The 57671-nt window shown below is 36.9% G+C and carries 50 protein-coding genes (1 of these 50 running past the window's edge); 31 read left to right on the forward strand and 19 right to left on the reverse strand.

Going from position 1 to position 57671, the window contains the following annotated elements:
* The 6 genes from GFU89_RS19560 to GFU89_RS19585 all read left to right on the forward strand — a co-directional run.
* Positions 1–477 (forward strand): hypothetical protein (locus GFU89_RS19560; protein ID WP_318848720.1); only part of this gene is annotated, 477 nt, incomplete at its 5' end.
* Between the two features lie 2 nt (positions 478–479).
* Positions 480–1829, forward strand: coding sequence for a Qat anti-phage system QueC-like protein QatC (gene qatC, locus GFU89_RS19565; protein WP_318848721.1), 1350 nt, complete (start codon positions 480–482; stop codon positions 1827–1829).
* Positions 1826–2557: a Qat anti-phage system TatD family nuclease QatD gene (gene qatD / locus GFU89_RS19570; RefSeq protein WP_318848722.1), complete on the forward strand. Its 732-nt coding sequence runs from the start codon at positions 1826–1828 to the stop codon at positions 2555–2557. Before qatC ends, qatD begins: the two co-directional genes overlap by 4 nt.
* A 233-nt stretch (positions 2558–2790) precedes the next feature.
* Complete coding sequence (locus GFU89_RS19575; RefSeq protein ID WP_318848723.1) at positions 2791–3471, forward strand: hypothetical protein; 681 nt, start codon at positions 2791–2793, stop codon at positions 3469–3471.
* 668 nt (positions 3472–4139) lie between these two features.
* On the forward strand, positions 4140–4610 hold the full coding sequence (locus tag GFU89_RS19580) for a hypothetical protein (RefSeq protein WP_318848724.1): 471 nt from the start codon (positions 4140–4142) through the stop codon (positions 4608–4610).
* Between the two features lie 821 nt (positions 4611–5431).
* Positions 5432–5920, forward strand: coding sequence for a GNAT family N-acetyltransferase (locus tag GFU89_RS19585; RefSeq protein WP_318848725.1), 489 nt, complete (start codon positions 5432–5434; stop codon positions 5918–5920).
* A 22-nt stretch (positions 5921–5942) separates the two neighbouring features.
* Here the strand turns inward: GFU89_RS19585 and GFU89_RS19590 are convergent, their stop codons facing one another.
* The gene (locus GFU89_RS19590) at positions 5943–6863 is read right to left on the reverse strand and encodes a helix-turn-helix transcriptional regulator (RefSeq protein ID WP_318848726.1); all 921 of its coding nucleotides are present in this window, start codon (positions 6861–6863) and stop codon (positions 5943–5945) included.
* A gap of 61 nt (positions 6864–6924) precedes the next feature.
* Positions 6925–7755, reverse strand: a complete 831-nt coding sequence (locus GFU89_RS19595) for an SDR family NAD(P)-dependent oxidoreductase (protein WP_318848727.1) — start codon at positions 7753–7755, stop codon at positions 6925–6927.
* A 499-nt stretch (positions 7756–8254) separates the two neighbouring features.
* Here GFU89_RS19595 and GFU89_RS19600 point away from each other — a divergent pair, with 499 nt between their 5' ends.
* From GFU89_RS19600 to GFU89_RS19620, 5 genes are all read left to right on the forward strand, one after another.
* Positions 8255–9340: an NADH:flavin oxidoreductase gene (locus GFU89_RS19600; protein WP_318848728.1), complete on the forward strand. Its 1086-nt coding sequence runs from the start codon at positions 8255–8257 to the stop codon at positions 9338–9340.
* Positions 9341–9544: 204 nt separating this feature from the next.
* The gene (locus tag GFU89_RS19605; protein WP_318848729.1) at positions 9545–9910 is read left to right on the forward strand and encodes a DsrE family protein; all 366 of its coding nucleotides are present in this window, start codon (positions 9545–9547) and stop codon (positions 9908–9910) included.
* A 138-nt stretch (positions 9911–10048) separates the two neighbouring features.
* Positions 10049–10933, forward strand: coding sequence for an AraC family transcriptional regulator (locus tag GFU89_RS19610; RefSeq protein ID WP_318848730.1), 885 nt, complete (start codon positions 10049–10051; stop codon positions 10931–10933).
* Between the two features lie 12 nt (positions 10934–10945).
* Positions 10946–11413, forward strand: a complete 468-nt coding sequence (locus GFU89_RS19615) for a nucleoside deaminase (RefSeq protein ID WP_318848731.1) — start codon at positions 10946–10948, stop codon at positions 11411–11413.
* Between the two features lie 115 nt (positions 11414–11528).
* Positions 11529–12593, forward strand: coding sequence for a serine hydrolase domain-containing protein (locus GFU89_RS19620; protein WP_318848732.1), 1065 nt, complete (start codon positions 11529–11531; stop codon positions 12591–12593).
* Positions 12594–12597: 4 nt separating this feature from the next.
* Here GFU89_RS19620 and GFU89_RS19625 read toward each other — a convergent pair whose 3' ends face one another.
* A complete protein-coding gene (locus GFU89_RS19625; RefSeq protein WP_318848733.1) occupies positions 12598–13464 on the reverse strand; it encodes a LysR family transcriptional regulator in 867 nt (288 codons plus the stop codon).
* 94 nt (positions 13465–13558) lie between these two features.
* On the opposite strand from GFU89_RS19625, the gene GFU89_RS19630 reads away from it, so the two are divergent.
* Together GFU89_RS19630 and GFU89_RS19635 are read left to right on the forward strand one after the other, a co-directional pair.
* The gene (locus tag GFU89_RS19630; protein WP_318848734.1) at positions 13559–14536 is read left to right on the forward strand and encodes an alpha/beta hydrolase; all 978 of its coding nucleotides are present in this window, start codon (positions 13559–13561) and stop codon (positions 14534–14536) included.
* A gap of 45 nt (positions 14537–14581) precedes the next feature.
* Entirely contained in the window at positions 14582–15544 is a 963-nt protein-coding gene (locus tag GFU89_RS19635; RefSeq protein WP_318848735.1) for a zinc-binding dehydrogenase, read from the forward strand.
* A gap of 92 nt (positions 15545–15636) precedes the next feature.
* On the opposite strand, the gene GFU89_RS19640 is transcribed toward GFU89_RS19635, so the two are convergent.
* From GFU89_RS19640 to GFU89_RS19650, 3 genes are all read right to left on the reverse strand, one after another.
* Positions 15637–16095 (reverse strand): MaoC family dehydratase, encoded by a 459-nt coding sequence (locus tag GFU89_RS19640; RefSeq protein WP_318848736.1) that lies wholly within the window; start codon positions 16093–16095, stop codon positions 15637–15639.
* A gap of 208 nt (positions 16096–16303) precedes the next feature.
* Positions 16304–16498, reverse strand: coding sequence for a cold-shock protein (locus GFU89_RS19645; protein ID WP_318848737.1), 195 nt, complete (start codon positions 16496–16498; stop codon positions 16304–16306).
* Positions 16499–16606: 108 nt separating this feature from the next.
* Positions 16607–17392 (reverse strand): DEAD/DEAH box helicase, encoded by a 786-nt coding sequence (locus GFU89_RS19650; RefSeq protein WP_318848738.1) that lies wholly within the window; start codon positions 17390–17392, stop codon positions 16607–16609.
* A 444-nt stretch (positions 17393–17836) separates the two neighbouring features.
* On the opposite strand from GFU89_RS19650, the gene GFU89_RS19655 reads away from it, so the two are divergent.
* Positions 17837–18784 carry a beta-1,6-N-acetylglucosaminyltransferase gene (locus GFU89_RS19655; protein WP_318848739.1) on the forward strand — a complete coding sequence of 316 codons (948 nt, stop codon included), beginning with the start codon at positions 17837–17839 and terminating at the stop codon, positions 18782–18784.
* A gap of 79 nt (positions 18785–18863) precedes the next feature.
* The gene (locus GFU89_RS19660; protein ID WP_318848740.1) at positions 18864–20075 is read left to right on the forward strand and encodes a winged helix-turn-helix domain-containing protein; all 1212 of its coding nucleotides are present in this window, start codon (positions 18864–18866) and stop codon (positions 20073–20075) included.
* An 88-nt stretch (positions 20076–20163) separates the two neighbouring features.
* On the opposite strand, the gene GFU89_RS19665 is transcribed toward GFU89_RS19660, so the two are convergent.
* On the reverse strand, positions 20164–21672 hold the full coding sequence (locus tag GFU89_RS19665; RefSeq protein WP_318848741.1) for an adenosine kinase: 1509 nt from the start codon (positions 21670–21672) through the stop codon (positions 20164–20166).
* A gap of 332 nt (positions 21673–22004) precedes the next feature.
* On the reverse strand, positions 22005–22922 hold the full coding sequence (locus GFU89_RS19670) for an SRPBCC domain-containing protein (RefSeq protein WP_318848742.1): 918 nt from the start codon (positions 22920–22922) through the stop codon (positions 22005–22007).
* Positions 22923–23138: 216 nt separating this feature from the next.
* On the opposite strand from GFU89_RS19670, the gene GFU89_RS19675 reads away from it, so the two are divergent.
* Entirely contained in the window at positions 23139–24143 is a 1005-nt protein-coding gene (locus GFU89_RS19675) for a GlxA family transcriptional regulator (protein ID WP_318848743.1), read from the forward strand.
* Positions 24144–24178: 35 nt separating this feature from the next.
* Here GFU89_RS19675 and GFU89_RS19680 read toward each other — a convergent pair whose 3' ends face one another.
* Together GFU89_RS19680 and GFU89_RS19685 are read right to left on the reverse strand one after the other, a co-directional pair.
* Positions 24179–25099, reverse strand: a complete 921-nt coding sequence (locus tag GFU89_RS19680; RefSeq protein WP_318848744.1) for a helix-turn-helix transcriptional regulator — start codon at positions 25097–25099, stop codon at positions 24179–24181.
* 495 nt (positions 25100–25594) lie between these two features.
* Positions 25595–26506, reverse strand: a complete 912-nt coding sequence (locus tag GFU89_RS19685; protein ID WP_318848745.1) for an SDR family oxidoreductase — start codon at positions 26504–26506, stop codon at positions 25595–25597.
* Positions 26507–26700: 194 nt separating this feature from the next.
* On the opposite strand from GFU89_RS19685, the gene GFU89_RS19690 reads away from it, so the two are divergent.
* From GFU89_RS19690 to GFU89_RS19715, 6 genes are all read left to right on the forward strand, one after another.
* Positions 26701–27159, forward strand: coding sequence for a hypothetical protein (locus GFU89_RS19690; protein WP_318848746.1), 459 nt, complete (start codon positions 26701–26703; stop codon positions 27157–27159).
* A 105-nt stretch (positions 27160–27264) separates the two neighbouring features.
* Positions 27265–28350: an efflux RND transporter periplasmic adaptor subunit gene (locus GFU89_RS19695; protein ID WP_318848747.1), complete on the forward strand. Its 1086-nt coding sequence runs from the start codon at positions 27265–27267 to the stop codon at positions 28348–28350.
* Positions 28351–28365: 15 nt separating this feature from the next.
* Positions 28366–31527 carry an efflux RND transporter permease subunit gene (locus tag GFU89_RS19700; protein WP_318848748.1) on the forward strand — a complete coding sequence of 1054 codons (3162 nt, stop codon included), beginning with the start codon at positions 28366–28368 and terminating at the stop codon, positions 31525–31527.
* Complete coding sequence (locus GFU89_RS19705; RefSeq protein WP_318848749.1) at positions 31520–32989, forward strand: TolC family protein; 1470 nt, start codon at positions 31520–31522, stop codon at positions 32987–32989. Before GFU89_RS19700 ends, GFU89_RS19705 begins: the two co-directional genes overlap by 8 nt.
* A gap of 868 nt (positions 32990–33857) precedes the next feature.
* Positions 33858–36812 carry a SusC/RagA family TonB-linked outer membrane protein gene (locus tag GFU89_RS19710; RefSeq protein ID WP_318848750.1) on the forward strand — a complete coding sequence of 985 codons (2955 nt, stop codon included), beginning with the start codon at positions 33858–33860 and terminating at the stop codon, positions 36810–36812.
* Between the two features lie 10 nt (positions 36813–36822).
* The gene (locus GFU89_RS19715; protein ID WP_318848751.1) at positions 36823–38286 is read left to right on the forward strand and encodes a RagB/SusD family nutrient uptake outer membrane protein; all 1464 of its coding nucleotides are present in this window, start codon (positions 36823–36825) and stop codon (positions 38284–38286) included.
* 187 nt (positions 38287–38473) lie between these two features.
* Here the strand turns inward: GFU89_RS19715 and GFU89_RS19720 are convergent, their stop codons facing one another.
* The gene (locus tag GFU89_RS19720) at positions 38474–38986 is read right to left on the reverse strand and encodes a hypothetical protein (RefSeq protein WP_318848752.1); all 513 of its coding nucleotides are present in this window, start codon (positions 38984–38986) and stop codon (positions 38474–38476) included.
* Positions 38987–39075: 89 nt separating this feature from the next.
* Here GFU89_RS19720 and bla point away from each other — a divergent pair, with 89 nt between their 5' ends.
* On the forward strand, positions 39076–39966 hold the full coding sequence (gene bla / locus GFU89_RS19725) for a class A beta-lactamase (RefSeq protein WP_318848753.1): 891 nt from the start codon (positions 39076–39078) through the stop codon (positions 39964–39966).
* Complete coding sequence (locus GFU89_RS19730; protein ID WP_318848754.1) at positions 39966–41003, forward strand: serine hydrolase domain-containing protein; 1038 nt, start codon at positions 39966–39968, stop codon at positions 41001–41003. Before bla ends, GFU89_RS19730 begins: the two co-directional genes overlap by 1 nt.
* 305 nt (positions 41004–41308) lie before the next feature.
* Here GFU89_RS19730 and GFU89_RS19735 read toward each other — a convergent pair whose 3' ends face one another.
* A complete protein-coding gene (locus GFU89_RS19735; RefSeq protein ID WP_318848755.1) occupies positions 41309–42424 on the reverse strand; it encodes an acyltransferase in 1116 nt (371 codons plus the stop codon).
* 183 nt (positions 42425–42607) lie between these two features.
* On the opposite strand from GFU89_RS19735, the gene GFU89_RS19740 reads away from it, so the two are divergent.
* The 4 genes from GFU89_RS19740 (at position 42608) to GFU89_RS19755 (ending at position 46078) form a co-directional block, all read left to right on the forward strand.
* On the forward strand, positions 42608–43672 hold the full coding sequence (locus GFU89_RS19740) for a sensor histidine kinase (RefSeq protein WP_318848756.1): 1065 nt from the start codon (positions 42608–42610) through the stop codon (positions 43670–43672).
* The gene (locus tag GFU89_RS19745; RefSeq protein ID WP_318848757.1) at positions 43662–44360 is read left to right on the forward strand and encodes a LytTR family DNA-binding domain-containing protein; all 699 of its coding nucleotides are present in this window, start codon (positions 43662–43664) and stop codon (positions 44358–44360) included. Before GFU89_RS19740 ends, GFU89_RS19745 begins: the two co-directional genes overlap by 11 nt.
* Before the next feature lie 381 nt (positions 44361–44741).
* Positions 44742–45302, forward strand: a complete 561-nt coding sequence (locus GFU89_RS19750) for a hypothetical protein (protein ID WP_318848758.1) — start codon at positions 44742–44744, stop codon at positions 45300–45302.
* 80 nt (positions 45303–45382) lie between these two features.
* Complete coding sequence (locus GFU89_RS19755) at positions 45383–46078, forward strand: ABC transporter ATP-binding protein (protein ID WP_047378181.1); 696 nt, start codon at positions 45383–45385, stop codon at positions 46076–46078.
* Between the two features lie 41 nt (positions 46079–46119).
* Here the strand turns inward: GFU89_RS19755 and GFU89_RS19760 are convergent, their stop codons facing one another.
* On the reverse strand, positions 46120–46554 hold the full coding sequence (locus tag GFU89_RS19760) for a hypothetical protein (RefSeq protein ID WP_318848759.1): 435 nt from the start codon (positions 46552–46554) through the stop codon (positions 46120–46122).
* A 46-nt stretch (positions 46555–46600) separates the two neighbouring features.
* Entirely contained in the window at positions 46601–48538 is a 1938-nt protein-coding gene (locus GFU89_RS19765; RefSeq protein WP_318848760.1) for an SPFH domain-containing protein, read from the reverse strand.
* Positions 48539–48981: 443 nt separating this feature from the next.
* Here GFU89_RS19765 and GFU89_RS19770 point away from each other — a divergent pair, with 443 nt between their 5' ends.
* The gene (locus GFU89_RS19770) at positions 48982–49419 is read left to right on the forward strand and encodes a hypothetical protein (protein ID WP_318848761.1); all 438 of its coding nucleotides are present in this window, start codon (positions 48982–48984) and stop codon (positions 49417–49419) included.
* A gap of 68 nt (positions 49420–49487) precedes the next feature.
* Here GFU89_RS19770 and GFU89_RS19775 read toward each other — a convergent pair whose 3' ends face one another.
* The 3 genes from GFU89_RS19775 to GFU89_RS19785 form a co-directional block, all read right to left on the reverse strand.
* Positions 49488–50288: a patatin-like phospholipase family protein gene (locus GFU89_RS19775; protein ID WP_318848762.1), complete on the reverse strand. Its 801-nt coding sequence runs from the start codon at positions 50286–50288 to the stop codon at positions 49488–49490.
* Between the two features lie 258 nt (positions 50289–50546).
* Complete coding sequence (gene lpdA, locus GFU89_RS19780; protein WP_318848763.1) at positions 50547–51935, reverse strand: dihydrolipoyl dehydrogenase; 1389 nt, start codon at positions 51933–51935, stop codon at positions 50547–50549.
* A gap of 227 nt (positions 51936–52162) precedes the next feature.
* Entirely contained in the window at positions 52163–52426 is a 264-nt protein-coding gene (locus GFU89_RS19785) for a hypothetical protein (protein ID WP_318848764.1), read from the reverse strand.
* Between the two features lie 199 nt (positions 52427–52625).
* Here GFU89_RS19785 and GFU89_RS19790 point away from each other — a divergent pair, with 199 nt between their 5' ends.
* Positions 52626–53012, forward strand: a complete 387-nt coding sequence (locus GFU89_RS19790) for a hypothetical protein (protein WP_318848765.1) — start codon at positions 52626–52628, stop codon at positions 53010–53012.
* 122 nt (positions 53013–53134) lie between these two features.
* Positions 53135–54016, forward strand: coding sequence for a hypothetical protein (locus tag GFU89_RS19795; RefSeq protein ID WP_318848766.1), 882 nt, complete (start codon positions 53135–53137; stop codon positions 54014–54016).
* 52 nt (positions 54017–54068) lie between these two features.
* Here the strand turns inward: GFU89_RS19795 and GFU89_RS19800 are convergent, their stop codons facing one another.
* Entirely contained in the window at positions 54069–56732 is a 2664-nt protein-coding gene (locus GFU89_RS19800) for a beta-glucosidase (protein ID WP_318848767.1), read from the reverse strand.
* Positions 56732–57671 carry the 3' portion of an alpha-L-fucosidase gene (locus tag GFU89_RS19805; RefSeq protein ID WP_318848768.1) on the reverse strand. The gene runs 503 nt beyond the window's last position, so only the last 940 of its 1443 coding nucleotides appear in the window; the start codon falls outside the window, past its right edge; it ends in the stop codon at positions 56732–56734. The genes GFU89_RS19800 and GFU89_RS19805 overlap by 1 nt, the downstream gene beginning before the upstream one ends.

Raw genomic sequence — 57671 nt, forward strand, 5'->3', positions numbered from 1 at the left:
ATTCGAGAAACACTAACTTCTATAGGAATTACTAATCTTGATAATAAGAGTGTTGACGATATTATAAATCATCTAATAGAGTACTGTTCAAGTGATTCAAGTTCAATTGATGATAATGCAGCAAAAGAAGCGACCAGATTATTAATAGAAGAATTAATAGGTCAAGCAAATTCCATTGATGAAGTAGAAACTCTTTTGTCAAAAAAGTTTGAATCGGATTCTTTAGAAGATATTATAATAGGATATTTTGGAAATTACATCAATGAGCTTTTATCAAAATGGTTCTATGAAAATTTAATTAAAAATAAAAGTGAAAATGATTGTAACAATCTCTTTTTACAAATTAAAAGTTTTATTAAGGAAAGAGTGTCAGATATGCATAAGAGAAATCCATTACAAAATGTTGATTGGGGATCAGATAGAGCTGATGCATTAATAAAAAATATCCAACAAGATCTATTAACTGTTTTTGAATAATTATGAAAGTAACAATACAATTTGACACAGCTCAAGAAGGAAAATTTTCTAATATAAAACTTTGTTTCATAGAAAATGATGTAGAAAGGAGAGTTCCACTAACTTTTCTTAAGTCTGAAAATGTTTTTGATTTTAATAGTGATTTTACTACACTACGTTTCGATTTCTTTCTAATTTCTGCCTTAGTATATGGTATAGATAATTTATTTAGTAGAGAGAAATATTCAAATGATGGCTGGACAAGAGATTTAGAAGTTGATTTTCCAGTTCATAATCTCAGCACTTGGCAAGGAAAGGAAGTAAAATTAAAGAAAATATTAGATTTTTTAACTGGTGATAATTGGACTATAAATTTTGTCCAAAATTCACATGATGAATATTATTTACCTCGCCAAAATAGAAGAAAAGTTCCAGTCTATGAGAAAAATTCAATAAAATCATCAAGCCTTTTTTCAGGAGGACTAGACTCTTTAATAGGAATAATTGATGAACTTGAGAAATTGAACTTAAATGAAAGAATTTTATTAATCTCCCATTTTGATTACAAATCTTCTGGACCAAGTGGAGACCAGAAAAGGATATTAACTTTTTTACAACGTAATTATCCAGATAAGTTTTATTGGGTACAATCAAAATTAGCTCTTAGCAGAAAGGATGATAATGGTCGTAACATATCTATTGAAAATAATTATAGAAGTAGATCTTTATTTTTTATTGGTTTAGGAGTATATCTATCGCCTATTAATACCCTAATTATTCCTGAAAATGGAACAATTTCGATTAACTATCCGCTAACTCCTTCTAGGGTTAGCTCTCTGAGCACTAGAACAACCCATCCATTTGTTTTAAAAAACCTAAAAGAATTATTATTTGAAATAGGATTACCCATACAATTAGAAAATCCATATTCATTGTCTACAAAGGGGGAAATGATTCAAAATTGTTCAAACCAAAGAGCTTTGCAGTCAAGTTTTAATTTATCTGTTTCTTGTGGTAAGAGAGGAAGAAAGCAGCATTGGACTATAAAAAAGGGAACAGAACAATGTGGAAAATGCATGCCTTGTATATACAGAAGGGCAGCTTTAAATAAAATAAACCTAGATAATGAAATTTTTGGAAATGATATTTTAGAACAGTCTTCATTAACTAATGATTTACCAGCATTATTTAGCTATTTAAATCGGGAAATTTCATTAGAAAAAATGAAAAGAGACATATTAATTAATGGAAATATAGATATTGATAGTCTAGAAGGTTATGCACAAATGGTTTTAAGATCTAAAGATGAAGTTTTACAATTATTTAGAGATAAAGGTAATAACTTTACCAAATCTAAATTAAGATTTTTATGATTATAGACACCCACTGTCATATTGATTTATACCAAGCTCCAGAAAAGGTATTGCAAGAATGCATAGATGCTGATATGATAGCAATTTCAATGACAAATCTACCAAGTCATTTTGAAATGGGATATCCACATTTTAGAAATTTAAAAAAGATTAGAATAGCTTTAGGAATGCATCCATTATATGCAAAGTTTCATAAAAAAGAATTCGGATTATTTTTAAAAAATGTTTCCAAGACATCCTATATAGGAGAAGTTGGACTGGATTTTTCAAAAGAAGGATACGCAACTAAGAACATACAAATTGAATCTTTTACTAAAATATTAGAAAATGTATCAGGGAAGAATAAAATTTTAAGTATACACTCAAGAGGTGCAGAAAAAGAAGTTCTTGAACTTTTAAAAAAATATAATATAACATCAGCCATATTTCATTGGTATTCTGGACCCATAAACTTTATTGATGAAATCATCAATGGAGGTTATTACTTCTCTATTAATCCGTCAATGACTAAATCCGAGAAAGGTAGGAAAATTATTGAAAAAATACCTATTAATTGCATATTAACAGAAACTGATGGTCCATTCACTAATATTAGTGGAAACATATTAAAACCTGTAGATGTTATTAATGTAAATAAATACTTTTCGACTTCATGGGGAAAACCTATTAATGAAGTTGAAAAAATAATAACATTAAACTTTCGGGAGTTAATAAAAAGCATAAAATGAATGAAAGAGTTTCTATTAATCACTATTTGATTTAATAGCTGATATTAAATATTTATACTCTCCGAAGTTTCCCGACTTCGGAGAGTATATTTCAAAAAACCAACAACGAGAAGAACACAAAATCCCCCCCCACGTATCCTTTCAGTGGTTTTAGTATTATAACTTAATATTGAAGAGAGTTACCTATATTTGAAACTTAGCAGAAATTATAGACCCAACCCAACACTTACCATATGAAAACAAAACTTAGCTATCTGTTTATTCTGTTATATGCTCTTGTAAGTGGTCAGGAAAAATCTATCATTAATGACCTGCAGTTTTCTAATTATTTCGGGCATCCCAAAACCATCACAGAAACCGTCACTCATTCACCGGAGAACATCTATAAAAATATTTCCTATTATGACAAAGAAGGGTTTCTGACAAAAATAGAATATTACAATGCGATTGGAAGCGGACCCTCTCATGAAAGGTCGATCAATAAAATCATTACCTACCATTCAAAGGACAAAGCTAAACGCTATTTTGAAGCCTTTAATCCTGGAAATAAGAAGATAGAAACTACAGGCTATTTTGAAAAAGTTTCGGATTCTCTGTACAGAAGAATTTCAAATGATTCTGTTCACAATATATCCCTTAGCAAGTTGTTTTATTTTGACAAAAATAACCGTCTTATAAAAACAGAAGAAAACGGAAATTTCTTTGAAACCCCAGTTAACAGCACTATTTTTTACACCTACATCAATGAAATGAGAAGTGAAACCCTTCTTGAAGATGTCACTCAGCAAAAAAAATCTAAGCTCATTTATAAAAATGTAAAACTCGATCCGCAAGCCAACTCTATTTATGAAGAATTAGTAGATGATCAGGGAGCAATACAACAAAAAATAGAAAGAGTATTTGAATATTATTAACCACGCTGGTTCAGTGCTTTCATAAGAAATATAAAATTCAAATACAAAGGCTGAAGGCACTTTCAAAGAACCTCCAGACATTTCCACAGGTATCCGGAAGTATTTTCCAAACTGTCTGTACCACCTTCAAAAATAATCGACAACACTTACCCAAGTGTCCGGAACCACTTACAGAAATATCTTCAGCTTCTTTCCTGGTCACTCTCACCACTTAAAGAACTGTCTACAGACACTTAGATAAGTGTATATTGACAATGATATAAGCGTGTCCTGAAACTTATAAACCACCTCCAGACAGTTATCTAAGAGGCTCAACCCACTTACCATACCCTCTCCAGGGACTTCGGAACAGCCTCTACCCCCTTGAGCAACAGCCTCTACCCTCTTAAGTAAGGAGATCTACCCCCTTGGGTAAGGGGGTAAAGGGGGTTACATAAGGGGCTCGAGACCCTTATCATAGTGCCTGGAGGGACTTCTGAAGGGGGTAAAAGGCTAAAATAGGCTTTCTATACCACTACTCACCCACCGAAGTCATCCAACTTTGGAGCATAGTAAAATTATTTTTGATTGGCTCAATGTCAGAAGACTTTTCGCATCGGGATAGTAAAAAAAGCAGGATCTTTCAAAAGAAAATGCTAAATATTGCGTTTAATTCTTAAATTTGGCTCATGCGAAAGAATCTTTATCTCATCATCCTATTATTTTCTCTTAGCAGCTGCTATACCTATCAGGTAAAAAAGCAAGTGGATACAGCGCCCGACAATAAGCAAGACTCTAAAAAAAATACAGCTATTGCTAATACTACTTCTCCCCAAATGAATAGTACAGCCGCCGCATCTCCAAGCCTGAACGCAGCACAAGCTCCTGCTCCCATCAATATTCAGGAGAAACTTGCCTCTGGCAAAAATGTTAAAATTGAAGTGAATGGCAAGAGTTATAAAGTAATCGTTGACCGATGGGAAAGCGACAGCCTGGTGGCACACCCGGTTCGTAATGCTAAACAAACGTTGAAATTCCATAAGAACCAGATCAATAGTGAGAAAATTGCGGAGAAACGCTTTTCACAACCCATCGCTGATATTCTTACAGTGACAGCGTATGCTGCAATTGGTGTCGGAATCTATCTTATTGTCCGCTAATATTTTTATTCATAAAATTCCATGACCGCGTTAGTGTAAAAGATTATCTGCGGTTAAAATGAACCACAAAAGTCACAAATACTTCAACTGAAGGGGTAAACATTCCCCTCCTCCGGAGGGGTGGCAAAAATTCAAAGAATTTTTGACGGGGTGGTTCTACACGCAAAACCATCAACAGTATAAAATATTCACAAACATCCGTGAAAATCCGCGAGATCTGCGGTAAATAAAACCACAAAAGTCACAAAAGCTTTCAAACACTTTGGTAGCTTTAGAGGATATTCCTACGTATAGTAAGTTCACTTAAGTTTTAAAAAAATCTTTGATTTTTTATAGGCCTGCTACATTAACCACAAACATCTGTGAAAATCTGCGAGATCTGCGGGAAATAAAATCACAAAGGTCACATAAGCTTTCAAACACTTTGGTAGCTTTAGAGGATATCCTTGCGTAGAGTAAGTTCACATAAGGTTAAAAAAAATCTTTGATTTTTTACAGGCCTGCTACATTAACCACAAACATCTGTAAAAATCTGTGAGACCTGTGGGAAATAAAACCACAAAAGGCACAAAAGCTTTCAAACACTTTGGTAGCTTTAGAGGATATTCCTACGTATAGTAAGTTCACTTAAGGTTAAAAAAAATCTTTGATTTTTTACAGGCCTGCTACATTAACCACAAACATCTGTGAAAATCTGCGAAATCTGCGGTAAATAAAACCACAAAAGTCACATCCGTTTTTAAACACTCTAAAGATTAGAGCTCAATGGAGAAAGCTTAAATAAGTTCTATATTTGAAGATCAACCAACACACCAATCCAAATGAAAAATAATACCTATGAAATACAACTCAGACCGACTGTAGTAGCTGATCTGGATACTCTTTTTGAATTTCAGCTTGATCCTGAAGCCAATCATCTGGCAGCTTTTACTTCAAAGGATTCTACCAATAAAGAAGCTTATCTGTCCAAATTCACAAAATTGCTGGATGATCCCACCGTCAACAACCAGACCATTATGGCTGATACTATAATTGCCGGAAGTATTGCCAAATTTATCATGGAAGGCGATGCAGAAATCACCTATTGGATTGATAAACCTTTCTGGGGAAAAGGAGTTGCCACAACAGCATTGAAAGACTTTCTCACCCTTGAAACCACAAGACCTATTTTTGGACGCGTTGCCTTTGACAATCTGGGCTCACAAAAGGTACTGGAAAACTGTGGATTTGTTAAAATCGGTACAGATAAAGGCTTCGCCAATGCCAGACAAACGGAGATCGAGGAATTTATTTACAGACTCGACCGTTAATGCAGCCTATGTCCCGCAAAGATTAATTGAAAGACTTCCTGAATTCTAAAGGAGAAAGCTTGGTTTTTGTTTTAAATAAATTACTGAACGACTGGGAATGCTCAAACCCCAGTGCATAGGCTACTTCACTTACAGACAGGCTGGTGGTGGAAAGCATTTCTTTGGCCTGGCTGATCAGTTTGTCATGAATATGTTGCTGGGTACTCTGCCCCGTTAAGGAACGCAGCATATCACTTAAATAACTGGATGAAAGATGGAGATGTTCTGCAAAATAACTCACCGTGGGTATCCCTTCATTAAGAGACATTTCATCTTTAAAATATCCGTCAAGCAAATCTTCAAACTTTTGCAGAAGGCTGCTGCTGGTTGCTTTACGGGTAATGAACTGGCGTTTATAAAAACGATTGGCATAGTTAAGAAGCAGCTCTATCTGAGAAATCATCACATCATGACTGAAATCATCAATACGGCTGTTGAGTTCAGATTCAATAAAATTAAAGATAGAAAGTACCGTATTTTTCTCTTCCTCAGAAAGATGCAGGGTTTCTTTCGTAGAATAGGAGAAAAAACCATACTGCCTGATCTTTCTCATGATGGGATATCCCAAAAAGAAATCGGGATGAATAAGCAAAGAATACTGTGAACATACTGTATCACTGTTTCCATTCCCTCCTATCACCTGGCCGGGTGCCGCAAAGAGCAGTCCGCCTTCATTAAAATCGTAGTAGCCTTGTCCGTACTCTATTCTGCCGTCCAGTTTGGGTTTATAGGATATTTTATAAAAACTCAACACATGTTTTTGTGACAATTTATCGGTTGCCACCAGATTATGCGCCCCATTCATTAAGCTAATGAGAGGATGCTTGGGTGTTGGCAGTCCGAAAAACCGGCTGGCCTCTGATAGCGATTCAAATTTGAACGGAGTTTGATCTGTCTTTTTCATAAATGGTATTTTAAAGGTACGAAAAACCGGCTATAATTTTATAACCGGCTGTTACTGTTTGTTATGATCCCTGCGCTGCGCTGGAAACTTCATCCCAGGCTTCCCAAAGATTGATTCTTTCTGCATACACAGACTTCACCAAAGGAAGATTATGGCTTCCCAAATGAAAGCGTAACGGCGGGTTTTCAGCATCTACCATTTTGAAGAGCGCTTCTGGTGTCGCTTTAGGATTTCCCCGTTCATAAGACTGAATGGCCTTTATAAACTCTGTTTTAAAGTCATTATACACTTCTAAATTTTGAGAAAACTTCAGTGAGTCCTGACTTCCAAATTCTGTAGCATACGCTCCCGGCTCTATGATGGTTACTTTAATCCCGAATTGCTTGATCTCTTCCGCAAGACTCTCATGGATGGCTTCAAAAGCCCATTTGGAAGAACTGTAATACCCAATAACAGGCAATGTAACGTGCCCTAGATTGCTTGATGTCCCCAGAATATGCCCGTATCCCTGTTCTCTCATAATCGGCAGGACCGCCTGAATGACACTTACAGGGCCCAGAATATTGGTTTCATATAAAGCACGAATTTCATCCGCACCTGCCTCTTCAATAGTTCCTACCAGCGAATATCCGGCATTGTTCAGTACGATATCCAGCTTCCCGAAATGTTGGTGGGCTTTATGTACGGCTTCTTTTACCTGCTCAGGCTGGGTAACATCTAATGCTAAAGTCAGTACATTATCACCATATTTTTCTTTAAAATCGGCAATGCTTTCCAGTTTTCTTGCGGTAGCTACCACTTTGTCACCACGTTCCAACGCTGCTTCTGTCCAGATGCGTCCGAAACCTCTTGATGCTCCGGTTATAAACCAGATTCTATTTTGCTGTATCATAATTTTAAAATGTTTTTTTGATAAAGCAAAATTATAAAGCCTGTCTCCTGAAATTGTAGGCGAATCGCAGACCTTTGTAGGCGAATTGAGGATCTTTAAGCTGAAGCAAAACCACAAGAGCTTTAAACACTTAAACGAGCTTTGGAGGATATTCTTACGCAGAGTAAGGACAGATAAGTTTTTAAAATATTTGATTTTTTATAAGTATACAATCTTTACTGTGAGCATCTGTGCAATCTGTGGTTAAAAACAAAAACACAAAAGTCACAAAAGCCTTAAACACTTTAGTAGTTTTTAGAGGATATCCTTACGCAGAATAAGTTCACATCAGTTTTTAAAAATTTTCGATTTTTCAGATGATTTTAAAGATTAGACAGCCAGATAGAAAGCTGAAAAAACATCCATCATATCATTAAAATTATCCATTTCCGGCGGTAAGTAATAGACGCAACTTTGTAACAGACAAAATAGAGAAGTACAACCTTAAAATATAAACAAAATGTCTGTTTCAGATTTATTCAAACCCCTTACCTTTCTCCATGGTCCAGCCATGAGAAACCGTTTTATGCTGGCCCCCTTAACGAGCCAGCAAAGTGATTATGATGGTACAGCATCTACATATGACCAACTCTGGATGGAACAGCTTGCACAGGGCGGTTACGGACTGATACAAACCAGTGCCTCTACTGTAGAAGCAGGAGCCATCGCCTTTGAACGCCAGCTGGGAATTCATAGTGATAAACACCTGCCGGGTTTAACGCAAATAGCCACAGCAATTCGTGAAGGAGGTGCATTATCTGCTGTACAGCTGCACCACGCCGGACACAGGGCAAAACCGTCTGTAGGAGGAATACCTGCTCCTGCATCCGGTAAAACAGTCCCTAATATCAGAGCTATCACTACCGAGGAAGTGGGCCGAATCCGCGACAGTTTTATCGCAGCTGCCAGGAGGGCTCAGCTTGCAGGATTTGATGGTGTATCTGTTCATGGGGCATTCGGATGGATTCTTTCGGAGTTTCTGTCTCCTAATCTCAACGACCGGACGGATCAATATGGAGGCAGTATAGAAAACCGTGCCCGTTTCACCCTTGAAGTTATTGAAGGAATTCGCAAAGCCTGTGGTCCAGATTTTCAGATTGGCTGGCGTTTGTCTATTGAGCGGTATGGGTTGCGTTTGGAAGAACTGCGGGAAATCACCGCTGAAATTTTTGACAAAGAACTGATTGATTATCTTGATCTGGCGCTTTGGGATTCGGCACAGCTTGTCCGGGAAGGTACATTTCAAGGGAAAACGATGCTCAGTGTTTTCACAGAACTTCCGCGTAAAGGAGTCCGTTTGGGAGCAGCCGGAAAAATAATGAGCGCACAGCGTGCAGGAGAACTACTGGATGAAGGCTGTGATTTTGTCCTGATTGCGAGAGCCGGAATTCTGCAACGGGATTTCCCGCTTCAGGTAAAAGCCAACCCATTGTATGACAGCCCACAGCTTCCTATAACCGCAGATTATCTTCGTGAAGGCGGTCTCAGTGAACGCTTCATTGAAACCATGAGAGGCTGGCAGACCTTTGTAAAACCGGGATCATAATCTGTCTTTTTCCTGTTGATTCCTGTAAAGCGAACTTTCATATGAAGGTTCGCTTTATTTTTTCAATAAGCCTATGCAGACCGGAAATCGTCTGGAAACAATAATGGTTTTAAGCTTGCAAAAATCTCCATTACAAAGTAAAAATCATCCATTCTTTAGCGCCCGTTATTCCCACATCTTTGCAGAGTAAATAAAATTTTCAAAATGAAAAAAACAGCAATTATTATTCTTTCTGATCCTAAAGCTGGTTCAGAAGAAGCTATGGGAAGAGTGTTTAATGCTTTAGCATCAGCATACGAGTTCAAACATGCAGGTGAAGAGGTAAAGATTATTTTCCAGGGTACGGGGATCAGATGGCCGGAACAGCTTGAAAAAGCAGACCACCCTATACATGGACTTTATAGTGAAGTAAAAGGCTATGTTCACGGTCTTTCAAAAGGCTGCGTTGCCGTATTTGGAACTGAGGTTTCGGGATATGAATTACTCAACGAAAATGAAGTACCGGGAACTCCGGGGCTGCCAAGTTTCCTAAGTCTCAGAAATGACGGATATGATATTTTGATTTTCTAACAGCTTTTCAATTGTCATTTATATATCCTTGTCAAGGTTTAGAACCTTGACAAGGATTTTTTCCAGTAAAGAACGTATTGCTATGTCAAGAACTTTCTTCTTCCTTTGTTAAAAAATATTAATTAAATTGCATAGATCATGTTATCACAGTCTGTATATACGCTCATCAATCAGCAGAATGGAAATCTGGCGTTCAAACTATTTGAGTTTGATAACAACAGTTATTTTGATCATATCCAGCGCAATAATTATTTTACGCTGATACTGATTACTTCTGGGGAAGGGGTGGCTACCGTAGATCTTTCGGATTATTCGTTCGAAGAAAATACGTTGTTTGCATTGTATCCTTACCAACCTTTTATGCTTCATCCTGTAGAACCGATTATGGGAATTGCGATCCAATTTCACCATGATTTTTTCTGTATTTACAGACATCACAAGGAAATTGCAGCTAACGGTATTTTATTTAACAATGTCTATCAGCAGCCTTTTATCTGCCTGGATGAATTCAGTAAAAGTTCTGTTTTGAATTTGATCAGCGGAATTGCCAATGAGTTAAAAGCAGATGCTTTCAGGAAAGATGAGGTTTTGGTTTCTTATCTTAAAATACTGTTGGTAACCGCTACAAGGATAAAACTGGAACAGCAGACGGTTCAGGATTCGGGAACAGCCCATATCAAACAGCAGTTTCTTATTCAGAATCTCAAAAATGCGATAGAAGATCATTTCCGGACGAAACATTCTGCCAGTGATTATGCAGATTTATTGAACCAGACCCCTGCTTCACTCGCAAGGATTACAAAAAATCATTTTAATAAAACCCTTTCTGATCTGATCATGGAACGGATCATCATTGAAGCCAAGAGAGAATTGTATCTTACGGACAAAACGATCAAAGAAATAGCGTATGAACTGGGCTATGAGGATGAATATTATTTCAGCAGGCTTTTTAAAAATAAAACAGATATCTCACCTCAGATATACAGAAATACCATCGGGTTCAACAGAGGATGCGAATCTTAATCAGAAATAACAATGAACAATTACAATGAATATATGCTTCAATGCATTGAGCTCGCCAAACAGGCATTGGAAAAGGGAAACCCTCCGGTAGGCTCTTTATTAGTTTATAATGACAAGATTATAGGCAGAGGCATTGAATCCGGAAAATCAAGCGGCGATATTACACAGCATGCTGAAATTCTGGCGGTAAAAGATGCGCTGGAAAATGGCTACAGAGATATGCTGGATAAGTCTGTGATGTTCTCTACACACGAGCCCTGCATCATGTGCTCCTACCTCATCAGACATCACAAAATTGCAAAAATTGTGTTTGGAGTTTCCGTTCCTTTGGTGGGCGGACAGTCTTCGGAATTTAAAATCCTTGAAACAGAAACCGTTCCGAAATGGGGAAACAAACCTGAAATAGAAACAGGAATATTACAGCATGAATGTGAAGCACTGAATAAACAGTTTGCAGACTATCTCTCTCAACAGAAATAATTGCGATACAATTAAAAGCCCTTTCACAAAGTTATTGGAAGACAAAAGTATCATACGATGTAATATTCTTACCCATCCGGTTGTTTTATAAATGACTAACCCACAAAGACTCATCATGAACTTTAAAATTGCATTCCTACTTCTTCTTATTTCCAATTATTTTTTTTCCCAAACCATCAACCCTGAAAAACTAGATCAATACTTCAGTTATATTGAAAAGAATAATCTGGGAGTGGGCAGTTTGTCGATTTTTAAAAATGGTAAAGAGGTTTATTCTAAAAATTTCGGACAAAAAAACATCCCGGAATTCACTTATAATAAGGATACTAAATATCAGGTAGGTTCTGTGACCAAAATGATTACAGCCGTTTTAATTTTCAAGTTAATTGAAGAGAACAAACTGAATCTCAATACTCAACTTTCTGAGTTTTATCCTGAGATTCCCAATGCTGATAAAATTACTATTAAAAATCTATTGGAACATACCAGCGGGCTGGGAAGCTATGTGGTGAAAGATGGAGAAGTATGGGTTACCGGAAAAGTAAGTGACAAAGAGATTATGGATCTGATCATCAAACAGGGGAAGAGTTTTGAGCCCGGTGAAAAGGTGGCATATTCTAACTCTGCTTATTATCTTTTAACAAAAATTCTCGAAAGAAAATATGAAAAGTCTTTTTACAAAATCGTTCAATCAGAGATTATAAAACCTCTCCAATTAAAAAATTTCACACCTTTCAAAGCCCATCAAAAAAATATATTCCTGCCTTATCGTTATGAAAACAATTCCTGGAGTATGTTGAAAGAGGAAATAGACTTTCTCAATGTAATTGGCGTGGGTGATATCTCTTCAACACCATATGATCTGAATATTTTCATCAACAGCTTATTCCATAATGCCATTCTGAAAAAAGAAACGCTGAAACTGATGGAACCTGTATTGGGAAAAGAAAACTGGGGAAGAGGAATGGCAATCTGGGACTTTGACGGCATTACATTTTACGGTCATGGCGGCGATACCTTAGGATCACACGCCATTCTCATCTATAATAAAGAGGCAGATCTCTCCATCGCTTATGATACCAATGGTGAACGGCTTAAAAAGGAAGATTTCATAAAAAATGTGGTTAATCTGCTTTATAACAAAGAAATTACACTTCCTGAAATCAAAAACAAATTGTAACAGATTATAATAGTTGCGCATGCATCTCAATAAAGCACTGTAAAGCCCTGGACTGGGGACCGTCTTTTCTGAAAACAAGAATGGTATTCATGGTTCCCAGCTGTTTATTCAGTCCATAGGTCTTAATATCTCTTCCTGCGTAATATTTGGAAACAATTTCTTCCGGCAGAATACTGATTCCCAACCCGGCTTCCACGAAGTTGATCACTCCCTCAATAGAATTCAGGGTGGTACTTTTATAGTTCAGAATTCCCTTATGGCTTAACCAGGATTCTAATCTTTCCCTGAAAATACAGCCTTCATCAAATACGACAATCTTCAACGGTTCATTCGCGATGAGTGTCTGCAGATTCGGGCCTTTTGATGAAGCAAGAATGACAAGCTGTTCTTCTTTAATACAGATCTTCTCCAGTCCTTTCGCATTAACCGGCGCGGAAACGAAAGCTGCATCCAGCCTGTAATCCAGAACTCCGGAAAGCACAGAATCTCTTGTATCTGATTTAAATTCCAGCTCAATGCCGGGATATTTTTCATCGAAGGTATTGAGAATTTCAGGTACTTTCAATGCCATCGTGGTTTCTATACAGCCTATTTTCAGACATCCCCTGATATTTTCTCCGCTCCTGATATTATTTTTTGCTTCTTCTACCAAATGCTGAATCTGCTTAGAATACTGCATCAGGATCATGCCTTCGGAAGTAAGCTCTACCTTTCGGGAGGTACGTGAGAAAAGCTTAGTATCAAACTCATCTTCAAGACTTTTTATTCTTGCGGTAACATTCGACTGAACGGTAAACATCATGGAAGCAGCTTTAGTAAAACTGCCACTTTCTGCCACTGCTTCAAATATTTTTAAATCATTTATATTCATCTTTATTAATCATTAAAAGTGATCATATTTATTATAATTAATCGTTTTCAATAATCAAATATCTGTATTAATTTTGAACTATCAAAAAAAATAAATGAAAATAAATTCAAGACAATTATTTGCAGGTCTGTCGGTTGCCCTATTCACAAGCAATATGACAATGGCTCAATCTCATCAAAACTTAAATCTAAATAATCACATTATGGAAAACCATCCCACTCACTACCGTAACATCCAAGTAAATGATCTAAACCTGTTTTACAGAGAAGCAGGACCAGCGAATGCTCCTACAATACTGCTTCTTCACGGGTATCCTACATCGTCACACATGTTCAGAAACCTGATTCCAATTTTAAGCAAAAAGTATCATGTCATTGCTCCGGATCTTCCCGGATTCGGTTATTCTGATGCTCCGGATCATCAGCAGTTCTCTTATACATTTGACAATCTTGCAGCAACAATGCAGGCATTTGTAGACCAACTGGGAATGAAACGTTTTGCAGTTTATATCTTTGATTATGGCGCTCCTGTAGGTTTACGTCTCGCCATGAACAATCCTGAAAAGATCACAGGAATTGTTTCTCAAAACGGAAATGCCTATGAAGAAGGGCTAAGCAAAGAATGGAATCCTATACAGAAATACTGGAAAGACCCATCACAGGCAAACCGCCTTGCTTTGAAAGGTTTTGTTTCTAAAGAAGTTACGCTGTTTCAATATCAACATGGAGTTTCTGATCTTTCTTTAATTGCACCGGAAGCCTATACCCTTGATCAAAAATTCCTTGACAGGCCGGGAAATGTAGAAATTCAATTGGATCTGGTAAAAGATTATAGAATCAATGTCGCTTTGTATCCTAAGTTCCATGAATACTTCAGAAAATACCAACCAAAAGTATTATTGGTGTGGGGAAATAAAGATCCTTATTTTCTTCCTGCAGGAGCTGAAGCTTATAAAAAGGATCTGCCGGATGCAAAATTAAAATTTTATGATACTGGACATTTCGCTCTGGAAACAAACGCTGAAGAAATAGGGGCTGAAATATTTGAATTTATGGGAACACTACCTCAATAGTCAATGTAGGTTTTAAACTATTAAAAAAGTAAACAAAATTATTGCATGAAAACAGTTGTCATTAAAAACTACGGCGGGCCGGAAGTTCTGGAGGTAACGGAAAGCCCCACTCCTTTTATAACGGAGCCTTCACAGGTATTGGTGAAAGTGAGAGCAACTTCGGTAAACCCTCTGGATTATCAGGTAAGACGAGGAGACTATGCATCACACTTTGAATTGCCTCTCACAACCGGTCACGATATTGCCGGTGATGTTATCGCAGTAGGTGAAGCCGTGAAAAAGTGGAAACCTGGTGATAAAGTCTATTACTCCCCTCGTTTTGGTGGTTCGGGCAGTTATTCTGAATACCATGTTACCGACGAATCCTCATTATCAAAAATGCCTGCTACTCTTAGCTATGAGGAAGCAGCAGCCATTCCGCTTATTGGAGGAACAGTATGGGAAATGATCGTGGTAAGGGCTCAATTAAAAAAGGGAGACCGCATTCTCATCCTTGGAGGTGCAGGAGGTGTAGGCTCACTCGCCATACAGGTAGCTCATTCATTAGGTGCTTATGTGTACACGACCGGACAGAGCAGTTTACATGAAAAACTTCAGCATCTGGGAGCGGATGTAATTATTGACCATCATAAAGAAAACTGGGTTGAAAAAATACAGTCTTATACCCACGGAAAAGGTGTTGATGTGATTATTGATACAGTTGGAGGAAGTACACTCTCAGACAGCCCGCTTGCTTTAGCTGATTATGGAACTGTTGTAACGTTGGTTGATATTGCCCAGCCACAGAATCTTATTCACGCCTGGGAAAAAAATGCTACCTATCATTTTGTTTTTACCCGACAAAGCAGGGATGAACTTCACCATATTACCCGGTTAATAGAAACCGGACAGATACAACCAGTTATAGACAGCATCTACCCTCTTGAAGAGATTCAAAAAGCCCATCAGAGAATGGAGGATTCCAAACGGGACAGACCTTTATTAGGTAAAATAGTGCTATCATTGTAAAGATGCATGAATAGCTCAAAAAATTTAAAAGTATCATTGAAATCAATGATGCTTTTTTATTGATAAAACATTAACAATTTAAAAATTGAGGATCAGGAAAAGTGATAAAGGAAAACCACATCACCTGTATAAGCGGGTTTTATATGATCTTTAATGAGCAATTTGGCTTCAACTACTGCCTTTACAGTTCCTTTGAGGTTGATTACAGATTTTACCGTTGCCTGAAGCTTTACTTCACTATCTACCTGAACAGCATCTCCGAATTTAAGGTTCTCAATTCCGTAATTGATTTCCATTTTTACATTCCGGACATCTGCAATCTGTTTCCAGAGATAAGGAATCAATGATAATGTCAAATAGCCATGAGCAATGGTTGATTTAAAAGGACCTTCTTTTTCTGCTCTTTCTTTATCTGTATGAATCCATTGATTGTCTAAAGTAGCATCTGCAAATCTGTTGATCTGATCCTGATCTATTGTATGCCAGGCAGAATCTCCTATCACCTGTCCTTCAAGAGACTTATACTCATCAAAATTATTGATAACAATCATATTATTTTCTGAACCTTTTGAGGGATTAAAATATTTACAGCTGACATCATCACACTGTAATAATTGTAAATTAAGTCTGCATATTTCTTATACTTTTCAAACAACAGATCCTGATACCAGGTTCTATGGGTTTTGAATGTGTATAAAAAATATGAGACTTAATATGGGAAGGAATGTTATTGTAATATTCCTGCAAGCAAGACTTTAATTATGCTAACTTTACGTTAACAGCATTTAAGCCTTTATCACTTTTTTGTACATCAAAAACTACTTTATCATTTTCACGGATTGATCTTGTAGTTAATCCTGAAGAATGTACAAATATATCTTTACTTCCATCTGCTGGAGTAATAAAACCGAAGCCTTTTGCTTCATTGAAAAATTTTACGGTGCCTTCTTGCATTGTAATTATTATTAAAAAATTGTATATTATAGTCTGTAAACGTTACAGATTCTATTTATAAAAATAGCATTTCTTTCTATTCCGGATTTTCTGAAATTTCCGGAAGTTCTACGGCTGCTGAACCAGTTTATTGGCTACATGTTTAGTACGTGTAAAAACCAATGATCTTATATTTTTTTTCTGCAGTGCATCAGCCTGCACATCTGTTTTCTTTTCTTTTTCTACAAAACAAACCGCCTGCTTAGCCGTCTGCGCTGTTGAAGAAACCGGACTGACAATAACCTCCACAGGATTGTTCAGTATTGTTCCGGCAAAATGTCTTACACTTCCTGGCATTGTTGTAGAAAAAAACAGATTCTGTCTTTTCTGGGGAAGCAGTTTTACCACATTTTTCACATCATTAATGAATCCCATATTAAGCATTTTATCTGCTTTATCTAATACCAATATCTCAATTTTGGAAAGATCAATATGTCTCTGATTCTGCAAATCAAGCAGTCTTCCTGGTGTTGCCACAAGAATATCTACTCTTTTTCTCAGAGCAGCAAGCTGGCTTCCTATGGGAATACCTTCATAAACAGAAAGTTGAGACAAAGGTAAGTATTTACTGTAAATACCAAGATTTTCTTCTAGCTGTATAGCCAATTCCGATGTTGGTGTAAGTATTAGAATTCGTATTTCTTTATGTTCTGGAGTATGTCTTTTCAGCAGTTGCAAAATAGGCATCACAAATGCTGCTGTTTTTCCTGTACCAGACTGAGCAGATCCTACAACGTCTCTTCCTTCTAAAATAGGAGGAACAGCGTTACACTGTATTTCAGTAGGTTTGGAATATCCGGTTTCCGTCACTGCACGGATAATAGGATTAATTAAATTTAAATTTTTAAAATTCATTATAAATTCCGGTTTTCCGGTATTTTGTAAGCAAATCTGTTGACCAGAATTTGAGTTCTTATATGGTAAGGATAAACAAATAAAGAATATTCTTTTCTGCTCATCTTTTTCTTGTTTTGGCAACAATAATCCTTTAACATATTACGGATTATTCAGCCATGACGCATCGCTCCTCTACAATAGAACTTTATAATCTCAGATTTCTGCCCAGGAAACAAAGACTATAAATTGGTAGCTGAAAAAGCAAAACTGAAAGAAAAAAATGTGATTTTAAACTATTACAGAATAGCAAAGGCAGTGACCTGTTTTATAAATGTTCTCCAAAAATACAATAAAAAAAAACAAACACAATTCTATTTAATTGATTGATTATCAAAAAATTATTCTTACCTTCTAGCAATTAACAAATTATTTGCCGGCGCTGATGATTTTAAACTCCTAATCATGCAAACCTCTGCTCCTACAGCAAAACCTTACCCCAAAACGCTAGAATCACATACAGGCCCGCATGTAAGGATAGCTTATTTCATTATGCTACATCATAAACCTGAAGTATTTAAGGAAATGTTTCAGAAGATTTATACAAGGGATCAGTTTTACCTTATCCATATCGACAGAAAAGCTAAGCCCGATTTCATTGAAAAAATACAGCTCTATATAGTTCAGTTTCCCAATGTCTATATTCTGGACAGCCTGAATATTGTTTCAGGGGGCTTCAATATGGTACAGGCAGAGTTGAATGCTATGGAATTCCTTTTAAATGTAAGCAAAGAATGGGATTATTTTATTAATCTAAGCGGTGAAGATTATCCTCTGAAATCACAAAATATCATCCGTCAATTTCTTTCCGTCAATAAAGACAGAAATTATCTTTTTTATTACGACCAGAAATTTTACAGACCGGATACTCTGCAAAGAATACAAAATTATTTCACAGAACTGGCCCATGTGATCTCCTCTTTCATTCACAAAAGAGCATTCATGAACGATGTGATCCCTTTTATCGGCGGAAAATGGTTTATTTTCACAAGAGAGACCTGCGTATTTTTAACCAATAATACCACTGTACTGGATTTTGAAGATTATTATCTGCATACTTTTTTACCGGCAGAATCATTTTTTCAGACTGTTCTTATGAATACCTCATTTAATGATATCATCATCAATGATGATAAAAGAGCGGTACTTGAGAAATCAATTTTCCAAAATACACAGGCTACATTCAATTATATTGAATCCTTAAAATCCGGAAATCAACTTTTTATCAGAAAGGTAAACGGCAAAACTGATGAAAATATCAGGAAATACATTGATGAAAGCTTTCATCTTCCTTTACCTTATGTGGATGAAATTGAAAGGGAATTGAAAAGGGACAACGACCAGAACAACTGATTCTTCACCTTACTGCTATTTGGTCAAATCATTATATTTGAAAAAACATCCTCAAACCTGTTTGCTTTGAATTTAACATATGGAAAAGAAGTTGTCATTGAAGCACTTAAAGCTTACAACATTAGATCGTCAGGGATTAACACAAAATACACCGTTCGGAACCGGAAAAGAAGCAGTTCTGAATGCATTGAAGCATCTTGGATACCTACAGATTGATACACTTTCTATGGTGGAACGCGCCCATCATCATACGCTTTGGACGAGAATCCCAGACTTTCAGGCAAATTATCTGGAAGAACTAGTAGAAGAACGTCAGGTATTTGAATATTGGTTTCATGCTGCATCCTATCTTCCTATGCAGGATTTCAGGTATGTTTTGCCCCAAATGCTGAGCATCAAACGGGGAGAATCCCGTTACTACAATGCAGACCCGAAAGTAATGGAATATGTCACAGACACCATCCGCAATGAAGGTCCTAAACGGGCAAGAGATTTCGAAAATGAAAGCCATAAAACAGGAACCTGGTGGAACTGGAAGCCAGCAAAACTAGCTCTTGAAAGGCTTTTCATGCAGGGAGACCTGATGATCAGCGGACGTTCCGGTATGCAGAAAACATATGATCTGGCTGAAAGAGTCTTGCCATCTTCCATTGATACTACGGAACCGACTCTATTTGAGCTGGCGGAATATTTGGTAACAACCAATCTGCGCGCTTATGGATTTACTACGGTAAAACAAATTACCCATCTTCGTAAAGGAACTGACCTTAAGAAAAATGTCAATGAAGTATTGCAGAATATGTTGGAAGAAGAGAGAGTTTCGAAAGTTAAGGTTGATGGAGGAAATTCTGTTTTTGTTCAAAATGATCTGCTGGAAAAAACCTTTGATCAGACAGACTCCAATGTATGGCTGCTGTCACCGTTTGATAATTCTATTATTCACCGTGACCGGATCAAGCAGATTTTTGATTTTGATTTCCGATTGGAATGCTATACTCCAAAAGAAAAAAGACAGTATGGCTATTTCTGCCTACCGATCCTTTTCGGTGATCAGTTTATCGGAAGGGTTGACTGTAAAGCGCACAGAAAGGAAAAAAAGTTTGAGCTTATCCATTTGCATATTGAAAACCATACTATAGCTCCGGAAGTATGGCTTACACCCTTTGTAGAAACTGTAAAACGTTTTGCTGTCTTCAATGGCTGTGAATCGCTAATGCTGACCAAAGTAAGTCCTTCAAAATTAGGTTCTATGGTAAAAAAGGAATTATCCAGATTAAAGTTTAAAAAATAGCTTCCTTTGATTATATATTCTTCTATTAAAAGACAAATCGCATTATTAAGTCAATAATGCGATTTTATTTTTTTCAGGAAAGCCCCAATTAATTCAATTTCTGATTTGTTTTCTGGACAAAATCATTCCATTGCTGATTCAGATAGATTAGTGATTTCTTTTTCTCATTTTCATTCAGAGAAGAATAATTAATGGAGTTTAAAACCAATTTTTTCAACGCTTTTACGTCCAGTTCCCAATACACCAATGCTACCCAAAAATCGTAGCTAAGACCTGTATATCCGTATACTGATGGATCATCACTGCTGATGGAACACTGTATTCCATTGCTCATTAATACTCTGGCAGGATGGTTTCTAAAGTCACTTACATACCCCAGGACCTGATTACTGATGGGACTTACTTCAACCAGTTTATTCTGCTTTCTGATCTGCTCCATTGTTTTTGGAAAATAAATAAGATTCAGTCCGTGACCAATTCTTTTGTTGTTTAATAAAGCAACATCCAGAACATTTTTATTCAGGGCAGAGTTACTTTCTCCGGCATGAAGGAAAAGAGGAAGTTCCACGCCGTACTTTTTATTAAGCTCGTTCAGTTTTGCCCAGTTTTTCTCAAAAAAACTGATGTTATGTCCTGCAGCTTCATCTGCTACAAGGTCAAAACCTGAAATCATATCCGGAAATTCTTTCTTCATCTGAAATGCTGTTTCCAGCTGTTTTCCGATACTTTCATTATCCAGGAATTTAAAGCTTGAATAGATCAGTTTCAGAGTGAACTGAGGATCAGACTTGTGTACTTCTTTAAGAATATCCTGCAGATCAGTGATGGAAGTATTCAAAGGGTATTTCCCGTGCTGGAAATCATAAAGCTCATCAAAAATATATCTGATTTCTACATGCTGTACTTTATCTTTGATCAAATCCTGGAATCCTTTCAAATAATATTCTTTAAAGAAAGGACGATAAGGAAGCAACAGATTGATACGCTTAAAACGTTTTTCAAATTCAATCCAATAATCTGTGTAAGAACATAGATTATCACGTTTCAGAGTAAGAAGATCTTGCAGTTCTTTTTCAAAATCCGGGTTTGAGCTCAGTTTTTTATCAAGACTGACAAATCCGTTCGGCACTTTTCCTTTTTCAAAAAAAGCCAGCTGTCCGAAAATGAACTGATCATTATCTTTCTGATCGTAAACGTAGCATTCCTGGTATTTTCTGGCAGCCGAAATGATCCATTTCACTTCCGTTATTCCTCCGCTGTGGGTATGCAGCAATCCTCCTTTCGGCATGTTCTGTAAGACTTCATACAGCTTACTGCCTTCTATTAATGATTTTATTTCATAAAAAGAACTGTTGTATAAAGATATTTTTTTGGATTCTGTTTCACTCAGAAACTGCTTACGCACCTGAAATATCTTTTTATCCAAAGCTGTTTCAGCATCAGACAGTTTTATATCAGCATCAAATGCCATATCCTGATTTTCTTTCTCTGACGATTTCCAATTCTGCTGGTAAGCAGATATTTCGGTCACTTTATTTTGTCCCCAAAACAAAGGTGCTCCCAAAAGTGCTATATAAGTAAGGTATTTTTTCATCATACTATTGGTGTGGTTTTCTACAATTGTTATCCTTTATCGCCCTTGATAAAGAATTGTGCAGATAAATAATTACCAAAAATATAATTAATTTTTCTGTAAAAGAACACCAATTTCATTAAGAATGATGAGAATTATCAATTTTTTAAATTTCAGAAACAGTTTTTCAGAGTCCGCAGCCAATGCAATTCACTGAGTTACAAAAACAATCTTACTTTAAAGGCTGCCTTACCTGAAAGACAGCCCTATTTTATTATTTTTTTATCAAAACGATAAGAATCATCTATTTTTATACATCCTGACAATCCGGAATAAGATAATTATTGAGTAGATCATTAATTTATTTTATCAAAATCCGGATAAGGAAAGCCCTTTCCGATTTCGCAGAGAGATTTCAAGCTTCTGAAAAATAAGGCCCAGTCGAAACTGCAGGATGCAAATTCTGAATTGTAAAATTTCCAGCCATCATGATGGAATAATAAAATACAGCCTTTCTTATGCGGTTCCAGTTCAAAAGTAAGAGTTGTGCCAATCCAATCTTCAAATCCTTTGACGCAAAGCCATTTCACCAGACTATAAGGTTTCAAATCTATCACTTCCATATTTTTAAAATAATCAGGACCAAAACCAAACCTTAATATACTCCCAATCTCAGCTTTGGCTTCCGTATCCGGAGTCCACCATCCGGCTAATCCTTCCTGGGTAGTGATAGCTTCATATACTTTTTCCACTGGTACGGTAATGAGCAATCTATGATAAATGCTTTTCGTATCTGTGTTTATTTCCTGGTGATCAGGTGCTGAAAAATCTTCTTTGGGAGTTGCCTTACCCTGCCCTGTTGTGATAAGAGATTTCAAACTGCCCTGAATATAATGAGTCCAGGCGTCATGACAGACTTCGTAACATTCGCCTTCAGGAACCAGCCCCTGATGGGTAAATATCAATTCTGTTTTCCCCTCTTTTTCATGGATATCAAAAATGATATGAGTGTTTACCCACTCTGTCTTATCTTCAATAAAGTTAAAATCATTATCCAGAACATGCCACACCACTCTGGTATTGGGCTGTAGTTCTGTAATTTTTATCTTACAGCGATGCACATCCCGGTAATGATAGGAAAATTCGCTGTTCAGTATAGAGGTAGATCCTTCAATATTTTCAGACCACCAGCCCCGGACATTATTAATGGCATCAAATATCTGTTGTGGCGTAGCATCAACGGTAATACTTGTTGTAAAATCCTGTGATTTCATAATATTATTTTTTTTAGTGTTCATTTTTACTTTTCTACCATCTTTTCAGATTGTATTATCTTATTTACTTATCCAAAGGTAAGAACATAGAAAGACCTGTAAGGGGTGTAAAATAGACATTATAAGAGGTTGATCCGGACATCTTATTTTTTTATATTTGTATGATACAGATGAGGTTACAACCGGCACAATTTATTCATCTTTAAATTTTGCGATATGAAACATTTAACCATATTAGTTCCCGATGCACAGACAGCTCCCAATACATTATCCTGCATTGTAGGTACCTATCATATTTTTACGGAAGCCAACAGATATTACAGTCACAACAATAAAGATGTAGTATTTACCATAGAACTGGCCGGAGTTTCCCAGCAGTCTGATTTTGTGAATGGTTTACTTACTGTTATTCCACAAAAAAATATTGCAGTCATCCAGAAAACCGATCTGATCGTCATCCCTGCCATTGCTCCGAATTTCACAAAAATAGAAGACCAAAATACAGCACTTGTCCATTGGATATCAGACCAGTATAAAAAGGGAGCGGATGTAGCCAGCATGTGTACAGGAGCTTATATATTGGCTTCTACAGGGCTTCTGGATTCAAAAAGCTGTTCTATCCACTGGAATACGGTTGCTAATTTTAAAAAGCTGTTTCCCAAAGTGAATGTAAGGGCAGAAAAAATCATTACAGATGAACATGGTATTTATACGAATGGCGGAGGCTATTCTTTCTTAAACCTTCTTCTTTATCTGGTTGAAAAATATTATGACAGGCAAACGGCTATTTATTGTTCCAAGATATTTCAAATTGACATCGACAGAGAAACGCAGTCGGATTTCATCATCTTTAACGGGCAGAAATCGCATGGTGATGAAATGATTATCCAGGCTCAGGAATACATTGAAAAGAATTTCTCTGAGAAAATATCCATGGAAGAGCTTTCCAGAAAATTGACGGTCGGAAGACGTAGTTTTGACCGAAGATTTATAAAAGCAACCGGTAATACTCCTCTTGAATATCAGCAAAGGGTAAAGATAGAATCTGCAAAAAAAGAACTGGAAATCTCCCGGAAAACCATCAATGAAGTCATGTATGAAGCTGGATATTCTGATGTAAAAGCCTTTCGTGAAATATTCCGCAGAATTACGGGGTTATCCCCTATCGAATACCGGAACAAATACAATAAAACAGGTATTAAATCCAAACAGCATTATTGATTATAATAATGCTGTCTGAATCTTATTTTTTTATTCTACTGAAAAGAAGTTCTGAACTCCAGCGGAGAAAGCCGGGTTTTATTTTTAAACAGTTTTGTAAAAGACTGCGGATGCTCAAAGCCCAGTTCATAAGCAATTTCACTTACTGAAAGATCTGTCGTAGAGAGTTTTTCTTTCGCTTTTTCAATCAATTTATCATGAATAAACTGCTGAGTGCTTTGTCCGGTAAGAGTCGTCAACAATCGGCTAAGGTAATTGGGTGAGATCCCAAGCTCTTTGGCCGTAAACTGTACAGTGGGCAATCCTTTTGAAATCAAATCATTATCATTGAAATAATCAGATAATAAATTTTCTAACCGGTTCAGAATAGTATGATTGGCTATTTTTCTGGTGATAAACTGCCTTTCATAAAACCTTTCGGAGTAATTGAGCAGTGTTTCAATATGGGAGATGATAATATTCTGGCTGAATTTATCGATCGCCGCATGATATTCCTGTTCAATATTTTCTATAATTCCATTGATGGTAAGCTCTTCTTTTTTTGAAAGAAACAACGCTTCATTCACTGAATAGTCGAAAAAGTCATATTGTTTTATGATTTTCGCCAATGAAGTATTCCACAGAAAATCAGGGTGAATCAACAACATCCAACCGGATTGTTTCTCCTGCAGAGTTGAATTTGCTTCAATTCTGAAAACCTGATTCGGGGAAATAAAAAACAGAGTTCCTTCGTCAAAATCATATTCCTGCTGGCCATATTTCAGCTTGCCATTCATTCCAATTTTTAAAGAAATCTGGTAAAAATCCAGCATCCAGTTGACCTCTCCGATATCCTCAGGCCGTTTAACATCTTTGTAATCAATCACACTGATGAGCGGATGTTCAGGAGGTGGTAATCCTCTTGAACGGTGAAATTCTGTGATGGTTTTTATTCTTTTTGTGACCCGTTGCTCCATACTATAAATTTACAAATTGTTTTACAAGTTATTAAACTACAAGAGACATACACTTTCACGGATGGTGCGGTTAATATCTTATATTTTTTTAAAACTTATGTGAACTTACTCTCCATAAGAATATTCTCTAAATCTACTAAAGTGTTTAAAAGCTTATGTGACTTTTGTGGTTTTATTTACCACAGATCTCACAGATTTTCACAGATGTTTGCGGCTAATGTAGCGCACTATAAAAAATCAAAGATTTTAAAAAGCCTATGTGAACTTACTCTAAGCAAGAATATTCTCTAAATCTACTAAAGTGTTTAAAATTTTGTGACTTTTGTGGATTTATTTCCCACAGATCTCGCAGATTTTCACAGATGTTTGCGGTTAATGTAGCGCACTATAAAAATCAAAGATTTTAAAAAGCATATGTGTACTTACTCTACGCAAGAATATCCTCTAGAGCTAATAAAGTGTTTAAAAACTTTGTGACTTTTGTGGTTCACTATTTTACACCTCTTCATTTTGATAAGCAGCAGCAAATTCTTTTGCAAAATCTGCCAGTTTTACTTTCCCTAAAACAGGTTGATGCTGATTATAATCTTCATACAACATTCCGCTTCCCTGACTTGCCTGTGTTTCTACAAAACCTTTGGCCACCTGTTCATTGAAACCGATATCAAGCCAGTTTTTCAATAATTCCTGGTCTGAAATTACTTTCCACTGCAGATCTGCCTTACCAATTGATTCTCCCAAAGCTTTTGCAATTTCATTAGGAGAAACCTCATCACTGGCCACGTACCGTATCGTTCTTCCATCAAATGGTTTTTCAATTTCCTCAGCTACAGCATCTGCAATATCCAGCGGAGAAACCCAAGGTTCTTTCTGATCGCCACCCCAGTTGGAAATAATAGCACCTTTATTTTTTATGGTAGAGATGAACGAAAACATATTGAAATAAATCCCGACAGGACGAATGAATTTAATCGCAATATCACCCGGCAGCTCCATCAGAATCTGTTCTACATGATGATGAAAAACAATAATGCCCGTCCCTTTATCTGTATGGGCACCAATACTGCTGAGATGGACGATCTTTTTTACTCCTGAGCGCTCCACGGCAGTTTTGTAATGGCGGCCTATTTCACTGATCTTTCCAATAAAATCAATGTTTTTATCAAACATATCTCCTGCCGCTTCCATTGTTTCCATTAAATAAACAATGTCTGCACCTGTAAATGTTTCGGTGAGAAAGTCTGCATCAAACATACTTCCTATAGCGGCTTTTGCTCCCAGCACTTCAATAGCGGCCCTTCTGTCCTCATTACTGCTGATCACTGTTACCGAGTGTCCTTTTTGTACCAATTCTTTTGTAAGTGGTTTCCCGATATTCCCGATCGAACCTGTTAAAACAATATTCATTTCTTTAATTTTTTTGTTGATGTAAAATTCCGAAATGCACGTAAAGAAGATTTCGCCGGATCTATCTTCTTCTTAGCCAAAAAAGACAATTTGTGAAATAGATGTATTTTTTTCAATAAACAAGCTCTTTTTAACACTTTTTTAATCCAGAACGGTTGCACTTATTTTGAAGTTTACCTACCTTTGCCTCTGGGATGCGGAAAAGATTTTATCAATATTTGTACAGCTTGTTGTTTGCTTTGCTTACCGTTTTAGGTTGGTATTATGGGCAAATCCAGCAGTATATCTCAACTGATACTCCTTCCGGTCTTCATTTCACCTCTGACCTTCTGGTTCACGAGAAAAAAAGCATCGAAGAATCTTTTGCATTTCTTAAAAATCAGGAAGCAAATGATGCTTATCATATCAGCCATCCCCGCTACAACAAAATCAGAGCTAATCTTTCTGAAAACGAAAACGAGAATGACGAAAATGTAGAAACATCAGGCTCTACAGAACTTCTGGCACTTTTTAAAGATGGCTTCTGGCATCTGATCTCCGGCTTCGTCACTACATTTCACGACAGACAAATTGCTGTTTCACTCGCTCAAGCAGAGCATTTAAAGCCTTTATATGATGATCTGTATATCCAATACAGGGTCATCAGACTGTGATTTTATAATATTTTTTTCGAAAATTCTTATATGCTTTCAAATTTTGTTTGAGAGCAGGTAACTCTATTTTTTCAATTATAAATTATTATAAAACAATATATTATCATGGTCAAGAAAAGTCTCATGTATATCAACCTGTGCCTTATTTTCTTGTTTGCAGGCTGCCAATCTGAAAAAACAGAAAAAACAGAAGCAGCGTCATTCAACGTTACAAGCCCGCTTATAAAAGATACTTTAGTCAACAAAGATTATGTTGCACAAATCCGTTCTATCAATCATATTGAGCTTCGTGCCCAGGAAAGAGGATACATTCAGTCTATTTATGTGGATGAGGGACAATTCGTTCAGAAAGGACAGCTGCTGTTCAAAATCATGCCTAATCTTTATGAATCTGATGTAAACCGCGCAAAAGCAGAATCCAAATATGCACAGATAGAATATCAGAATACCAAAAACCTTTCCGACAAAAACATTGTTGCCCCACAGGAAATGGCTATGGCTAAAGCAAAGTATGAAAAAGCGCAGGCTGAACTTGCTTCAATGAATACACATTTAAAATTCACAGAAATCCGTGCTCCTTTTACCGGAATTGTAGGAAAATTACATGTCAGAAAAGGAAGCCTTGTGGATGAAGGAGAACTGGTAACTGAGCTTTCAGACAACAGTAAAATGTGGGTTTATTTTAATGTTCCGGAAGCTGAATATCTTAATCAAATGGATGCAAAAAAGGATAGTAATCCCATGCATGTCCGCCTGAGAATGGCCAATGGCAAAGAATTCACACAAGACGGTATTGTACAAACCATAGAATCTGATTTTGACAACGAAACAGGAAATATTGCCTACAGAGCAACATTTCCCAATCCTAAAGGACTGTTAAGATACGGGGAAACCGGAAACATTGTCATTACTTCACCGTATGCCAATGCGATGATGATTCCTCAGAAAGCTACTTTCGAAGAGCTGGAAAAGAAATATGTCTATGTGATTGGCAAAGATAGCAAGGTACATGCAAGAGAAATAAAAGTAGCTGCTGAATTACCACATATTTATGTAGTTGCTTCCGGGCTTGCCAAGGATGACAGAATTCTTCTGGAAGGTCTTAGAATGGTACAGGAAAACCAAAAGATAGGATCAAAATACCAAAAGCCTGATAAAGTGATGTCGAACCTGGATCTGTACGCCGAATAACCCAAAAACAGCATTATGTTTAAAAAAGTAATACACCGACCGGTTTTCGCTATCGTAATATCGGTTGTTATTCTGTTTATGGGAGGTATCGCTATGAAGCAGCTTCCTACCGAGCAGTTTCCTAAAATTGCCCCTACCACAGTAGCTGTGTCTATCGCCTATCCGGGTGCAAGTGCTGACGTACTGGTAAAATCGTCTTTGATTACGATTGAGAATGCCATCAATGGTGTTCAGGGAATGCGCTACATCACTACCGACGCTACAAGTGCCGGAGAAGCTACCGTAAACGTAGTCTTTGATCCCGGAACCGATCCGAACGAAGCAGTAGTTCTGGTAAAAACCAGAGTGGATCAGGTAATGCCTTTACTGCCGGAGCTTGTACAGAAAGAGGGAGTTGTAGTCAACCCGATTCAGCCGAGTATGCTGATGTACGTGAATCTTTACAGTACCAATAAAAGCATGGATGAAAAGTTCCTGTATAACTACTCTATGGTGAATATCATTCCGGAAATTAACCGTATTCATGGAATTGCCAAATCTCAGATTCTGGGAAGCCGAAGATATGCAATGCGTATCTGGCTGAATCCTGACCGTATGCGTGCCTATTCTATTTCTGTAGATGAGGTGATGAAAGCCATTGGCGAGCAAAGTATTATCGGACGTCCGGGAAGAATCGGGCAAAGTTCCGGTATTGCAGCCCAGTCACTGGAATATGTACTGACTTATAAAGGACAGTACAACAAACCGGAAGAATATGAAAATATCATTGTACGTTCTAATGCTGAAGGAGAAAATGTAAAACTGAAAGATATTGCCAAAGTAGAGCTGGGAAGTGAATTTTTTGATATTTATTCCAATCTTGACGGCCATCCTTCAGCCTCTATCGTATTGAAACAAAACTACGGAAGTAATGCCAATGACGTGATCAGAGATGTGAAAGCAAAGCTGGCAGAAATGAAAGGAAATTTCCCCCCTGGGGTTGATTACAAGATCAGTTATGACGTTTCGCAGTTCCTTGATGCTTCTATTGAGCAGGTAATGCATACGTTGAGGGATGCATTTATCCTGGTTGCCATTGTAGTTTTTATCTTCCTTGGCGACTGGCGTTCTACCCTGATTCCAATTATTGCTGTACCGGTTTCTTTGATCGGGACTTTCTTTGTCATTCAGTTTTTCGGATTAACGATTAATCTTGTTACCCTTTTTGCATTGGTACTGGCAATCGGAATTGTTGTTGACAACGCGATTGTTGTTATTGAAGCCGTTCACGCCAAAATGGAAGGAAGCGACATCTCTCCTTATAAAGCGGTAAAAGAAGTAATGGGTGAAATTGCTGGAGCTATTATTGCGATTACTGCCGTAATGGTAGCGGTATTTATTCCGATTTCGTTTATGACAGGGCCTGTAGGTACTTTCTACCGTCAGTTTTCTATTACCATGGCAAGTTCTATTGTTATTTCAGCTGTGGTAGCACTTACCCTGACTCCCGTTTTAGCAGCAATGCTTTTAAAGAACAACCATGGTAAGCCTAAAAAATCTAATATCTTCACAAAATCTTTAGATGCTTTCAACAGCGGTTTTGATAAAGTGACAGGCAAATACGCTTCATTCCTTAGAAAGATTGTGAACCGAAAAATGGTGACATGGGGAATTCTGATTGCTTTCTGTGCAGGAATTTTCATCATCAATAAAGTTCTTCCGGGCGGATTTATTCCGAATGAAGACCAGGGAACCATCTATTCTATTATTCAGACACCTCCGGGTTCTACTCTGGAGCAGACCAATAAAGTTTCCCGAAACTTGCAGAAAATCTGTATGGGAGTTGATGGTGTAGAATCTGTATCATCACTGGCAGGATATGAAATTATGACGGAAGGACGTGGATCTAATGCTGGTACCTGTCTGATTAATCTTAAAAGCTGGAACGATCGTGAGCAATCAGTAAAAGAAATCATGAAGGAGCTTGAAGAAAAGTCAAAAGATCTGGGAGCAACTATTGAATTCTTTGAACCACCCGCTGTACCGGGATTCGGATCTTCGGGAGGTTTCTCTATGAGGTTGCTGGATATGAACAGAACGACCGATTATCAGGAATTTGATAAGGCCAATAAAGACTTTATCGCACAGCTTAAAAAACGTAAAGAACTTTCAGGAACATTTACCTTCTTTGCCGCCAATTACCCTCAGTATGAATTGGTATTTGACAATAATGCTGCGATGCAGAAAGGGGTTTCCATCGGAAAAGCAATGGATAACCTCAACATTCTGATCGGTAGTACCTATGAACAGGGCTTTATCCGTTTCGGACAGTTCTTTAAAGTATATGTACAGTCATCTCCTGAGTTCAGAAGGCTTCCAACGGATATTATGAATCTGTATGTGAAAAATGACCGTGATGAAATGGTTCCTTATTCTGCATTTATGACGATGAAAAAAACTCAGGGACCTAACGAAATTACCCGCTATAATATGTACAACTCTGCTGCCATCCGTGGTCTTCCGGCTGCAGGATATACTACTGCAGCTGCTATTCAGGCAATCAATGAAACTGCGGCAAAAACACTTCCTCACGGATATAAAGTAGCGTGGGAAGGATTGTCTTATGATGAAGCTCAGCGTGGTAATGAGGCCATTTATGTATTCCTTGTCGTTCTTGTGTTTGTGTATCTGGTTCTGGCAGCTCAGTATGAAAGTTTCCTTATTCCGTTTGCTGTACTTTGTTCACTTCCGGTGGGAGTTTTCGGATCTTTCTTATTATTAAAAGCAATGGGACTGGAAAATGACATCTATGCACAGGTAGGACTAATTATGATTATCGGATTATTAGGTAAAAACGCAGTTCTTATTGTAGAATTTGCGGTGAAAAGACGCCAGGGTGGTGATTCTATTCTGGATGCAGCGGTGGAAGGAGCCAAAGCCCGTTTCAGACCGATCCTGATGACTTCATTTGCCTTTATTGCAGGTTTGGTTCCGCTTGTTTTTGCAAGAGGTGCCGGAGCCATCGGAAATCATACCATCGGAGCTTCCTCATTGGGAGGAATGCTGATAGGAACTCTATTCGGAGTTATTGTGATCCCAGGGCTTTACTACATATTTGCCAAATGGTCTGACGGTAAAAAAATGATCAAAGACGAAGATGAATCTCCATTAAGCGAAGACATGATCCATTATGAATAAAAGAAAAATATATCAATATGCAGGTCTGGCAGTCGTCTTATTAAGTCTAACTGCCTGTAAACCTATAGAAATAGCACAACGAACTGAGAACAAAACTGTTCCCGAAAAATATGGTTCAGCAGAAAATGATACCATCAATACCGGAAAACTGAAATGGAATGAATATTTCAGCGACCCTCAACTTCAGGAATTGATCAGCCAGGCTCTTCAGAACAATCAGGAACTGAATATTGTTCTTCAGGAAATTGAAATGTCTAAAAATGAAATCAAAGCCCGAAAAGGTGAATATCTTCCATCTGTAGGTTTAAAAGCCGGAGTCGGAGTAGATAAGGTGAGCCGTTATACCAATATTGGTGCTATGGAGGCCAATACGGAAATAGAACCGGGCAGGGAAATGCCTGAACCTTTGTTCGACTTTGGTGTGGGTGCCCAGGCGAAATGGGAAACAGATATCTGGGGGAAACTTCATAATGCAACCAAAGCTCAGGTACAGCGATATCTTGCCAGCATTGAAGGAAAAAATTTCATGACTACCCATCTGATCTCAGAAATTGCCGATTCTTATTATGAATTACTGGCCATGGATAATGAACTTGTTATTTTAAATCAAAATATTAAGATTCAGAATGATGCATTGGAAATTATCAGGGATTTAAAAAAGAATGCCCGATCCAATGAACTGGCGGTACAGAGATTTGAAGCTCAGGTTTTGAAAACTCAGGGAATGCAGTATGATATCCAGCAAAAAATTGTTGAGACGGAAAACAGAATCAATTTCCTTGTAGGAAGATTTCCTCAGCATGTAGAAAGAAGTCAGAATTCATTTGATTCTGTTGTTCCTCAAGCTGTGTATGGCGGCATTCCGTCTGAACTTCTGGAAAACCGTCCGGATATTAAACAGGCTGAGTACGAACTTGCGGCAGCTAAACTTGACATTAAAGCAGCCAAAGCAAGGTTCTACCCTTCCCTTGATCTTTCTGCAGGAGTTGGGTTACAGGCTTTTAATCCTTTGTATATCATCAAGCCTCAGTCGTTTTTGTTTTCTCTTGCGGGAGAACTTACCGCTCCATTGATTAACAGAAGGGCAATTAAAGCTGCTTATTACAATGCCAATGCTAAGCAGATTCAGGCGGTGTATCATTATGAACAGACTATTTTGGGGGCTTATATTGAAGTTGCAAATCAGCTGTCCAAAATCCATAATCTGGAAAGTAGTGTGAACATCAAATCGAAGGAAGTGGATGCTTTAACCAAGTCGATTGATATTTCCAACGACCTGTTCAAATATGCCCGTGCTGATTATATGGAAGTTTTACTGACTCAGCGTGATGCACTGGAATCTAAGTTTGAGCTGGTGGAAAAGAAAGTAAATCAGCTTAAAGCGAGTGTTGCAGTATACAGAGCTTTAGGCGGTGGCTGGGATCAGGCTCCTTTGGTGGTTCCGGATATTAAGAAAGAATAAATCCATATTTTAATCTTGTTTTCATAAGAAGTCTATCGAAAGGTAGACTTCTTTTTTATAGGTTTTGGCTAAAGCAGATTTTCTCCCATCACAATTCAGAACTCATAATTTATAATTTATAATTCAAACCATCCCTAGCCCTGATAGCAGCGGTTACCCCACAGCAGGCAATGGATTCAGCCAGGTGCGAGGAGTATGAGCGGATAGCAGGATAAGCTCCTAATGCATTTTCTCATGGCTCACAATGCTATAAAATAAATAAAAGTCTACAAAACAAATAGACTTATAGTATTAATTTTAATTTACAGCTTCAGATGCAGCTTTTTTATAATTATTTTAACATTTTACTAAACAACACAAAACACTGATTACCAATTAAATAAATTAATATAATTTTGTAATACTTCAACAGTCTACTAATTTAGTAGGTTAATATGATTTATCTCATACGCTCCTTTTACCGGGGTTCATCAATTATTAAATAATTTTGACCCAGTTAAAAAAAACAAAAACTTTATTCTCATGAATAAGAACCACTTTGATTCTTACGTATGCACCATCTCGGCAACAGCTCCTACACACCATAAGTGCTCTGTAGAGTCCAGCCTTTCACAGCACACCTGTATTTCTCAAGACATGTGCTTTGATATGATGTGCACAATGATGATGTCATAACTTTCTAAGAGATACATTCATTACTGTAGGAATTAAAGCCCAAAAGTTCAAGGCTTCTTTCATCCGGGTATATCTCCTGTAAACTTTAATCTTTCGCTATTGAAATCCTCCCTGAAAAAGGAGGCGGAAAGCTACATTTTTACGGGAAGATCAACAGTAATACACAGTTCAGTTTTAAACCTAGATTAATATAATGAAAAAGAAACAATGTAAACTTGGTGTATTGGCTTTACTCCTATTCGCGGAATATGGCTATGCCCAAACTAAAGACAGCCTTTCCAAAGAAACTTCGATAAAGGAAGTGGTGGTGGTAGCCTTCGGGAAACAGAAAAAAGAAGAAATCACAGGATCTGTACAGTCATTAAAGGCAAAAGACCTGTCTAATCTTCAGAATGGAAATATCCTTCAGGGAATTGGAGGAAAAGTAGCGGGGGTACAGGTAATCTCTTCCGGCCAGCCGGGTTCTCAGCCTACCATCAGAATGAGAGGAATAGGTTCCATCAACGCTTCCAGCGACCCGCTGATTGTATTGGATGGCATCCCTTACAGCGGAAACCTGAACAGTATAGCAGCATCAGATATTGAAAGTATTTCTTTTCTTGAAGATGCTTCTTCTAATGCTTTATATGGTTCCAGAGGGGCCAATGGGGTGATTATTGTGAATACAAAAAGAGGAAAGAGTAAAGGTGTAAGTATTGAAGCCGATGTAAGAACCGGTGTCAATTTCAGATCTATTGAGGATTATTCCGTTTATACTTCTCCGCAGGATTATTATACGGCTTATTATAACAGAGCCAGAATTGGCGAAATCGCAAGACTAAAGCAGCCAGGAGCGGTTCCTTCCGGTGCTAGTCCACATGATGTGGGACTTGCAGCACTGAACAAATTAGGATATAATGTTTATAATACAGCATTTAATCAACTGATTTCAAAAGATGAATCTTTCAATCCGGATGCACAGCTATTGTATCAGGACAACTGGAAAAAACTGCTTTTCAGACCGTCTTTGCGAAGAGAGGCAACCGTTGGTATCAATGCCAATAGTGATCAGGTAAAATCATACACTTCCCTTAATTATCTGGATGATAAAGGGTATTTAATCTCTTCAGGTTTTGAAAGATTCGGGATAAGATCGAATGTAGATTATTCTATTACATCAAAACTGAAGTTGACCAGTGCGTTGTCTTATACTTACAGCAAGCAGGATTTTGGGGAAACAGGAGGCTTTTCCAACCCTTTCCAGTTTGCCAGAAATATTGCTCCTTTCTATCCTGTTTTCCTTAGAGATAACAATTACCAGAGATTGTATGACAACAATGGAAATGCCTTATACGACTATGGAGACGGACAGGGGCCCAACGGAGCAACAAGATCCTATGCCGTTTTTGAAAATCCTGTCGGCAATCTTCAGAAAGATAAGTCTCAGATCGTCAGCAATATCACCAACCTTAACCTTGGTTTAAATTATGAAATCATCAAAGGACTCGATTTCATGTACAACTTCGGAGCCTATCTTGAGAATACCAGAAACCTTCAGTTCGGAAATACGGAAGGAGGAACTTCATCTTCTGTAGGCGGTACTATTTCACAAGGTTCAAATTTTAAATACACCCTGAACCACCAACAATTGCTTACCTATCAGAAAAAACTTGGGAATCATAGCTTCAATCTTCTTGTAGGGCATGAACTGAATAAGATAAAAGATGATGGCTTTTCCGGATCAAAACAACAGCTTTTATTACCTGACTCTCAGTCTTTTGATAATGCCGTGAAAATTACAGATTTATCAGGAAGCGGTTATGAATATGCTGTAGAAGGATATTTCACAAGGTTACTATATAATTATGACGGGAAATATTTCTTCAATGCCAATATCCGTAGAGACGGTTCTTCGGTCTTTTCTCCGGAAAGCAGATGGGGAAATTTCTATGGATTGGGCCTGGCCTGGAATATTGCAAAAGAAGATTTCCTTAAGGACAACAGCGCGATCAATTCTTTAAAATTAAAAGCGTCTTACGGCCAGCAGGGAAATGACAATATTCTTTTAGGAGGCTCCAACAGAGATTATTATGCGTACCAGGATATCTACGGAATTAATAATTTCGGGGACGACAAGCCTGTTCTTTCGCTTAAAAAACAAGGAAATAAGGATTTAAAATGGGAAACCTCCAAAAACCTGAATGCCGGTTTTGAATTGTCACTTTTAAAAAACAGAATAACCCTGAATGCTGATTATTTTGAAAGGAAAGTATCGGATATGATCTATACGCTGCCTCTTCCTCCGTCCAATGCAGGCTCTTATGTGAAATATGGAAATATCGGGGATATGACCAACAGAGGGGTTCAGGCCAATCTAAGTGTGGATATTCTCCGTGGTGATGAATTCCAGTGGAGCTTTTACGCCAATGCTACTCATTATAAAAATAAGATTACAAAATTACCAGCTGAGCAAAGGAATACAGGTTTGGTTTCCGGATTGTTTATCCTTACTGAAAGTGGAGACCGCTACACGTATTTCCTGAAAGAATTTGCTGGGGTAAATCCTGAAAACGGTGACGCTTTATGGTATCGTACTGCAATAAACCCTGTCACTCATCAGGAAGAAAGAACAGTCACCAACAATTATAAGGAAGCTACGGATTATAACACTGGTAAATCAGCCATTCCAAAGGTGTATGGTGGATTCGGAACAGATTTTGGCTATAAGAGATTCAATCTGGCAGTGAATTTTGCGTACCAGTTCGGAGGATATGGATATGATGATATTTACAGAAGCTTATTCCATTCTGACAGCTATGGATCTAACTATTCAACGGATCTGGATAAAACATGGACTCCTGAAAATCCGACTGCAGCGCTGCCGAGAGTAGATCTTACCGCTACAAACCAGAACGGAAATTCAACGCTTTATCTGATTAAGTCGGATTATATCAGTCTTCAGGATGTCACCCTCTCCTATCAACTTCCTGATGGTTTTGCACAGCAGGCAGGTTTATCAGGTCTGAAAATCTATGTAACAGGAAACAATCTGTACCTGTGGTCTAAGAGAAAAGGATATGATCCAAGAGCTTCATTGACAGGAGTTTCTGATGCCTACCGATATTCTCTGCTGTCAAGTGTCTCTTTAGGCTTTAAACTTAATTTTTAAAAGAACAGGAATGAACAAAATAAAATACTTTATAACAGCTGTAACAATTAGTTTGATAACTAACAGCTGTGCTAATGACCTTAATACCTTACCGGAAGGCGATATTTCCGGTGAACAGCTGAATAACGACTCTTCCAGTCCGGAAAAAATCCTCGGAGGAATTTATCTTGATCTTCGAAGCAATGGCGCCGGCGGTACTACCGTTCACTCAGATTTCGGAATCATGGGAATTAAATCAGGTGCTGATCTGATGTCAAATGACGTCATCCAGTCTACAAACCAGCATCTGGGAATGTTTTATAATTATGAAGCTACTAATGCCAGTAATATTGCTTCTGAAATTGTATGGACCACTTTTTATGCAAGAATATTTGTGATTAATAAGCTGCTTGATGATTTGGATAAAAATGCAAATGCAAAAAACAGAGCAATTGCAGGACAGTTACTGGCTTTGAGAGCATATTCTTACTTTTATCTGGTTCGTTTTTATGCCAATGATTATAACGGCCATCAGGCTGAACCGGGACTTCCATTGGTGCTTACCGCAAAAAATCCAAGCCAGGGGCTTCCGAGATCAACTGTTGCTGAGGTGTATGGGCAAATCAAGAATGATATTGAGGAATCTATTACACTTTTAGATACTTATGCCCGTCCGTCCAAAGCTCAGATCGACCGAAGAGCAGCTAAGGCAATTGCCGCCGAAGTATTCCTAGAAACAGGAGATTACATCAAAGCAGCTCAATATGCTGAAGAAAGTAAACAGGGAATTGGTCTTATGACAGAGGATGATTATACTACTACCGGATTTTCAAACATCAATAATCCTGAGGTAATATGGGGTTTTCATAATACAATTTCTACCATGAGTATCGGAAATTATTATGCCTCATTCTTCTCGATGTTTGATAATACCAACGAAGGATATGCCGGAGCTGCACAGATCCGTAAACTGATCGACAAACGTCTTTATGAAGCAATTCCGGAAACAGATTACCGTAAAAAAGTGTTCAATGGCAGTCAGGCTGCGGCTTATACCTTTAACGGAAAAACGAAAAATTATCCGCCTTATGTAAGCTGGAAGTTTAAAGATCCTACTCTTTTTGAGGGAGATTATATTTACATCAGAGCTTCCTCATTATATTATGTACAGGCTGAAGCCCTTGCCAGACAGGGAAGAGAAGCGGAAGCAAGACAGGTATTATTTGACATTACTTCGAAAAGAGATAAGGCTTATACACTCTCTACAAAGTCAGGCAGTGCGCTTATCAATGAGATCGTTCTTCAGAAAAGGATAGAACTTTGGGGTGAAGGCTACGCGTGGTTTGATATGAAAAGATTAAATACTCCTTTAGAAAGAGTATACACAGGAACGAATCATACTTTTGGAAGGTTCAATCTTACTCCTGATAAATTCAGATTTCAAATTCCAAATAAAGAGATTAATAATAACCCACAAATCAAACAGAATGAATAGATAAACCTAAAACAATTTTACATTCAAATATATTCAGTGACAAGGCATCATTTACAAGTAAATGGTGCCTTTGTTATTAATTGTAAAGTTGTATGATAATATATCTGCTTAAACAGAATCAATATAATTGATTCCACCTTTACTTCCTCAAAAATTGTATAGGTAAAAAAAACTTTGCGTCATCTATCTATTTCACAATAATATCAGACTTATAATTGTCCTTCACCAGTTCACCATTTTTATACAACCGTTGGTTGATGACCTTCCCTTTTTCATTGAAATAAAGCCACAGTGCATTTTTTCTGCCTAAAGAATCCAGTCGCCCCATTTCTTTCGGCATTTTATTATCGTGAAGAATCTGAATCGGATACAAACCTTTCAGCTCTTTTAAAGAATCCATTTTTTCAGGAATCAGTTCTGCTTCATTTCCTATTTTGAAAGTATATTTTTTCCCTTTACCGCTTTTTAAAATCAGTTCATCTCCTGATATTTCATATTTCCCTTCTGAAAATGGAGCTGTTATGATCTGATCATAACTTATAAGTTCTGTTTTCAAAAATTCAAAGGTTCCGTTTTTTATATAAAGTGAATATTCTCCACCACCGGATTGCAGCTCAACATATTTCGGATATTCTTTATCTTTTTTACAGGAAAGAATGCTGAAAAGAATCATAAAAAGACTAATAATTTTAATTTTCATAAAACTAAATTATTAAAATATTTACAATAAAAGAAGGAGCGGAAATACATTATATTTGGAAATCAAAAAAACTTTAAAGCCAGACTCAAATGAAGAAAGAAATTATTTTTGCATTATTCGCTCTCCTGGTCAGTCTACCTCTTTTTTCGCAGAACACAAAGCTTCCAGATCTTAAGAAAACCATTGAATCCATTATCTCCAATAAGAAGGCTGATGTAGGTGTTTCAATCATTGGACCTTATCCGAAAGAAACAATGCAGATTAATGGTAATAAGCTGTATCCTATGCTCAGTACGGTAAAGTTTCCTATTGCTTTAACAGTGTTGAAGAAAGTAGAAAAGGGTGAACTTTCTTTACAGCAGAAACTATTCATTAAAAAAGAAGAACTTCTTGAAGATACCTGGAGCCCGTTCAAAAAAGAACATCCTGAAGGTAATATAGAAATCAGTGTGGAAGAAGCGCTGAGATGGATTGTTTCATACAGTGACAACAATATCAGTGATATCCTGATGAGGCTGGTTGGTGGGCCGGAGCCTATTCAGAAGCTGGTCAACAGTAAAGATTGTATCATTCAAAACAATGAAGAGGATATGCATAAAGACTGGGAATCTCAGTTTGTAAACAAAATAACACCCAACGAAGCGATCCGGCTTCTTGAGGCATTCAACAATAAAAAAATACTGAACAAAGAACATACTCTGTGGCTTTATAACACGATGCTCAATAACACTGCCGGACCAAAAAGGCTTAAAGGCAATCTCCCGCCACACGTAAAAGTAGCGCACAGAACAGGAACGTCTTTTACGAATAAAGAAGGAATGACAGGCGCTATCAATGATTTTGGAATTATTGAGCTTTCAGACAAAAAAAAGATATACATTGCTGTTTTTCTTCATGACACCTATGAAAAGTTTGAAAATGCAGAAGCAATTATTGCAGACATCTCGAAAGCAACCTATGAATTTTACCAAAAAAAGTAATGATCACAAAAAAACTATTCTTCACTGGCGCATTTGCAGTCCTTTTATCTATTCCCTTTGCCGCTCAGAAAAAAGAGACTTATACTCATAAAATTGACAGTATTATAACAGCTTCCAGTCCGATAGCATTCAATGGCGTTGTGTTGGTTACCCAGAAAGGAAAAATCCAATATCTGAAATCCAATGGCTACAAAGATTTCGAAAAGAAAATCCCTTTGAAAACAGATGACCAGTTTGAAATCATGTCCAATTCAAAGCAGGTTACCGCCGTTTTGATTTTACAGGCTGCCGAACAGGGGAAACTGAATCTTCATACACCTATCAGAAAGTATCTTCCTTCTCTTACCCAAAGCTGGGCAGATACAGTTACCATTCATCATCTTCTGAATCATACTCATGGTATTACAGATATCAATAAGCCAACAGCTTTCAAAGCCGGTTCCCAGTTCAAATATGGTAATTTATCCTATATGCTGCTAGGGGAAATCCTTAAAAATACTACAGGGAAAAATTTCACAGAGCTTGCCACTTCTCTTTTCAAAAAACTGAAAATGGATAAAACACTGGTGTACAATGCAAAGAACAATCAACCCGTTGTTCCTGGCTATATGAACGAAAACAATCAGTTTGAAAAGGTGAAACAGTCATTTCTGAATGATGATATTGTTTCTGCTGCGGGTGTTATTTCTACGGTGCAGAATCTTGCAAAATGGGACGATGAATTATTTAAAGGAAAGCTTCTCTCTCCGGAATTTCAAAAGCAGATCCTGACCCCTTCCACCAGCTCCCAGCACAATGTCTTTGGAAAAGAAAGCATGGGATTTGGATATAACATAAGGTTTATCAAAGAAGCAGGTCTTGATTATTTTGCAGTGACGGGACTTGGTGATGGATTCACCTGCCTTAATGTCTACTTTCCTTCTACAGATACTACTTTGGTCATTTTAGAAAATCAGATGCCTGAAAAAAGTGAATACTGGAGTTTTAAAGAGGCTTCGATAAAGAATGCCGTGTTGAAAGCTATGACCTCCAAATAATTTTAAAATAATATTTTCATTTTCGTAAATTCAATATATCAAACTGATTGTAATCGCTTTACAAATATTCATAGTCTTCGTGATATAAATTCTTAAACGCAAAGTTTTATTAATTTAAACAGATCAATTAAAGAAGGCAAAGAAACAGCGACAAAGTCACATTGAAGCTGCGTGGTCATCGTTCGCTTAATAAGAATCAATAAAATTGATTCCAGCTTTGCTCTCTTATATATTAAGATTGGAAAATAAAACTTTGCGTTTAAAAAGAATAAATATCTGGTATTGATTATCGCAGATTCAGAAGCCTATGCAGATTTTTTTAAAACTCTGGATTTAATGACTGAGAAAGGTTTTTCAATAGCAAATCGGTAGAACAAACCACCCAAAATACAAGCCAGCAGACAAATAAGAAGAGTGATATTATCTGAGGTTTCAAATTTAAAATACTCCAGAAATTCCTGCACCATATGGATAATACCTTTATGTGAAAGGTAAACAGCATATGACAGAGCAGCCAGCTGAGCAGTAATATATGACTTCGAACGATGCAGGAAAGACGATTGAGAAACTGCAGCCATCAGAATAATTCCATAGCTTACTGCCACCAATGTAAAACCAAATACAGAAGCAGTTTCTGACGCCTGCTCATTGCAAACCCAGAAGGAAACACCCAACAGCAGTATTCCAAGAAAGAAAAGCCTATTTCCATTGCTATCAACCATTCTTTTAAATATTGAAGAATACTGCATGAGATACCCGATCAAAACCCCCATTCCCAGGCCATCTAATCTTGTGTGGGTAGGATAATATATTTTCATATACCATAATTTCCAGAAATCTGTGGAAGAAGTATCTGCCATCACAATAAATTCATTACATGCCATCAGCCTTGCTGCAATAGAAAATCCAATGACAGCAATCATCAGAACAGCCATATATTTGAACAGTTTTGCCGGTATTAGGATCAAAAGGAACAAAGGGAGAATGAGATAAAATTGTTCTTCGATACACAATGACCATGCATGGGAAAATGTTCCCCGACTAATAACATCCAACCCATAGTTTTGAGTGAAGGTGACAAACTTCCATAAAGGGGATAACGCTTCCCTTTCCCTGAAAAAAGGAAATGTAAAATAGAGAAAAAGGGTGAAAAAATAAGCCGGAATAATTCTGAAAAACCGTTTTATATAAAATGTTTTCAGGCTGATGTCTCCCTTGTTTTCTATTTCTCTGAACAGCTGCCCTGAGATCAGGAAACCGCTTAAAACAAAGAACAGATCTACTCCCGTCCATCCAAATCTTCCAATACTGTCTATCCAGCCGGGATGTTTAAAGGCCCTGTAGTGATACAGTAACACGAGTATAATAGCAGCGGCCCTCAGATGATCTAATCCATAAAGCCTTTCAGAACGTTCATTCATTATTTTTTTATGCAAATATTGACCAATTTCGTCCTGCTTTCTGACATAGAATCCGGACAACAGGTTATTCACTACCAATAGCAAAACGGGCAGTTTATGGCATAAATGATGTTATCTGACATTATTTTAAGGTCTTTCACAAAACATTTCTCTGGCGTAGCTTAAGTTTTTATATTTTTGAAGATGATGAAAATTCCATCAGGAAATCAGATCAGACAAACTCTATACTTCCAGCTGTTCTTCTGGACTGCTTTATTTTTATTCGGAACGGCAAGAATGTATGGAGAATACGAAAGTGGAGCTTTTAAAGAATTGATGATTTATAACTTTTGCCACTGGATTTTCCAGATTGCAGGAGCCAATTTTATTTATTTCGTGCTGATCCGACATTTTTTTGACCAGAAAAGATATGTTGAGTTTTCGCTGTATCTCATCATCAGTCTTTATCTTATTTCTATTATCAACAGATTTTTCCTTGTTTATATTGCAGAACCTCTTTTTACCAATGAAGTCAAAGACAGTGTTTATAGTATTTTTACAGATATCCCCTATCTTTTGCTTCATTATACATTCACAATTATCAGTGGGGCATTTATCTTTATTTCCATCATGTTTTTCATACGGTATAAGGATGAAAAGGAACGTACTATCAAACTGCAAAAGGAAAAGACAGAACTGGAGTTACAGTCTCTCAAATCTCAGCTCAATCCTCATTTTCTTTTTAACACTTTGAATAATATTTATTCTCTGTCGATCAGTCATTCTGATAAGACTTCCCAATCCATCAGCCAGCTTTCGGATATTCTTGATTATATTTTATACAAGGGACAGAAAAAATGGGTTTCGGTTTCTGATGAACTGGATATTATTGAGCATTATATTGCACTGGAAAGCCTGCGGTATCATGATGAAAGATTAAAAATTCAGAAAAATATCAGATTAAACACCCAGAATACCATCCCACCTCTGCTCTATCTTACGTTGGTAGAAAATGCCTTTAAACATGGAGTAGGAAAAAGTTCGGAAACCACAGAAATAAAGATTGATATGGAAACTGATGGCCATCATTCTGTTTTTACAATTGAAAATACCTTCTCGGATCACCAAACGGCTAATGAAAAAGGAATCGGACTGCAGAACATCCAAAGACAATTGCAATATCATTATCAGAAACATTTTATCTTCAGTATCTCACAGGAAAACAATATTTTTAAAGTTGAAATAACCACTCCTTCACATGATGATTAACTGTATTATTGTAGATGACGAACCTCTGGCCATGTCACTACTGGAAAACCATATTTCTAAGATCGACGATTTAAAACTGTTGGGAAAAGCTCAGAATGCAATGCAGGCTTATAAAATACTGCAAAATCAGACTGTGGACCTGATGTTTCTGGATATTCAGATGCCTCACCTCAATGGAATTGATTTCCTGAAGTCACTTCCTCAAAAGCCTAAAACCATTTTTACCACCGCTTACCGTGATTTTGCCATTGAAGGTTTTGAACTGGAAGCAGTAGATTATCTTCTGAAACCGATTACTTTTGAACGTTTTTTCAAATCTGTGGAACGTATCCTGAGAACTACCACCGGCCATACAGAAGATTTTATCCTCATCAAAACCGAAGGAATGCACCGGAAACTTACCCTTTCTGAGATCGTTTATTTTGAAAGCCAGGGAAATGATATCAAAATAGTACTTATTACCAATGAAAGTTTTATTTCAAAAAGTAAGATTACAGACCTTGAACAGACGTTATCAGATAAAGGTTTTGTAAGAATTCACAGGTCTTTTATCATTAATTCTGCTTTTGTGACGGCATTCAATAATAATGAAATTGTTGTCAACAACCATAAGATTCCTGTAGGAAGAAGTTATAAGCAGGAATTTGATGTCTTAATCTCTTCTGTTTCCAGAAATAAACTGTTATAAACCTGTTTCCGAACATTTCATTGTTCTGTTTCGGCTCCTCTTTTAGAAATTAATCTATACAGGCATTTTTTAACATTTATTTTAAATTAGCTTTTGCCCCAACCTTACTTCAGCAATTTTCAATCTGTTTTTAAACACATTACATCGCATTAATAATTGTCAATCAATTGTAAACCCAATGGGCTTCACTTTCTCAGAAAAGAACCAAACAATTAATTAACAAACACTTACGTAAACAATGAAATCCATAGCATCAGCGGATGATCCCATAGAAATATTAAAAAAAATTGTTATTTTTGCTGTAATAAATAAAATTGCTTTTTAGCCTTTTTATTAGTAAATTTATGTGCACCAATTTTATAAAACATTAAAATTCAATTCATGAGAAAAATAATTCTACTTATTACATGTATGTTCGGTATTTCAGTTTTCTCACAAATTAAAGTGTTGAAGAATGAAAGTTTGGTGGAAATTGGTAAAGATAATTCCGTTGGTCTCTATAAAAAGGAAGATAAATTTACAGTCAACTACCAGGATCTGAACACCAGCAACCTGAATACAATCCGATCTTTTTCATTTCAGAACCTTAATGGTGATGTTACCGGATTATTTAAACTTATTATGGACGGGTTTATCTCTGCTCCAGGTGAGAATATTATCCTGGAACTGCCTAATGATATTATCGAACTTCATTATGAAAAGAACTACGGCCAGCCGACTGTACAGTTTATCCAGGTGATCAACAAGAACCGAAAATATATAGGAAAAACACAGTTTTTAACTCAAAAACAGGTGGAGAAAATTTTTGGAAGAACCAATGGAAAGTATGCAATGTATGAAAAACCTGCAACTGTAAACCCAACGGCTAATAAAGGGGCTGTCAACACCGCTTCTACTGCTGCTCCCACAACGGGCGGAGCTAAGAAAAAATCAAGAAAATAATTATATTTTATAAATATTGCGAAACTCATTCTATCGGATGAGTTTTTTTATTTTATTTTTGCAAAAAGATAGTAAAACTTATGCCGCTTCAGATAATCAATTTAACCAAAAAATTTGGTGAGCAGACTGCCCTTGACAATATCAACATTTCAATTGATAAAAACGAGATCATCGGTCTTCTTGGCCCGAACGGTGCCGGAAAATCTACCCTGATGAAATCTATTGTCGGAGCACTGAAAATTGACCAGGGTGAAATCATTTTCAATGGTATGAATATCTCAAACCATGAGATTGAAAGCAAAAAGAAAATAGGCTTTCTTCCTGAAAATAATCCGCTTTATCTGGAGATGTATGTAAAAGAATACCTTCAGTTTGTTGCTAATATCCACAAAATTCCTGAATCCAGAGTGGATGAGGTGATAGAGCTGGTAGGAATCACCCCTGAAAAATCTAAAAAGATCGGACAGCTTTCTAAAGGCTACAAACAACGTGTAGGATTGGCACAGGCTATTATTCATCAGCCGGATTTATTGATTCTGGATGAGCCTACCAATGGTCTGGATCCCAATCAAATCATTGAAATCCGTAATGTGGTAAAACAAATCGGCCAGCAGAAAACCGTTTTACTTTCTACCCACATTATGCAGGAAGTGGAAGCACTTTGTTCAAGAGTAATTCTTATTCATAAAGGGAATATCCTTCAGGACTGCCCTATTGATGAGTTTAAAGGTAAGTTTGAAAGCCTGGAAGAGGCATTTGCAAGTTATACTGTATAAAGAAATACAAAATCGCCCGGAAGTTTTTCCGGGCGATTTTTTTAGCTTTTTATGATATATCCTATGGGAGCTGTAATTCCTAGAGTTTCGTATTTTTTATAATGAACCCAAAATTTATTTTCATTATGAAAGTCTCTTTTCATATAAACTGTATCTTTTTGAGGCATAAACACTATATAAATATCCTTATCAACTACTCTCATTTTCTCACTTACAATATGAATGTCTGACAATTCCTTTTTTGAAAAAGATGAATTATTTTGTTCTATTTTTGAAGTCTTTATATTTTCTATAAGTTCATTTTTAATCAAACGATTACGTACTGAAATTATTAAAAAAAATAAAATCAGACTGATAGCCATGCCAAAGAAAGCATTAGATTTTTTTTTAACAATTTTAGAATAAATTTCAAGAATAGAGAAAATAATAAAACTAATAATAAGAAGTGCAATAATAATCTGGACTATATAAATCATTTTAAATAGCTTTCAAAATTTAGAGTAATTTAATTGTAAGTTAAAGTTAAGAATTGTTATCCGGTTTCTCTTCAATTACAGTAACTGTTTCAGCATTTTTCTTCTGAACCTGTTCCAACAGTTGAAGTCCCAAAAGCCCACTGATTCCTCCATTCGCTGAATCTCCGCTTCCTCCGATTAATACCTCAGGCATTATTCTTACATTCTGGTTGGCAATATTCTCCATGATTTTCAATTGGGTAAAATTATTACCACCCATTGCTTCCACTGATAATTTATAAGACTCCGCATTGGATTTACCTATGGCCAGGATTTTTTCTGCTTCTGCGTTACCTGTTAATGAAATTTGTTCAGCATTTGCTTTCGCCAGCAATTCTATCTTTTCGGCTTCAGCTTTGGCGAGAAGTCTTGTTTTTTCTGCTTCACCTGTTGCCAGCAACTTCAATCTGTCTCCTTCCGCATTCGCCTGTAATCTTACAGAATTGGCGTCTCCGGTTGCTTTTTTTACTGATGCATCAGCAATTCTTTCTGCAATCACAACTCCCTGGTCTGCTTTTACAATTTCTTTCTGCATATCAGCAACAGCCGTTTCTTTTTCCAGAGCCTGACGCGTTTCCTGCGCCAGCATTTCAGTTTCGTACGTAATTTTCTGTTCTTCTGCCAATTTTCTATCTGTCAAAGTTTTCATCAGACTTTCCGGAGGAACAATTGCCCCTATCAAAGTATCAACTGCATTGACATTATATTGTTCCAAAACACTGCTGATGTGATCTTTTGCCGACTGCTGTCTTTCTTTTCGTGTTCCCAGAAACGCAATCACGTCACTATCCTGTGCAGAATTTCTGAAATAATTTCCAATGGTTGGTTCTAAAACCTGACTGACAAGATTGATCATATTTCCAAAACGGGCAATCACTTTTGGAGCCTCATAGGTAGGAATATGGATGATCTGTGAAACATCAAGATTGAAAGGAAAACCATCTTTACTTCGTACCGTAATGGTGGAAAGATTTTTATCGAGCTGGTGAGATTCTATTCTTTCAAAAGCCCAGTTCAATACTAAATTGGTGGTAGGAACAAGTTCAACCTTCATAATATAAGGGTTAATTGGATATTTCCCGGGACCAATAGGTTCGGCCCAAACGCCTTTACGTCCTTTCTCAACAATATTTCCATGCTTAAAATCTACTCCGCTCAAATCTTTTCCTTCTTCTCCCACATAGCTGATAATTACTCCAACATGACCAATCGGAATTTCCGTCATTTTCACCATTTCAACTTTTGTAAACCATGGATTTAAGAAGTAAGAACCCGCCAGGATCACCTGTTCCTGAAGACCTTTGTAGCCGCCATTATTTAAAAAAGTATCAACATCCTGAAACTTATTATGGTCATTGATAATTTTACCTGCAATCTGACCTTCTTCTAAAGGACTTCCTTCCATTGTCGTGATAACTCCCACTGCATTATCAGGAATCTGAGTCATATCCGTTAATTCTATTTCAAACAACAACGTATTGATTCTGTAAGACCCCGGTGCAATAATTGCAGTTTGGCGACCTTTTCGCCCTCCGTTTCTTAAAAAAGCTTCAGCATCCTGAAAAGAATCACAGTCGACTTTTCTGGCTAAAATCCTTCCTGTCTCTAATTCTGCACCATCTTTAGCCAATAATAATCCTATTTTACTTGTCGGAATCACTATAAAAGATTGAAAATCGATAGAATACTGCCATATCCATTTTCTGAAATACACCCCCGGAGCTAATGTCTGAGCCTGAAAACCTGCTTCTCCATTAGTGGCAATAATTCTTCCTTCCGGAAGTTCCTGCTTACCCACCAACACGAATTTTTTGGTTACCAACCCGATTTTGTCCTGAGGAACAATGATTAATCCAAAGAAAATTCTTAGTATGAATTTATAAAAAAGTACGCACAAAAGTGCAATTACGGCCGGAATCATCCAGCCATGAAAAGCTAATTCCATAGTTTTGTTATTTGTTTTTGATTATATTTGAAAACAGGGATTGTGCTCTATTTCTTCGGTATTTGAAAAAACAGAGTACGAATTATATGATAATTCTTTCGAAAAAATTAAGAAATTACAGGGGGAGAAGTATTAAAAATCGTGAAGATGATTTCTGATACTTTTAATAGAAAAAACTTAAAGTTAATTAGTTTCATTTTGATAATAAAGGAACGAAATCCTTTGATGGTACAAATGTACAGAAGAAAAGTATTCAGTTGTTGCAGAAGCTGGCAATATTTCTCAAACAAAAATATAATCAATTGAAAATCAATATAATTATTTTACATAACAACTCTTAAAGGAGCTGAAAATTTCTTCTGCAACACCATTTATTCTGCTTAAATATTGAAAAATGGCTCTAAATTTGATGAGGCTTAAACATCACAACAAAATATAAGAAAATGATTAAAAAACTTTTATTTGGGACTTTCTGTTTAGCTCAGTTTTCTTTCGCCTATGCCAAAGAAGTCCCAACTCCGAAAACAGATATTTCTGTAACTTCTTCTGCTCTTCAGCAGGTACCCAAAACAGTCATTATTAAAACAAAAAAATTCAAAATCAGAATCGATAAACAGCCAAACGGAAAGTATCTTTACCAGTCGTGGAATGCCAATGCGAAGATCACCGCAAAACCAAGTATGATCATCAGCGACGGAGAAATGATTCCTGACGGTACCGGAGGAAATTATTATATAGAATTCAGTAATCAAGGACACAGCTATCAGATCTGGAGAAATTACCTTACTGATTCTCCGAAAAAAGCTCCTTATACACTGGTTGTAAATGATGCTAATGATACTGAGATTGTACGCCAGGACGGCTATGTAGTCAAAAATTAGAAGAATATAAAGACTGGAATAATCTTCCTTTCTTATAAAATAATATCCTGCATTGATGCAGGATTTTTTTATGTTCCGGATTTTTTTAATTCTTCAAAAAAACTACTGGCTTCGTAGCTTTCTTTAGCGGCTTTATAACCGATATTAAAAATCTGTTCCAACCTGTCTTTTCCACGTTCAAAAGTTCCGTAAGAAGATAGCTTTTGGGAAGAAATGAACCAGTCGCAGTAATCAAATTTTATTTTTTCAATCCTATAGGAAAGAAGATCGTAGGAGCGGGAAACAATGGCTTTAATGGAGTTCAGATCTTTAATTTTTGCTTCATTGGGCGGAGATACAAATACACCGATCAGCTTATCACAGTCATCCCTGATAATATCCGCAGGGAAATTATTCAGTACGCCTCCGTCACAGTACATTTCATCACCAATGATGTAAGGAGTCGTTATTCCGGGAATGGAGCATGATGCAATAATGGCATCCACAATTTCAAAATCTTTATCAAAAATCTTCTGGGTTCCGGCAACAAGTTCTGTGGCTACAATTTTCACTTCTATATCAAGATCGCCTAATTTCATTTCATGAAAAATAGGTTTCAGATAGTTCCTGAAGATTACCGAAGAAACAAGTCCCGGCTGATTGAATGTAAAGTGTTTCCAGTTGAAAAAATAAATGGAATTAAAAAATTCCAGAATTTCTTCCGGAGTTTTTCCTATGGCATGAAGGCATCCTACAATAGATCCGGCGCTGCAGCAGGAAAGGATATCAATTTCTATACCTTTTTCTTGTAAGAATTTTAATACTCCTGCATGAGCGATTCCTTTGGTACCGCCTCCTGATAAAACAAGTCCTACTCTCTCGAAATTCATTGAATAAATGTATGAAAACAGCCTGAAATAATTAAGTTAATTTTTATAAATCTGCTAATTTTAAAATTATTTTAAGAAAATTAACTGTAATCCTGTCAAAAATTCAATCAGGTGTCTGGTTTTTCTACCTAATAAAATGTTTTCTCATAGCTCAACCTTACAGGTTTAAAAACATCTGCAAGATTTAACACATTCATTTTCAATAAAAAAACCCGGAGAATTCCGGGTTTTCATTATATAATTAGGTTTATTTTCTAATTAGATGTGAATCACTTCACCGTAAGCAGCAGCAGCAGCTTCCATAATTGCTTCAGAAACTGTAGGGTGCGGGTGAATAGATTTAATGATCTCGTGACCTGTAGTTTCTAATTTTCTAGCAACAACAGCTTCAGCAACCATATCAGTTACTCCTTCACCAATCATGTGGCATCCTAACCACTCACCATATTTAGCATCAAAGATTACTTTGATAAATCCGTCTGTGTTTCCGTTTGCAGTAGCTTTACCACTTGCAGAAAGAGGGAATTTACCAACTTTGATTTCGTATCCTTTTTCTTTAGCCTGCTTTTCAGTAAGACCTACAGAAGCTACTTCAGGGTGGCAGTATGTACATCCAGGGATATTGCCATAGTCGATTTTTTCAACGTGCATTCCTTTGATTTTTTCTACACAAGTGATTCCTTCAGCAGAAGCAACGTGAGCCAAAGCCTGAGTTGGGATGATATCTCCAATTGCATAGTAACCAGGTACTGAAGTTTCATACCATTCGTTTACCAATACTCTTCCTTTATCTGTCTGGATTCCTACTTCTTCTAATCCGATGTTCTCGATATTAGCAGCAATACCTACAGCAGATAATAAGATATCAGCTTCAAGAGTGATATTTCCGTTAGCTGTTTTTACAGTAGCTTTTACTCCTTCTCCGCTTGTATCAACACTTTCTACAGAAGCGTTTGTCATAATCTCGATTCCTGTTTTCTTCAGAGATTTCTCTAAGTGTTTAGAGATTTCTTCGTCTTCTACAGGGACGATGTTTGGCATAAATTCAACAACAGTCACTTTTGTTCCCATTGTGTTATAGAAGTCAGCAAATTCTACCCCGATTGCTCCAGAACCTACTACAATCATAGATTTTGGCTGCTCAGGAAGAGATAATGCCTGTCTGTATCCGATTACTTTTTTACCATCCTGTGGTAAGTTTGGTAATTCTCTTGAACGAGCTCCTGTAGCGATGATAATGTTGTTGGCAGAGTATTCAGTTACTTTACCTTCTTTATCTGTCACAGAAACTTTCTTACCTTTCTGTACTTTTGCAGTACCAAGAATTACGTCAATCTTATTCTTTTTCATCAAGAATTCGATTCCTTTGCTCATTTTGCTGGCAACACCACGGCTTCTCTGAATTACATTCGGGAATTCAAAGCTAGCCTCCACTTTATTTAAACCATAATCTTCAGCATGGTTGATATAATGAAAAACCTGAGCAGATTTCAATAAAGCTTTAGTTGGAATACATCCCCAGTTAAGGCAGATTCCTCCTAAATTTTCTTTCTCGATAATTGCGGTTTTGAAACCTAATTGCGCTGCTCTGATCGCAGTAACATATCCACCAGGACCACTTCCAATGACAATAATATCGTAATTCATTACTTTAAAAATTTTTATGCGAATTTAAGGAAAAATATTGGATGTTTTATGTTTCTGCCAACTGATCTTAGAATGCATCAACAAGGCTACTTTATTCAATTTTAAACAAAGAAAGAGAATACAAAACGCACTCTCTTTCAATAAATCTTATTTTACATTGAAAATTCATCAAAATTTAAAATATAAAAACCTTCTTTTTCAATTTTAATAACTGCAAAAATTAAGCATTATTTCGCCTCTCTAAGCAATCGTTTTTCAGTCTCATATCTTTTATTTAAAGCCTTCATCTGATCTCTCTTCATCTGTTTGGTTGCAAGCGGATGGTTAAGAATGAGCTTTTTCTCAGTATTGTATTTTTTGGTAAGTTCTTGCATTTTAATATTCACCAATTCCGTTTTTGATGGATGTGGGGGAGCTGGCGGACGCTTCTGAGCAGAAACAGTCATTGATAAACCTAGTAACAATACCATTGAGATTAATAACTTTTTCATAATGTTCTTATTTTTGAATGATTTCAATCAGTTCAATAGTCTTAATTAAATTCATTCCGGTTCATCATGAATCTTGCATATATCATACCAATATTTTTAGCAAAATTAAAATTTACTATTGTTAAATCATTGGATCATTTGAAATAATGAATGTTAATAACGATCTATTTTTCATACATTTATATTTTAATAAACACTTATGAAAACGTCTGTAAAAAATAGTAATCTGACCAAAGACAGTATCTGGATGAAAGAACCTGAAGATCATGATTTTCCTGCAGCACAGGATTATCTGGAACTTCTTTTTGAGCCGGATAAAGCCAGAAAATTGGTTGAAAAATTAAAGACAGTTCCTACGATTACAAAAAAATCGAAAGATATTTTAAGAGCAAGCAAGCTTTCCCTGCTTCCTGAGACCAATATTCATGTAAAAGAAAACCTGAAAAAAGTAGAAAAAAATAAAAAACTTTCACCTATACTTCTGGTAAGAGGTGAAAATGAACTGATTATTGCAGATGGCTACCACCGTCTCTGCTGCAGTTATTATCTTACCGAAGATTTGGAAGTTCCGTGCAGATTGATTTAATAATTTTCAAAAGCTATAACAATATTATATAGTGATTTAATTAAATATAGATAATTTATTAATTTTCATTTAAGTTTTATTTATTTTTTTAATATATTTGATAGAACCCAAATTTCTCAAACATGAAAAAATACATTTTGATCCTTTTACTTGGAACTCTTCCCTTAACTGCACAAGTAGGTATTAATACAACAACCCCTAACAGTACACTTGCCGTCAATGGTTCCTTACGGGCTGGCTATAGCGAAGTCACGTCCACTGCTTATAATATTCTGACTACCGACCATTACATTACTTATAATGGTACAGCCGATGCCACATTTACCCTTCCTGTCATCGGAACTGGAACAACGAGTTTCACGGGAAGAATTTATAAGATCAAAAACATTTCGCCGAATAATATCACTCTCCAGGCTTCCAGCGGTAATACATTAAGAATTGACAACACTCCTGTTGCTTCTTTTGTGATTCCTACAGGAGCTTATGCAGAAGTCGTAAACAACGGTAATACAACCGGAGGAACATGGGATTTGTCCTTTACTGTACTTCCTAAACCGAGCAACGTGGAAATCTATGGAACACAGGTTTTCATTCCACCTCACAGACTAGGAACGGCACCTGTGGCCGACTGGACCAATCATGGTAACCCAGGTTACGATACGGGAGCAGCAAACGACAGATGGTGGATTATTAGTAAAACATCAATAGATAATGCCCATACGGCACTCTATTCCAATGCCAGCAGAATGACCTTGGTATATGAATATCAGGGTACTCCGTTCAACGTTACCAATATGTACCCAATTCTTACTGCAGGAAATAATTCAAGTTTCCCGGATGTATTTACAGCATCTTTTGTAAGCCTTGCCAATAATGGCACTGCAGGAAGAACAAGACTTACTGTATCTGTGGCCCGTATAGATTTCATTGGAAATAACGGATCCAATAACAGTAACTGGACGGGAACATTCTTACTGAACGTTCTATTGGCCAGAAAATACTAATCCATTTAAAATATATATTTAAAAAGAGCAGAAATTTCTGCTCTTTTTAGTTTTATAAAATTTCAATATTTTGTTTCAAAGGAAGGCTCTTGGATGAATTGCCCACCATAATTCTGTAAGTTCCTTTTTCTACAACCCATTCCATTTTTTCATTCAGAAACTGTAACTGCTTTATGGGAACTTCAATGGTAACAGATTTTGATTCTCCAGGCTGCAATTCTATTTTCTTAAATCCTTTGAGCTCAAGAACCGGTCTTGAAACTGAAGCTAATAAGTCTTTCACATACAGCTGAACGACTTCACTCCCTGCTTTTGAACCTGTATTTTTCACGTTGACCTTAGCAATAATCGTTTCATTTTCTGAATATTCTGCTTTGTTCAGATGTAAACCAGAGATTTCAAAAGTGGTATAACTTAAACCAAAGCCAAACGGATACAATGGTTCACCGCTTAGATCATAATAGTCATTTCCTCTTCCTGTTGGATGATGATTATAGGTCAAAGGCAGCTGCCCTTCCTCAGTTGGAAAGGTTATTGGTAATTTCCCAGACGGGTTTTCTGCACCAAAAAGCGTTTTTGCCACCGCATTTCCTCCTTCTTCTCCCGGATACCAAATGCCTAAAATGGCTCCTACTTTATCTTTCCAGGCGGTTGTTTTTATCGCAGATCCTCCCACAAACACTACTGTTACGGGCTTTTTCAATGTTGAAATTTCCTGAATAAATGCTTCCTGATTTCCTGGCAGACTCAATGAGGAACGGTCCTGAAATTCTCCTTCATGGATGCCGGCAGCAATAATAATATAGTCTGTGTTCTGAGCAAGATTTAAAGCTTCCTGATAGTCTTTCTGGTAATTATGAAGTCCATAGTTCCAGATGAGTTCAAGATTGGCTTCACCGCGGTTTTCATGAAACTCAATGGTAATGTCGTATTTTTTTCCTTTTACAAAATCTATATCAATCGTTTTGGTGGAATAGCTTAATTTTTCCCATTGATCAATGGCTAATTTTCCATCAAGGTATAATCTGAAACCATCATTTCCCCGCAATCCCAATTGATATTTTCCTGAGTCCGGAGCTTCCAGTTTTCCTGTCCACCGGATACTGTAATGATCCGGTTGAAGTTTTTCAGGATCGGGTGAATAGAGAGTCCATTTGAAATTAAGCTGTTCTTCCTGTTTTTCAAAAGCAGGGTTTCCTTTTAAATCGGTATTAGAGAAATAAATTCCTTTTAATCCTTTTTTGTTTTCGGAGGATAAATATTCATTGGAAATCGTGGTGAAATCCTTTATATTCCAATCAATCCCTTTTGCATAAACGACTTCAATATTTTTATCTTTGACATAATTTTTAATCCCGTCTACGATATTTACTTTTTTGTTTCCAGGCCCTGAATAACCACCTAATCTGGCATCAGCAGCATCTGTTCCAACCACCAGAATTTTCTTAACATTTCCAGGAATGGGAAGCGTCTGGTTATTGTTCTGAAGCAAAACAAAAGATTCCGCAGCCGTTTTTTCTACCAGAGGCTTATGATTCAGTTTTTTTAATTCTTCAATTTCTTTGAGTGAAACGTAAGGGTTTTCAAATAATCCAAGCTCAAACTTCGCTCTCAACACTCTTGAAACGGCATCATCAATTCTTTCTTTTGAAATTCTTCCATCCAGAAAGGGAGGAATAAAGAGTTCATAGTGTTTATATTCTGTCTGAAAAATCACATCCAGCCCTGCATTGATTGCCTGTGCGGAAGCATCGTCATAATCTTTTGCTGTAAAATGCAGTACATTTGCTCCTCCTACAGCACTGGCATCACTGATGACGAAGCCTTTGAAATTCCAGTCTTTTTTGAGTTTTTCCGTCAACAACCAATGATTAGCTGTTGAAGGTCTTCCGTCAAGTAGGTTATAAGAGGTCATCACCGACCTGCTTTTTCCTTTTGTAAAAGCGTTACTAAAAGGAATCAAATGGGTCTCCTCAAGATATCTTTTGCTCCAATGAATAGGGTAAGAATCTCTTCCGCCTTCTCCTACATTGGCCAGAAAATGTTTAGGAGTCGTGATAATTCCCATATTTTCAAATGCACTGACAAAACTGATTCCCATTACAGAGGTCAAAAAAGGATCTTCACCATAAGTTTCCTCTGTTCTGCCCCATCGCACATCACTCGCCAGGTTTACTACCGGAGTCAGAATCTGACGGATTCCTCTCAACTTTGATTCTTTTGCAATCGCTGTTGAGACTTTATTCATTAATTCCGGGTTGAAAGTGGCTGCCAAACCTATGGCCTGCGGAAAAGCTGTAGCTCCTTCTCTCACCAATCCGTGTAAAGCTTCATCAAAGGGAATAATGGGGATTCCTAATCTTGATTCTTCAACGAAGTATTTCTGAATGGCATTGATTTTTTTCACCAGTCTCTCGGCATCTTCATTGGCGTTATATTTCAGTAACTGTCCTGCTGCACCGCCTCCCTGGTTTCCTGCACTTACCTGCAGTCCAAAAATCCCATGGGAATACTGCCCTTTCGGAACATGATCCAGATCTCCGGGTATCATAAAACACTGCCAGAACTTTTCCTCGGGAGTCATTCTCTTCAACAGGTCCTGAACTCTGGTTTCAATCGGTTGTTTGGAGTCTTTATATAAAGGTTTTTGAGCAGAGATGATAATAATATTGAGCAATAATACGGCTCCCGTAAGTTTAAAACGAAATAATCTCATTATTCTGTTATTTGAATTACGGTTGCATACTTCAGGTTTTTCCTTTCTTCAGGCAAATTAATTTCAATTGAATTCCCTGATTTTTTCCATTGAATTTTGTTTGATAATCCTAAAACTTTTAAAGATTTTGGTTTAAAATTATCAGGAATTGTAAAACTTAATGTTGATGGAGACTCATAATTTGTTTTTTCATCCAAGTGAAAAATATTCACTGTTTTTCCATCTTTGCTTTGGGTATAATAGTAATTTCCTTCGTGATAGGGAGCAATGCTTCTTGTAGCAAAAACAGCAGACTGATTTTTATCCATCCAGCCGGAAATTTGCTGCAGCCTTTCATACACTATGGGATCATAATCACCATTAGGTCCGGGAGCGATATTCATCAGGTAGTTACCTCCTCTTGAGATGATTTTAACCAATGTTTCAATGATCTTTTGGGACGTTTTATAGTTGTCATTCGGAACGTAGGAAAAGGAGTCTCCCATTGTGATACAGCTTTCCCAAGGGATGGTAAGAGCATGTTCAGGAACTGCCTGTTCCGGGGTGACATAGTTTTCCCATTTCCCGGGAACGGTACGGTCTACAATAATGATTCCCGGTTGATTTTTCCTGGCCATTGTTCCTATTTTATCCATATCAATATCCTGCTCTACTTTGATGGTGCGCTGCCATTCAACTTTCGGATCAATGGTATGAAAAGGACGTACCCAGCCTCCATCCAGCCAAAGAATGTCAATTTTGCCATAATTGGAAGTGATTTCGTTCAGCTGATTGAAGGTGAATTTTTTAAAATTCTCCCATCTTTCCGGATATTTCTTAGGATCATAGTTAACATTCCTGTCTTTTGGAGGGAAGTAAGACCACCAGTAATCATCGGAATGCCAGTCAGGTTTTGAAAAATAAGCTCCAATTTTAAATCCATCTTTTCTGAAGGTATTG

Source organism: Chryseobacterium sp. JV558, from assembly GCF_033712365.1.
In the GTDB taxonomy this organism is placed as follows: Bacteria; Bacteroidota; Bacteroidia; order Flavobacteriales; family Weeksellaceae; genus Chryseobacterium.

Bases quoted from the DNA above. Each gene is read 5' to 3' on its own strand.
- GFU89_RS19640 (WP_318848736.1), bottom strand. From the start codon at position 16,095: ATGATTGTTATCAATAATTTTGATGAGTATAAGTCTCTTGAAGGACAG.
- GFU89_RS19790 (WP_318848765.1), top strand. From the start codon at position 52,626: ATGAAAACGTCTGTAAAAAATAGTAATCTGACCAAAGACAGTATCTGG.
- GFU89_RS19740 (WP_318848756.1), top strand. From the start codon at position 42,608: ATGATGAAAATTCCATCAGGAAATCAGATCAGACAAACTCTATACTTC.
- GFU89_RS19600 (WP_318848728.1), top strand. From the start codon at position 8,255: ATGTCTGTTTCAGATTTATTCAAACCCCTTACCTTTCTCCATGGTCCA.
- GFU89_RS19685 (WP_318848745.1), bottom strand. From the start codon at position 26,506: ATGAATATTGTTTTAACAGGTTCGATCGGGAATATCGGGAAACCACTT.
- GFU89_RS19710 (WP_318848750.1), top strand. From the start codon at position 33,858: ATGAAAAAGAAACAATGTAAACTTGGTGTATTGGCTTTACTCCTATTC.
- GFU89_RS19680 (WP_318848744.1), bottom strand. From the start codon at position 25,099: ATGGAGCAACGGGTCACAAAAAGAATAAAAACCATCACAGAATTTCAC.
- GFU89_RS19585 (WP_318848725.1), top strand. From the start codon at position 5,432: ATGAAAAATAATACCTATGAAATACAACTCAGACCGACTGTAGTAGCT.
- GFU89_RS19625 (WP_318848733.1), bottom strand. From the start codon at position 13,464: ATGAATATAAATGATTTAAAAATATTTGAAGCAGTGGCAGAAAGTGGC.
- GFU89_RS19615 (WP_318848731.1), top strand. From the start codon at position 10,946: ATGAACAATTACAATGAATATATGCTTCAATGCATTGAGCTCGCCAAA.
- GFU89_RS19635 (WP_318848735.1), top strand. From the start codon at position 14,582: ATGAAAACAGTTGTCATTAAAAACTACGGCGGGCCGGAAGTTCTGGAG.
- GFU89_RS19795 (WP_318848766.1), top strand. From the start codon at position 53,135: ATGAAAAAATACATTTTGATCCTTTTACTTGGAACTCTTCCCTTAACT.
- GFU89_RS19575 (WP_318848723.1), top strand. From the start codon at position 2,791: ATGAAAACAAAACTTAGCTATCTGTTTATTCTGTTATATGCTCTTGTA.
- lpdA (WP_318848763.1), bottom strand. From the start codon at position 51,935: ATGAATTACGATATTATTGTCATTGGAAGTGGTCCTGGTGGATATGTT.
- GFU89_RS19735 (WP_318848755.1), bottom strand. From the start codon at position 42,424: ATGAATGAACGTTCTGAAAGGCTTTATGGATTAGATCATCTGAGGGCC.
- GFU89_RS19665 (WP_318848741.1), bottom strand. From the start codon at position 21,672: ATGATGAAAAAATACCTTACTTATATAGCACTTTTGGGAGCACCTTTG.
- GFU89_RS19755 (WP_047378181.1), top strand. From the start codon at position 45,383: ATGCCGCTTCAGATAATCAATTTAACCAAAAAATTTGGTGAGCAGACT.
- GFU89_RS19745 (WP_318848757.1), top strand. From the start codon at position 43,662: ATGATGATTAACTGTATTATTGTAGATGACGAACCTCTGGCCATGTCA.
- bla (WP_318848753.1), top strand. From the start codon at position 39,076: ATGAAGAAAGAAATTATTTTTGCATTATTCGCTCTCCTGGTCAGTCTA.
- GFU89_RS19785 (WP_318848764.1), bottom strand. From the start codon at position 52,426: ATGAAAAAGTTATTAATCTCAATGGTATTGTTACTAGGTTTATCAATG.
- GFU89_RS19620 (WP_318848732.1), top strand. From the start codon at position 11,529: ATGAACTTTAAAATTGCATTCCTACTTCTTCTTATTTCCAATTATTTT.
- GFU89_RS19760 (WP_318848759.1), bottom strand. From the start codon at position 46,554: ATGATTTATATAGTCCAGATTATTATTGCACTTCTTATTATTAGTTTT.
- GFU89_RS19610 (WP_318848730.1), top strand. From the start codon at position 10,049: ATGTTATCACAGTCTGTATATACGCTCATCAATCAGCAGAATGGAAAT.
- GFU89_RS19645 (WP_318848737.1), bottom strand. From the start codon at position 16,498: ATGCAAGAAGGCACCGTAAAATTTTTCAATGAAGCAAAAGGCTTCGGT.
- GFU89_RS19720 (WP_318848752.1), bottom strand. From the start codon at position 38,986: ATGAAAATTAAAATTATTAGTCTTTTTATGATTCTTTTCAGCATTCTT.
- qatD (WP_318848722.1), top strand. From the start codon at position 1,826: ATGATTATAGACACCCACTGTCATATTGATTTATACCAAGCTCCAGAA.
- GFU89_RS19670 (WP_318848742.1), bottom strand. From the start codon at position 22,922: ATGAAATCACAGGATTTTACAACAAGTATTACCGTTGATGCTACGCCA.
- GFU89_RS19650 (WP_318848738.1), bottom strand. From the start codon at position 17,392: ATGAATTTTAAAAATTTAAATTTAATTAATCCTATTATCCGTGCAGTG.
- GFU89_RS19605 (WP_318848729.1), top strand. From the start codon at position 9,545: ATGAAAAAAACAGCAATTATTATTCTTTCTGATCCTAAAGCTGGTTCA.
- GFU89_RS19660 (WP_318848740.1), top strand. From the start codon at position 18,864: ATGGAAAAGAAGTTGTCATTGAAGCACTTAAAGCTTACAACATTAGAT.
- GFU89_RS19775 (WP_318848762.1), bottom strand. From the start codon at position 50,288: ATGAATTTCGAGAGAGTAGGACTTGTTTTATCAGGAGGCGGTACCAAA.
- GFU89_RS19580 (WP_318848724.1), top strand. From the start codon at position 4,140: ATGCGAAAGAATCTTTATCTCATCATCCTATTATTTTCTCTTAGCAGC.
- GFU89_RS19765 (WP_318848760.1), bottom strand. From the start codon at position 48,538: ATGGAATTAGCTTTTCATGGCTGGATGATTCCGGCCGTAATTGCACTT.
- GFU89_RS19690 (WP_318848746.1), top strand. From the start codon at position 26,701: ATGCGGAAAAGATTTTATCAATATTTGTACAGCTTGTTGTTTGCTTTG.
- GFU89_RS19590 (WP_318848726.1), bottom strand. From the start codon at position 6,863: ATGAAAAAGACAGATCAAACTCCGTTCAAATTTGAATCGCTATCAGAG.
- GFU89_RS19800 (WP_318848767.1), bottom strand. From the start codon at position 56,732: ATGAGATTATTTCGTTTTAAACTTACGGGAGCCGTATTATTGCTCAAT.
- GFU89_RS19705 (WP_318848749.1), top strand. From the start codon at position 31,520: ATGAATAAAAGAAAAATATATCAATATGCAGGTCTGGCAGTCGTCTTA.
- GFU89_RS19695 (WP_318848747.1), top strand. From the start codon at position 27,265: ATGGTCAAGAAAAGTCTCATGTATATCAACCTGTGCCTTATTTTCTTG.
- GFU89_RS19700 (WP_318848748.1), top strand. From the start codon at position 28,366: ATGTTTAAAAAAGTAATACACCGACCGGTTTTCGCTATCGTAATATCG.
- GFU89_RS19595 (WP_318848727.1), bottom strand. From the start codon at position 7,755: ATGATACAGCAAAATAGAATCTGGTTTATAACCGGAGCATCAAGAGGT.
- GFU89_RS19715 (WP_318848751.1), top strand. From the start codon at position 36,823: ATGAACAAAATAAAATACTTTATAACAGCTGTAACAATTAGTTTGATA.
- GFU89_RS19630 (WP_318848734.1), top strand. From the start codon at position 13,559: ATGAAAATAAATTCAAGACAATTATTTGCAGGTCTGTCGGTTGCCCTA.
- GFU89_RS19675 (WP_318848743.1), top strand. From the start codon at position 23,139: ATGAAACATTTAACCATATTAGTTCCCGATGCACAGACAGCTCCCAAT.
- GFU89_RS19770 (WP_318848761.1), top strand. From the start codon at position 48,982: ATGATTAAAAAACTTTTATTTGGGACTTTCTGTTTAGCTCAGTTTTCT.
- GFU89_RS19655 (WP_318848739.1), top strand. From the start codon at position 17,837: ATGCAAACCTCTGCTCCTACAGCAAAACCTTACCCCAAAACGCTAGAA.
- qatC (WP_318848721.1), top strand. From the start codon at position 480: ATGAAAGTAACAATACAATTTGACACAGCTCAAGAAGGAAAATTTTCT.
- GFU89_RS19730 (WP_318848754.1), top strand. From the start codon at position 39,966: ATGATCACAAAAAAACTATTCTTCACTGGCGCATTTGCAGTCCTTTTA.
- GFU89_RS19750 (WP_318848758.1), top strand. From the start codon at position 44,742: ATGAGAAAAATAATTCTACTTATTACATGTATGTTCGGTATTTCAGTT.